44 protein-coding genes and 1 pseudogene are annotated in these 53,952 nt (G+C 51.9%); 14 read left to right on the top strand and 31 right to left on the bottom strand.

Features of this window, described 5'->3' with window-relative positions; all coding sequences use genetic code 11:
- The 14 genes from FIV46_RS18020 to FIV46_RS17955 form a co-directional block, all read right to left on the bottom strand.
- A partial coding sequence (locus FIV46_RS18020) for an HD-GYP domain-containing protein (protein WP_181163157.1) occupies nucleotides 1-449 on the bottom strand: 449 nt, incomplete at its 3' end.
- Nucleotides 450-606: 157 nt separating this feature from the next.
- The gene (locus FIV46_RS18015) at nucleotides 607-1,119 is read right to left on the bottom strand and encodes a PAS domain-containing protein (protein ID WP_139940665.1); all 513 of its coding nucleotides are present in this window, start codon (nucleotides 1,117-1,119) and stop codon (nucleotides 607-609) included.
- Between the two features lie 164 nt (nucleotides 1,120-1,283).
- The gene (locus tag FIV46_RS18010) at nucleotides 1,284-1,742 is read right to left on the bottom strand and encodes a PAS domain-containing protein (RefSeq protein WP_139942336.1); all 459 of its coding nucleotides are present in this window, start codon (nucleotides 1,740-1,742) and stop codon (nucleotides 1,284-1,286) included.
- 133 nt (nucleotides 1,743-1,875) lie between these two features.
- Nucleotides 1,876-3,450, bottom strand: coding sequence for a methyl-accepting chemotaxis protein (locus FIV46_RS18005; protein WP_139942335.1), 1,575 nt, complete (start codon nucleotides 3,448-3,450; stop codon nucleotides 1,876-1,878).
- Between the two features lie 726 nt (nucleotides 3,451-4,176).
- Nucleotides 4,177-5,157, bottom strand: a complete 981-nt coding sequence (locus tag FIV46_RS18000) for a helix-turn-helix domain-containing protein (RefSeq protein WP_139942334.1) — start codon at nucleotides 5,155-5,157, stop codon at nucleotides 4,177-4,179.
- A 464-nt stretch (nucleotides 5,158-5,621) separates the two neighbouring features.
- Nucleotides 5,622-6,518 carry a LysR family transcriptional regulator gene (locus FIV46_RS17995; protein ID WP_139942333.1) on the bottom strand — a complete coding sequence of 299 codons (897 nt, stop codon included), beginning with the start codon at nucleotides 6,516-6,518 and terminating at the stop codon, nucleotides 5,622-5,624.
- Nucleotides 6,519-6,598: 80 nt separating this feature from the next.
- A complete protein-coding gene (locus tag FIV46_RS17990) occupies nucleotides 6,599-7,771 on the bottom strand; it encodes an acyl-CoA dehydrogenase family protein (RefSeq protein ID WP_139942332.1) in 1,173 nt (390 codons plus the stop codon).
- Between the two features lie 23 nt (nucleotides 7,772-7,794).
- The gene (locus tag FIV46_RS17985) at nucleotides 7,795-8,676 is read right to left on the bottom strand and encodes a phytanoyl-CoA dioxygenase family protein (RefSeq protein ID WP_139942331.1); all 882 of its coding nucleotides are present in this window, start codon (nucleotides 8,674-8,676) and stop codon (nucleotides 7,795-7,797) included.
- Nucleotides 8,677-8,712: 36 nt separating this feature from the next.
- The gene (locus tag FIV46_RS17980; protein WP_139942330.1) at nucleotides 8,713-9,924 is read right to left on the bottom strand and encodes an aromatic ring-hydroxylating oxygenase subunit alpha; all 1,212 of its coding nucleotides are present in this window, start codon (nucleotides 9,922-9,924) and stop codon (nucleotides 8,713-8,715) included.
- A gap of 101 nt (nucleotides 9,925-10,025) precedes the next feature.
- The gene (locus tag FIV46_RS17975; RefSeq protein WP_139942329.1) at nucleotides 10,026-10,799 is read right to left on the bottom strand and encodes an MBL fold metallo-hydrolase; all 774 of its coding nucleotides are present in this window, start codon (nucleotides 10,797-10,799) and stop codon (nucleotides 10,026-10,028) included.
- Complete coding sequence (locus tag FIV46_RS17970; RefSeq protein ID WP_139942328.1) at nucleotides 10,796-12,226, bottom strand: NAD(P)/FAD-dependent oxidoreductase; 1,431 nt, start codon at nucleotides 12,224-12,226, stop codon at nucleotides 10,796-10,798. Before FIV46_RS17970 ends, FIV46_RS17975 begins: the two co-directional genes overlap by 4 nt.
- Nucleotides 12,219-13,415, bottom strand: coding sequence for an MFS transporter (locus tag FIV46_RS17965; protein WP_139942327.1), 1,197 nt, complete (start codon nucleotides 13,413-13,415; stop codon nucleotides 12,219-12,221). The genes FIV46_RS17970 and FIV46_RS17965 overlap by 8 nt, the downstream gene beginning before the upstream one ends.
- Complete coding sequence (locus FIV46_RS17960) at nucleotides 13,405-15,030, bottom strand: tetratricopeptide repeat-containing sulfotransferase family protein (RefSeq protein WP_181163307.1); 1,626 nt, start codon at nucleotides 15,028-15,030, stop codon at nucleotides 13,405-13,407. Before FIV46_RS17960 ends, FIV46_RS17965 begins: the two co-directional genes overlap by 11 nt.
- A 2-nt stretch (nucleotides 15,031-15,032) precedes the next feature.
- Nucleotides 15,033-17,447 carry a TonB-dependent receptor gene (locus tag FIV46_RS17955; protein ID WP_139942325.1) on the bottom strand — a complete coding sequence of 805 codons (2,415 nt, stop codon included), beginning with the start codon at nucleotides 17,445-17,447 and terminating at the stop codon, nucleotides 15,033-15,035.
- 375 nt (nucleotides 17,448-17,822) lie between these two features.
- Here FIV46_RS17955 and FIV46_RS17950 point away from each other — a divergent pair, with 375 nt between their 5' ends.
- The 5 genes from FIV46_RS17950 to FIV46_RS17930 all read left to right on the top strand — a co-directional run bounded on the left by FIV46_RS17950 (nucleotide 17,823) and on the right by FIV46_RS17930 (nucleotide 20,912).
- Complete coding sequence (locus tag FIV46_RS17950; protein WP_139942324.1) at nucleotides 17,823-18,614, top strand: hypothetical protein; 792 nt, start codon at nucleotides 17,823-17,825, stop codon at nucleotides 18,612-18,614.
- Between the two features lie 43 nt (nucleotides 18,615-18,657).
- Complete coding sequence (locus FIV46_RS17945; protein WP_139942323.1) at nucleotides 18,658-19,029, top strand: nuclear transport factor 2 family protein; 372 nt, start codon at nucleotides 18,658-18,660, stop codon at nucleotides 19,027-19,029.
- A 205-nt stretch (nucleotides 19,030-19,234) separates the two neighbouring features.
- Nucleotides 19,235-19,759, top strand: a complete 525-nt coding sequence (locus FIV46_RS17940) for an SRPBCC family protein (RefSeq protein WP_139942322.1) — start codon at nucleotides 19,235-19,237, stop codon at nucleotides 19,757-19,759.
- Nucleotides 19,756-20,550, top strand: a complete 795-nt coding sequence (locus FIV46_RS17935) for an enoyl-CoA hydratase/isomerase family protein (protein WP_139942321.1) — start codon at nucleotides 19,756-19,758, stop codon at nucleotides 20,548-20,550. Before FIV46_RS17940 ends, FIV46_RS17935 begins: the two co-directional genes overlap by 4 nt.
- 41 nt (nucleotides 20,551-20,591) lie before the next feature.
- Nucleotides 20,592-20,912, top strand: coding sequence for a DMT family transporter (locus tag FIV46_RS17930; RefSeq protein WP_139942320.1), 321 nt, complete (start codon nucleotides 20,592-20,594; stop codon nucleotides 20,910-20,912).
- Between the two features lie 246 nt (nucleotides 20,913-21,158).
- Here FIV46_RS17930 and atzF read toward each other — a convergent pair whose 3' ends face one another.
- From atzF to FIV46_RS17885, 9 genes are all read right to left on the bottom strand, one after another.
- A complete protein-coding gene (gene atzF, locus FIV46_RS17925) occupies nucleotides 21,159-22,934 on the bottom strand; it encodes an allophanate hydrolase (protein WP_139942319.1) in 1,776 nt (591 codons plus the stop codon).
- Between the two features lie 5 nt (nucleotides 22,935-22,939).
- Nucleotides 22,940-26,545, bottom strand: a complete 3,606-nt coding sequence (gene uca, locus FIV46_RS17920; RefSeq protein ID WP_139942318.1) for an urea carboxylase — start codon at nucleotides 26,543-26,545, stop codon at nucleotides 22,940-22,942.
- A 14-nt stretch (nucleotides 26,546-26,559) separates the two neighbouring features.
- The gene (locus tag FIV46_RS17915) at nucleotides 26,560-27,195 is read right to left on the bottom strand and encodes an urea amidolyase associated protein UAAP2 (protein WP_139942317.1); all 636 of its coding nucleotides are present in this window, start codon (nucleotides 27,193-27,195) and stop codon (nucleotides 26,560-26,562) included.
- The gene (locus FIV46_RS17910; protein WP_139942316.1) at nucleotides 27,192-28,037 is read right to left on the bottom strand and encodes an urea amidolyase associated protein UAAP1; all 846 of its coding nucleotides are present in this window, start codon (nucleotides 28,035-28,037) and stop codon (nucleotides 27,192-27,194) included. Before FIV46_RS17910 ends, FIV46_RS17915 begins: the two co-directional genes overlap by 4 nt.
- Nucleotides 28,038-28,526 carry a CopG family ribbon-helix-helix protein gene (locus FIV46_RS17905; protein WP_139942315.1) on the bottom strand — a complete coding sequence of 163 codons (489 nt, stop codon included), beginning with the start codon at nucleotides 28,524-28,526 and terminating at the stop codon, nucleotides 28,038-28,040.
- Between the two features lie 309 nt (nucleotides 28,527-28,835).
- Nucleotides 28,836-30,110: a 4-aminobutyrate--2-oxoglutarate transaminase gene (gabT, locus tag FIV46_RS17900; RefSeq protein ID WP_139942314.1), complete on the bottom strand. Its 1,275-nt coding sequence runs from the start codon at nucleotides 30,108-30,110 to the stop codon at nucleotides 28,836-28,838.
- Between the two features lies 1 nt (nucleotide 30,111).
- Nucleotides 30,112-31,533 (bottom strand): NAD-dependent succinate-semialdehyde dehydrogenase, encoded by a 1,422-nt coding sequence (locus FIV46_RS17895; protein ID WP_139942313.1) that lies wholly within the window; start codon nucleotides 31,531-31,533, stop codon nucleotides 30,112-30,114.
- Nucleotides 31,534-31,549: 16 nt separating this feature from the next.
- Complete coding sequence (gene aptA, locus FIV46_RS17890) at nucleotides 31,550-32,827, bottom strand: omega-aminotransferase AptA (protein ID WP_139942337.1); 1,278 nt, start codon at nucleotides 32,825-32,827, stop codon at nucleotides 31,550-31,552.
- Between the two features lie 197 nt (nucleotides 32,828-33,024).
- A complete protein-coding gene (locus FIV46_RS17885; RefSeq protein WP_139942312.1) occupies nucleotides 33,025-33,567 on the bottom strand; it encodes a cupin domain-containing protein in 543 nt (180 codons plus the stop codon).
- Between the two features lie 620 nt (nucleotides 33,568-34,187).
- On the opposite strand from FIV46_RS17885, the gene FIV46_RS17880 reads away from it, so the two are divergent.
- From FIV46_RS17880 to FIV46_RS18485, 3 genes are all read left to right on the top strand, one after another.
- Nucleotides 34,188-35,126 (top strand): ArdC family protein, encoded by a 939-nt coding sequence (locus FIV46_RS17880; RefSeq protein WP_139942311.1) that lies wholly within the window; start codon nucleotides 34,188-34,190, stop codon nucleotides 35,124-35,126.
- A 427-nt stretch (nucleotides 35,127-35,553) separates the two neighbouring features.
- On the top strand, nucleotides 35,554-37,902 hold the full coding sequence (locus FIV46_RS18160; RefSeq protein WP_181163306.1) for a hypothetical protein: 2,349 nt from the start codon (nucleotides 35,554-35,556) through the stop codon (nucleotides 37,900-37,902).
- Nucleotides 37,903-38,266: 364 nt separating this feature from the next.
- Complete coding sequence (locus FIV46_RS18485; RefSeq protein ID WP_139942310.1) at nucleotides 38,267-38,737, top strand: PAS domain-containing protein; 471 nt, start codon at nucleotides 38,267-38,269, stop codon at nucleotides 38,735-38,737.
- A 299-nt stretch (nucleotides 38,738-39,036) separates the two neighbouring features.
- On the opposite strand, the gene FIV46_RS17865 is transcribed toward FIV46_RS18485, so the two are convergent.
- Nucleotides 39,037-40,341: a type II toxin-antitoxin system HipA family toxin gene (locus FIV46_RS17865; protein ID WP_139942309.1), complete on the bottom strand. Its 1,305-nt coding sequence runs from the start codon at nucleotides 40,339-40,341 to the stop codon at nucleotides 39,037-39,039.
- A 17-nt stretch (nucleotides 40,342-40,358) separates the two neighbouring features.
- The gene (locus FIV46_RS17860) at nucleotides 40,359-40,610 is read right to left on the bottom strand and encodes a helix-turn-helix domain-containing protein (RefSeq protein WP_139942308.1); all 252 of its coding nucleotides are present in this window, start codon (nucleotides 40,608-40,610) and stop codon (nucleotides 40,359-40,361) included.
- Nucleotides 40,611-40,796: 186 nt separating this feature from the next.
- On the opposite strand from FIV46_RS17860, the gene FIV46_RS17855 reads away from it, so the two are divergent.
- Nucleotides 40,797-41,129 (top strand): hypothetical protein, encoded by a 333-nt coding sequence (locus tag FIV46_RS17855; protein WP_139942307.1) that lies wholly within the window; start codon nucleotides 40,797-40,799, stop codon nucleotides 41,127-41,129.
- Nucleotides 41,130-41,235: 106 nt separating this feature from the next.
- Here FIV46_RS17855 and FIV46_RS17850 read toward each other — a convergent pair whose 3' ends face one another.
- Entirely contained in the window at nucleotides 41,236-41,502 is a 267-nt protein-coding gene (locus tag FIV46_RS17850; RefSeq protein ID WP_139942306.1) for a helix-turn-helix domain-containing protein, read from the bottom strand.
- Nucleotides 41,503-41,688: 186 nt separating this feature from the next.
- Between FIV46_RS17850 and FIV46_RS17845 the strand changes: the two genes are divergently transcribed.
- The 3 genes from FIV46_RS17845 (at nucleotide 41,689) to FIV46_RS17835 (ending at nucleotide 45,504) form a co-directional block, all read left to right on the top strand.
- Nucleotides 41,689-42,972: a HEPN domain-containing protein gene (locus tag FIV46_RS17845; RefSeq protein ID WP_181163305.1), complete on the top strand. Its 1,284-nt coding sequence runs from the start codon at nucleotides 41,689-41,691 to the stop codon at nucleotides 42,970-42,972.
- Nucleotides 42,973-43,175: 203 nt separating this feature from the next.
- A complete protein-coding gene (locus FIV46_RS17840) occupies nucleotides 43,176-43,637 on the top strand; it encodes a hypothetical protein (protein ID WP_139942304.1) in 462 nt (153 codons plus the stop codon).
- Nucleotides 43,627-45,504, top strand: coding sequence for a recombinase family protein (locus tag FIV46_RS17835; protein WP_181163304.1), 1,878 nt, complete (start codon nucleotides 43,627-43,629; stop codon nucleotides 45,502-45,504). Before FIV46_RS17840 ends, FIV46_RS17835 begins: the two co-directional genes overlap by 11 nt.
- A gap of 358 nt (nucleotides 45,505-45,862) precedes the next feature.
- On the opposite strand, the gene FIV46_RS17830 is transcribed toward FIV46_RS17835, so the two are convergent.
- Genes FIV46_RS17830 through FIV46_RS17815 form a run of 4 tightly spaced genes read right to left on the bottom strand, consistent with a single transcriptional unit; the run spans nucleotide 45,863 to nucleotide 50,277 of the window.
- Entirely contained in the window at nucleotides 45,863-46,999 is a 1,137-nt protein-coding gene (locus FIV46_RS17830) for an SEL1-like repeat protein (RefSeq protein WP_139942302.1), read from the bottom strand.
- Nucleotides 47,000-47,051: 52 nt separating this feature from the next.
- Nucleotides 47,052-47,582 (bottom strand): hypothetical protein, encoded by a 531-nt coding sequence (locus tag FIV46_RS17825; RefSeq protein ID WP_139942301.1) that lies wholly within the window; start codon nucleotides 47,580-47,582, stop codon nucleotides 47,052-47,054.
- A 25-nt stretch (nucleotides 47,583-47,607) separates the two neighbouring features.
- Nucleotides 47,608-49,428 (bottom strand): tetratricopeptide repeat protein, encoded by a 1,821-nt coding sequence (locus tag FIV46_RS17820; RefSeq protein ID WP_139942300.1) that lies wholly within the window; start codon nucleotides 49,426-49,428, stop codon nucleotides 47,608-47,610.
- A 60-nt stretch (nucleotides 49,429-49,488) separates the two neighbouring features.
- Nucleotides 49,489-50,277, bottom strand: coding sequence for a PEP-CTERM sorting domain-containing protein (locus FIV46_RS17815; protein WP_139942299.1), 789 nt, complete (start codon nucleotides 50,275-50,277; stop codon nucleotides 49,489-49,491).
- A 298-nt stretch (nucleotides 50,278-50,575) separates the two neighbouring features.
- Between FIV46_RS17815 and FIV46_RS17810 the strand changes: the two genes are divergently transcribed.
- Both FIV46_RS17810 and FIV46_RS17805 read left to right on the top strand, forming a co-directional pair.
- The gene (locus tag FIV46_RS17810) at nucleotides 50,576-52,678 is read left to right on the top strand and encodes an ATP-binding protein (RefSeq protein ID WP_139942298.1); all 2,103 of its coding nucleotides are present in this window, start codon (nucleotides 50,576-50,578) and stop codon (nucleotides 52,676-52,678) included.
- Nucleotides 52,675-53,325, top strand: a complete 651-nt coding sequence (locus FIV46_RS17805; protein WP_139942297.1) for a response regulator — start codon at nucleotides 52,675-52,677, stop codon at nucleotides 53,323-53,325. Before FIV46_RS17810 ends, FIV46_RS17805 begins: the two co-directional genes overlap by 4 nt.
- A 359-nt stretch (nucleotides 53,326-53,684) precedes the next feature.
- Here the strand turns inward: FIV46_RS17805 and FIV46_RS17800 are convergent.
- Nucleotides 53,685-53,952: pseudogene (locus FIV46_RS17800) on the bottom strand (hypothetical protein); the annotation flags it as partial.

Here is a 53,952-nt window from a genome sequence, read left to right as displayed (position 1 = left end):
ACATCGGCAACGCCTATGATCTGACCACCAAGCGATATCTCCGATCCTCTGAGACAATTGGGGTATCCGCTACCGTCCAACCTTTCATGATGTTCTCCAACCATGCGGACCACTGCCGGGCTCACTTTTAACTGATGAAGGACATCTACGCCAACCTGGACATGTGTTTTGACCAACTCATATTCCTGGGGAGATAGCTTTCCGGGCTTGGATATAAAACCCTGTGGTATCGCCTGTTTACCAATGTCGTGAAGGTAGCCGGCCAGCTTTATCTTTTCAATCTCACCTGGCAGAACGCCAAGCCTTTGGGCGATCCGGGCAGCTAGTTCGGATACCATGATACAGTGTTCTTTTGTGTACAGATCACTTAGTCCGATAAGAAGCAGTACAGTATTCTTAACGATCTCATCAGTGTCTGAATTAAATATTGAATAGTTATCAGTGTTCATTTCCCCAATACCTCTGTATACCATGAAGGAAGAGACCAGCTTAAGGCGTGGGAATTAATATCTACAAAAATTCACTTAAAATTTTAAGGATTTTTCCTGGTGCTATAATGTGAGGCTGATTTTTCTGATTGCTGCTTGATGAACTTGTTGTTCTGGCTCATCTCTTCCTGGGATATTGACGTTCTGTATGATTTGACAAGAAACAGACTACGCCAGTCATGATAATGTTGACAGTCACGCCATCGTCAGAAAAGGGAAGGTTTAAGGCACAATAGTCAAGATAGTCTTTCTTCGACCAGATGAATTGCCCCCTGTAGAGGTAAGGTATTTTATTCTCAAGCATCCAGTTATATCGCTCGATTACTCCAGACATGACAGGAAGCTCATCAAGATATCTTCCCGTATAATCCTCCCCTACACCAGTGACTGTTTCGGAACCGACCAGTCGATACTTGTATCTTCCGGTCTCGGGCTCTATATCAACCATAGAGATATGTGTCAGCAGTCCAGGAACATCAATGGGATCAAAATCCGTTCGGCTTGGCATGGGTTTTGACCCCCTGATTTTGTCCCAGTAGGAAAACAGTTCTTTATGGACATCATATTCCAAGTCGGATAGCTGAACGGGGGCTTTAAACATTGGAAAAAAGATACCTTTACTATTATTCATGCCCCATTTTACTTTAGGGATCTATTGATATAGGAACGCGAATCCAAACAGACCTGACAGTATAATATCATTCCCTAATAATAGAAAATCCTCTCAAGATTGCTGCTGCCCTTCACACCCCCACTGCGGCCTTCTCCGAAACCGAGAGATATGGTGTAGGCGGGTCAGGTCGACTCTGGAAAGAGGTAAACCATAGCGGCCATTATGATATCAACAGTTTCTCCGTCGTCGGAAAAAGGGAACGTTATAGACCGATATTCAAGGAAGTTTTTTTCCGACCATTCAACGTTGCCTTGGTAGTAATAGGGGATCTTGTTTTCAACGATCCAATTGCAACGTTCCACAACTCGGGAAATGACGGGAATACTATCTACATATTGACCTGTGGGATCTGCACCCAAGGCTTGTACTGTTTCCGATCCAAGCAGCCGGATCAGATACCGACCTGTAGCTTGCTCAACATTCACCATAAGGATATGTTTCAACACATTGGGCACCTCTGTCGGCTCGAAATCCTTTCGGCTTGGCATGGATCGGTTGCCTCTAATTTTGTTCCAATATTGAAACAGGTTCCTGTGAACATCATGCTTCAGGTCCGACAGCTCAACCGGATATATAAACATGTTACTACCCCCTTACAAAACCACTAACTTTTTGCCGGATATACACATTCTCATCCAGCCTCTGCAAATTCCGGAGACCATCCACTTCAGAAAAGCCGATCCGTCAACAATGAGATAAATTTATTTCCTTCTCCTAGTCTGCCAAAAGCGTCACTATGTCTTTCGAGAGTTTCCCGGCCATTTCATTGAGGGCCATAGCGGCGCCTTGTAATTCCTTCGAAGCGACTTCAGTATCATCAATGTCCTTGATGACGTCACTCAGCTTTGCCGAGGCATTTTTTGCCCGCTCGGCTTGCTGTTGCATGTTCCGGCTGATCTCTGCGGTAACACCGCTTTGCTCGTTCACAGCATCATTAATACTGCCACAGGACTCGCTTACCGTCTGAATGGTGTCGGAAATATTCCGGATTGCTTCTACCGACTTCTGCGTGGACTCCTGTATGCCTTCCACTCTGCTGGTAATATCTGTGGTCGCGTCGGTGGTCTGGGTTGCCAGACTTTTTACTTCGTTGGCGACAACCGCAAAACCCTTACCGGCTTCCCCGGCCCGCGCAGCCTCGATCGTCGCATTAAGGGCAAGCAGGTTGGTTTGCCCGGCAATATCCTCGATCAGCTTTATGACTGAACCAATTTCTCCGGCCGCAACATCCAGCGTCTCAATCGTTTGTGAGGTGGTTCTGCTCTGATCCACAGCCTGTTTAACATACTCCATGGAATGATCAATTTGCCGCTGGATCTCGGAAATGCTGGCCGTCATTTCCTCGACAGCCGCCGCCACTTCAGTGACACTCTGGGAAGTCTCGTCAGCCTCCTTGACAACCTCGGTCGTTTTTTCATAAGCGGAGGCTGCCTGCTTGCCCAGCAGATCTGAAGTCATTGTCAGCTGGGTGGCTGCCGAGGCAACCTGCGTGGCTATAGATTGCAGTTCTTTCTCTGCGCGGTCCTGACCGGTAATAATATCCCAGGACAACATGACCCGGCGGTATTTACCTGAATCCCCAAAGATGGGATAAACCCGCAATAGCAGGACTTCCTCTCCCAGCTTGATACGCGCCAAGTGAGGAAGATTTGCCGGCATTTTGACAATATCGCGCTGAACCTTCGGGGTTTTGTGAAAAATGTCAATGGAACTGCCTTTTATGTCCTCTGCCTTGACCGGTAGCAAATGCTCAACTTTTCGCAGTGTTTCCAGACTGGTGCTGTTGACATAATTGATTTCAAAAGTTTCCGGATCGCAGGTCATGATATTAAGGGGCATCCTGTCCAGCATATTCAAAAGCTGCCTGCTTTCCTCTTCAGCTTTCACTTTGTCGGTAACCAGTGACCAGGTAAGCAGAAAATGCTCCTCGTCCAGATCCTGCACCAGCAAATCCAGAAATTCCTCCCCCAGTGGAATAGTGGTCGAAAAGGGAAGATTATCCGGATCATTAAGAATCTGCCGTTGATGCGCCGGATTTTTATGGAACTCATCAATACAAGTTCCAATCAGGTTTTCAGCCCTGATGGGAATCAGATGTTGCAGTTTCTTGAGTGTTCTGATGCTGGTCTGGTTTGCTTCGATTATAGTGAGCGTTTCCTTGTCACAAACCATCACATTGACGGGCATTCTATCTATCATTTTTTTGTGCCGACGAAAGATGGATTGCTCTTCAGAATCTTCTTCACTGACCGAAATGATATTGTCGTTTTTACGCGTGCTCTTGAACATTGAAATCCTTTTTTGAATGCTGTGATCAACCCAACTGAATTACTTTGTTTTTGTTTTGTAAAATGCTCGGATCTTCACAATGCATGGAAGACAGCCAATGACCATTGAGAAGACCGGGTACTAGCCCAAATCTTAAGCTCCTAGAAAACCGGCAAGCAATAAACAATTTCTTACTGGAATGGTCCGCTGCGCATTACGAATATCAATATTCGCAAAGTGAATATAGTAACTTGATTGAAGGTATCCGGTACTGCGTGTGCATCAGACTTTAGGTATCGCTTCTGGAGCGTATCGCTTCCCAAGCCACAGAAACGGCAAGCCCTGATCCATTATTTCCTTCGCGAGAGCTAAGTTCCCATTTGGAAATGCACCACAGAAGATAACCGACAAGATTTAGGTGATATCCAATTTGCGAATTACACTATCCAGAACGCGCACCATGTGAGTTTATTAATGTTTTGTTTATTTCTGACTGTTTTCTTAGGAATATTAGAAACACAAATGATCTGCAAAAAATTCATCCTGAAAAAAGCAAGAAAGCGACCGGAAGAAAATGAATTGTAAAGAACTATTCATTCAGGAGATCCAGGCCAACCAATAGTTTTTCTCCCTAATACCCTGAAACTTTAGCCACTCAAGATTTCTTGAGTGGCTTTTTTTTATTTTGTTCGTCAAGAAGAGACGGGACACCAAAAACACCTGTAAAAACAAGCTTCCTCTTTTCGCCTAACGTCGTTTTAGCGCCTGATTACGCGTTTCAGAAGGACGCTCTCCGTAAGCGGAAAAATATTGGGCAGAAAAACGCCCCATCTGCGTAAACCCCCATTTCAGGGCTACCGACTTGACCAGAAGATTATTACTAGGATTAGAGAGATCTTTATGTGCGGCAGCCAATCGTATAGACTGGAGATACGCTTTTGGTGTCGTCTCCATATAATGGCGAAATCCATATTCCAGGCTGCGAACGCATACCCCGACCTCATTCGCAATTTCACCGATTGTCAACGGCAAACCCATGTACGCATGCATATAATCAACGGCCTGCCTCACGGCACGTTGCGCTTGAGTCTCGTAGCGTGAATTTTTGCAACGAGTACGTAAAAAATGTTCCAACAGCAGATGGAGGGTGGCTTCCTGATAAAGAGCATAGGCTTTAGAACTTTTTGTAGGAAGACCGTCGTCCATACCCAGTACAAGGATTCGTATGCTCTCCCTGATAACGCGCCCATGCTCGGAGGAAAGATCGATCGTAGGCTGATAATCTGAGGCCTCAAGAGCCCCCCCCTCGTTCAAAGAACAAAGCACTTGATCAACAATCGATGGATTAAATACAACACTACCAACAACAATTTCCGGATCTGGGACGATTTCAATTTCGTCAAGGATATGGTTTGAAGCCACCAGGGCAACATTGTTTGCACAGATAACATCCTCACAGTCAACCCGCGCGCGAAACCCTCCCCCGGATATGGGAACCATAAGCCTCAATGCATGGTTTTCGTCGTTATATTTGAGTTTAAGTCCCGATTGATGCTGTGTACAAAACACCGTAATATCCTCGTTACCCTCAAAGATTTTTTCTTTGTAGGTGGAATTCTTTGTCCCCCCCAACGGTTTTAGTGTAATCCAGGGAAAATATTTCTTTGTTTTAGATACAAGATGATCAAATTCCAGACCGGGGGATGATTGTTCTATGTCAAAGGCCATTTTTTAATACAATAACTATTTTACTATTCCTCTATCGGCTAGATAGTCTTGAAGATTATTGCGGTGCACTCTACAAGTAAATCCGCCAGATAGCCTATCCCGGGGAGTAGTCATTATGGAAGAAAAAAGAAGATCTGCAAACGTGCGCATTTTCTGTGTATCACGAGCCCAGCATTCACATCAGATCGCAAACGCAAGGAGAGTCTAGTTCCCTGGTACACTATCAATGGAAACCCCCAATCTCTATAACTGGACGCTCCACTGAATGACGTGGCGTTTAAGTTGGCTGCCCGGGTTGGATTTGTACGGAAGTTGTACCCCTAATTCTGCCCCCGCGACATAGTCAAGCCAGCCATAGTCTGTTTCAGTTGCCTCATTGTGGGATCCGCATCTTCTAAATAGCGAGAAGCCACATTGTCTAACTTCCCCAATAGCCGTCAGTCCAGATCAAACTTTCCGAAAATTTAGTCTGATAACTCCGACTGGTTGATTAGAATCTTGATAAAAGCCTCCAGTTCCGGTGCTAATTTAGCACTACGACGGTAGGTGAGGCGAATATCTGCGCCGATACGAAGGTCAGATGGCCGGATAGACCGTAATTTACGATTCCGTCCCCAGTTCTCCGCATAGGAAGAGGGAAGATAGGCGATATACTTTCCAGATAGCGCCAGATTGGCAAGCGCTTCGATATAGGGAGAGGATATTGCGGGGCTGAGTCCAATCGACAGGTCGAGTGGTGGATAGGTAGAAAAACTTGCGTACTCTGCACTTAACAACATCTGGTCCGTGATATCCGCGTCGTCAATATCAAATAGAGGGTGGTGCTGGGAACAATAAAGCTCAAAATATTCGACAAAAATATTACGGTATACGAACTGCGGAATTTTTTTCTCGTCGGTACCGATTGCAGCCCGAATTCGACCATCCATAATGCGTTCTTCAAGTTCATGGGATGCCCCAACCATAATATCTACGGTCAAGTCAGGGTAGAGCTCATTCAACTTTCGGATTGCCTGTGGCAATTTGAAATTCTTGTCAAAGGAAATATTGTCAACAATACCGATCCTCAGGGATCCTGCAATCTGCCCCTTGAGCCGCGATGTTTCAATACGAAAATCATCCATAGAAGCGAATAGCTTTTCAGTTAGAGCCAACACTTCCTTGCCGTAGTTGGTTAACCGAAAACCTTTGACGCCGCGCTCACAAAGCCGCATGCCCAGCCGTTCCTCCAATTTCACCATATTCATGCTGATGGCGGACTGCGTTGCCCCCAGTTCTTCCTGCGCAGCGGAGAAGCCCCGGTGGCGTGCGACCGACTGGAAAATCCGCAAAAGTTTCAGGTCAATATCCTGTATCCGCAAAGGGCTTTCAACTTCCTGTTTTTAGTCACAAATTGTTACGCACCCCCCCAGCCAGGTCAAGCGAAATTCTGGCGCCCCGCTCAGACAAGGCCAAGTCGTTTGCTGATATTGTTGCGCTGAATTGCTGAACTGCCGCCAATCACCGTCATCAGATGCAGCATCGGAATATAGCGCTCTAGATCATATTCGTCTGCAAACCCGTAGGCGCCGAGGACTTTCTGGCACTCCATGCCGATTTTCTCACACTGTTCTGTTACGAACAGCTTGGCCATGGAAGTTTCTGCAGAACAGGGTTTTCCTTGCTGTGCCAGGTCAGCGGCATAATAAAGGACCTGGCGACAGGCAAGAAGGTTTGTCTGCGCTTCTGCAAGCGCATGCCCCACCGCCTGGTGCTGCGCGATCGGCTTGCCAAATTGCTTCCTTTCCTTTGCATATTGCCAAGCAATATCAACACAGGCCAATGCTGTGCCATAGGCGAGCGCTGCAACCTCGAGTTTTTCCACGTCCAAGGCGGGGCCCGCCAGCAGCGGCCAGCCTCTGTTCCATGCATCCATACCGCCGACAATATTTGTTGCCGGCACACGTACCTCTTCAAAAGTCACGTCATATGTGGGAGCGTAATAGAGCCCGGCATGGGGGATTTCCTCAATAGTAACACCCGGAGTTCCCTTGGGGATCAAAACGAAGGATAGATTCTGGTATTTTGGAGCGTCTCTGTCCGAGCGAACAAGACAGTAGATATAGTCCGCTTGCTGCGCCATGGTACACCAGCGCTTACTACCATTGATAATCACCACATCACCATCCTTTGAAAGGTCTGCTGTGGTCTTCACATTGGCAAGATCGGCGCCGATATCTGGCTCCGAAAGGCCATAGGCAAACATCACCTCGCCCGCCGCAAGCTTAGGCAAAAGCATTTTTTTCTGCTCTGGTGTCCCTTTTTCAGAGATATTGATGCCGCCGTAGAAAGCGCAGTGTATATAGGGACCGGCCATTGGACCGGCAAAGCGCGAAAGCTCTTCAATAACGGCAATTGCAGCAGGAATATCGCAACCCAGCCCGCCATATTTCTCTTCCACTGTCAGACCACAAACGCCCATCTCCCCCAGTTTTGCAAAAACAGCAGGATCATATATATTGGCCTTGTCCATAACGCGCATGCTTTCTGCACTCAGTGTAGCCGACGCAAAACGGCGAATGGAATCCCGCATCATGCGGATCATCTCTGGCTCGTCGAAAGTATCACATATCATCTCGGTTTCTCCCGGCTTTGACGTCAGTCACTGCGGCGTTGTTTCAAATATTCGGATGGCGTCATGTTGTACACATGGCCTAACTCGAAGGTGTAATAGCCGTAACCCAGTAGGTTCTGTACATCGGCACTAAAGCCCATCAACGTATCCGGATCCATTGACACATAGTAATTTTCCACCTGCCGCAGCCATGAATGGCAGTAGCCAATATGGAAATATCGGCGCACCAGGTCTTCTGTAGTATTCGCGCCGCCACCATGCAAAAGGCTGCCAAGAAAAATCAACACAGAGCCCGGCTCCATCTCAAGCTGAAAACTTTCAAAATCCTTGTCGCTGATATCAGAGTAGTCAGGCGTCCCGTCCTCGTTATATTTCGGCGGCACTTTCGCATCGGGCCATTTGTGACTGCCGGGGACTATGACTGTCCCTCCCGCCTCGGGAACAAAATTCTGTAGCGCCCATAACGTAACCAGGCAAAGTTCCGGACGGGGTTCCGGCACCGGCCAGGTGACATCATCCCGGTGTAGTGCTTGTTGAGGTGTGCCGGGATGCGATTCAATGACCTGAAAGGTATTCAGTGTAACGTCTTTCCGCGCTGTGCCCAAAACCTTTGCAACGACGTCGACCACCACGTCATTGTTGATATATTTGGTTACCCCCGGATAGCGGGCGGGTAAATTTGTGGCGAAATACATGGTTTCTGGCATCAGGCCGTCCAGATCATCCATGCCGCCACTGCCTGTTTTCCGCTTTTTTTCCTGCTCTATGGCGTCATCAAAACTGTGATTCAGTGTCTCAATATCCTCGGTCGACAGGACGTTTTCGATAATAATACCGCCATCTTCCCTGACGGCTGCCACCATATCTTCAATGGGTGTCTCAATAGTAAAACGCTGAAGGCTCATCTTCTTACTCTCCGATTTGGTGAAATCAACGGGCGGTTATTTCCGCTCCAGATCTTTCAGGATCATTTTATTAAAGCGGTAGTGGAGTTCGTCCCAGAATGGCGAATAAAATTTTTGCGTGAACACCGGCGAACGGCGCGCACGCTGCACCGCCTCACAGATAGCGCCGTCTTCAACAGAAGCGCCATCAAAAGCTGACACCAGAAACTGCCGCATTTTCAACAGCGCCGGATCAGCAGCTACATCCTTGTGAAACAGGATCGCCTGTCGTTCGCGAATATTCTCTGGACCATGTGGCAACACCGCCGTTATCTCGATAAAGTTTGGCGCAAAAGAGATATAGAAATTTGGGTAATGCGTGCCAAAACACTCCCGGTGCGGCGGCACATCACCTTTCCCAAGATGAGCGATATCCATATGCGGATAGGTCGCCGCAAAATCTTCAGCGTCAAAGCCCAGCGCCAGCAGCCCTTCGTCGACAATATTCTCAAAGGACGGCACTCCGTCTTGCTTGATGCGCGGCACTTCCGGCGAAACCATATAGAAATCATGAACAAAATTCTCATGCAACACATTGAGCGCGGAATTTTCATAAAAGGTTTTCCAATTGCATCGCCGCTCATGGGTCGTGACGATAGGAATTCCCTCCCCGTCCAGCCCAGGCGCAACAATACTCAGGTCATACTCTGAAAACTGCCTCTCAATGGGCGCGGTGAAGGTTCCAAAGTCCTCCGGATCATCGTCCAGATTGACAAAGACGGTTTCCAGAAAGGTACCAACATGGACAGGGACCAGGTCGACATCCCTACCTTTCAAAGCGTCCAGGTTGCCTTCCTGCGTCCCATCCCAGTAGGGTATCGCCACCAGCTTTCCAGTCAGATCATATTCCCAGCCGTGATAGGGGGAAATAAGCCGCTCAAGACCTGATTTCGGACTGAGCACAAGCGGGCATCCATCATATGGGCAGACATTATGGAAAACACGAATAATCCGGTCCTGCCCCCGGACCGCAACCAGCGGCATACCGCAATAGTCGACCGGGAAGGCGTCGCCTGGCGACGGAACATCAAAAACAAAGCATAGTGCCGTCCAATGGCGCATATAGATGCGCTCAATTTCCAGCGCGAGAAAGTCAGCAGATGTATAGGCAATATTTGGCAAGGTCCTCGCTTCAGCAATAGGCCTCCTCACCGATTCCATCTCAACATCTGACAGAAAATCTGATATAGATTTATTCGTCACTTTCATCCACTCCGATCATTATGTTCATACCATTTATCCGACTTTATCCCTTATTTTAAAAAAGCAGAATATTGGCATTTCCATGTACACATAAGAAAAACTACTGTTTATCGGTCCCATTTTCCGAGATAGCGATCAACGATTTCCAAAAGGCGTTCCCGCCCGAAGCTTTCTTCATGACCTGCATGCACAATCCTGACCGGCAGCTCCCGCAGTCGCTTCATGGTATCAACATAGACACTCATATCCGAACCAGGTAACTCGGCCAGCAAGGGGCCGTCGTAGATGGCATCTCCAGAAAAAAGGATTTCTGTTGCTCTCTCATAGAGGCCAATGCTGCCCGGTGAATGGCCCGGCAAATGCAGCACCTCAAAAACTCGATTACCAAGGTCGATGACATCACCTTCCTTGACACAACGACCGGCACAGGTGCCGATACTTTTCTGACATTCTGCCCGGAAGCCTTCGTGGGGCAATGCTTTGAGAAAACTGCCATCCTCCAGCTCGTACCCGGCTTCGCGAATATGGGCAAGATTGGCGGCATCAATTTGATGTGTTCCCAACGCTATACTGTCTTCCGCAGTCGCCATTGCCTCATATTCACATTCATGAATTACCCGATCCTCGAATTCATGCATGCCGCCCATATGATCGAAATGAGCATGCGTGGCCACCGCCGTCACCGGGTGCTCAAATAGATCCTTTTCCGCCTCGCGCAGGCTGACAATGCCGAGCCCGGTATCAACCAGCATGTCCCGGTCTCCCCCGCGGACATGCCAGATGTTACATCTAATGAAAGGAACGACATGAGGTTCGGTCAGGTACGTGACACCGTCACCGATCACACGTCTTTCGAACCATTTGTCAGCAATGCGGATCATGCGCCCTCTCCTCCGCTAATCTCTTCGGTCAGGAAGCCAAGCCCGGCCTTTACTGCGCGTTTCCTGGCCGTCTTTAACTCGCGGCCGATAATGAATTTCATGGCTGGTACGGTAATCATTGTCGGCGGAAAGGTCTTTACTTTGTGGTTAACAAACCATAGATCGCAGAGACCTGACTTTCTACCCGCTACCAGTTCGGCGAGGATCTTGCCGTTCAGATGGGTTAGCGACACTCCATTACCATTACAGCCGACAGACGTGAAAATCCGTTTGCTGTTTCCAAGCGCTCCAAGATGGAAAATATGGTCGTAGGTCACAGATGCCGGACCGCCCCAATGGTGGGTTAGCGTAAGGTCCTTTAGTCCAGGGAAGAAATGGGGCGTCTGCTTTTTTAGCGTCGGATTGTAGTTAGGGTGGTACTCCCGGCTAATGTCATCACCATCCGGTATTCCGAGAAAGCGGTCACTGCACCAGTGGATGCGACCGTCTGACGTCGGGTTGCCAAAGTGCGATGCAGGCCCAAAGGAGTACACGGCATTCCTCTTTGTCCAGCCGACACTATCCCATTCGTCGTTCGTCAACGGACGGGAAATAGTATTGTAGGCGATGACCGGACGCTGGCTACATTTCAACGCCTTGCCTGGCACCCCCGGCAAGAGGTGCGTATAGCCATTCGTGGCAACAATTAGTCGATCCGCCTTCACTGATCCCGACGGTGTTGACAGATAGACAGCATTTTCTTCTTCTCGAATATCTATCACTGGCGACTGCTCATAGACTGCAGATCCTAGCCTGCGTGCCAAGTCCGCCAGTGAACGCGCGTGCCTGACCGGATGGATCAGGGCCAATTCTTCATCCCACAGCCCCTTGGAAAACAAAGGCGAGCGCACGACTTTCTGCACCGCATTTTCCGACAGTTCTGTGACTTTCTGGGAACGCCCCAGTTTTTCGCAGAACTCCATATACTCATACATATCCGGTTCATATTCGCCGGTCACGGCAGGACGTAAAAGTCCCGTTTCCCGGTATTCTGAATCAAGCGAATGACTATTGGTCAAATCCCGCACGTAACCATACGCCTGCTGGGCATATTGATAGGTTTCACGCAGCACATCCAATCCTTGCTTGGCATAGATGTCTCTATATGTGGTTAGGTTAGGCCAAACCCAACCTGAGTTACGTCCGCTGGCACCGAATCCAATCGCTTCCTGTTCCAGTACAACCACAGAAGTAGAGGCATCCAGCTCCTTGAGATTTATGGCGGCACTCAGTCCTGTGAAGCCGGCACCAATAATGGCTACATCCACCGTTAGCGACTGGCTCAGGGGAGCGCCGGGCGAATAGGTTCCATAGTCGTCGCTCCAAAAGGAGCGGTGGGGAAAGGCAGGACGACCTGAAGCCGAGCCTTCTGTCGCAGAATTAGTCAACGGATACTCCTGTTACATGAGTGTCAGATTTTTTTCTTTGCTGGACCAAATAACCAAGCACAAGAAAGAGCACGATGGCGCAAAGACCTGACGCCGCAAATTCCATGGAAAGCGCCGGAAATCCGCCTGCTTTTAATGTAAAGCCGGCGATAGTCGGGCCGATGGCGTGGCCACCAACAATCATTGATCCAATAGCCGCAGACACAGCTCCAGTGCGCCCAAAAACAGTGGATAGTCCGATCGCAAAAGGAGTGATTGCCGCGAAAAATATCACGAAACAGAATGCACCTAGGACATAGGGAACTGCTGTTGTGGCCATAAGGCTCACCCCCCCTGAAATCGTGGTAAGAACAATCAAAACCAGAAGCGGCAATATCCGACCATATCGATTACCAAGAAAGGCAGGGATGCCTGCCCCCAGAATGCCGAGAAAGATTGTCGCGGAAAGGATCATCGCCACACTGTCTAGGTCCATACCAATCGATGTCCCCTTGCGCTCGATAAAGGAATACCAAAAAGATTCACCAAGCGTTACCATAAACATTGCAGCCATCAGCAGGACAACCATCTGTGCAATCTTACTATGAAATAATGCATTGATCTCACTGGCACTGGCATCCTTTTCCCTTTCAGTCGGCAGCCAGTGAGCAACCGGCAGGGCAAGCAACGGCAAAAGAGCTAGAAATAAGAAAGGCCCTGCAGAGGCACTATGACCAATGGCATAGGCGATAATGGGAATGGAGATTGCCCCTATTAAGCCGCGACCTACCTGGACCAGAGCATATAAACGATCCGGTTTTTTGACATGAGTAACAGTGGCAGTCCCGGTCGCCAACGCAATGCCCTCACCAAATCCGACCAGCAGCCGCGACACAAGCAAGAGAGAATAGCTTTCCGCCACCGCAGAAATCAGGTTCCCAAGGATAATAACGACAATAGTTATATATATAGCCCGTGACGTCGAACCAATCATCGAAACAAAACGCGACATCAGCAGTGAGGAGAGAGCAATTGTCGTAACCTCCACAGAGGCGACAAAACCGGCCTGGACTTCATCCAGACCGCGGCCATCAATCAGTGCTCCAATCACAAAAGGAATGACATATAAGGGCCAATAACCCAGACCAGTCACACCGGCCATTGCCAGGGATTCACGAGCAAATTCGCCCCAGTTTTCCTTACGGTGCATATGAGTTACTTTCAATAAGGGAGATAGCCTGAAGCGACGGTACTATGGGCGCCAGCTCCGTTTCAAAATGTTTCCAGCGCCCCATGGATGTCGAGTAAATTGGTTTACGCACTTGTACGGCACTCGCCGTTGTCACTGCACTTCGGTTCTTATGAAAGTCAAGACAGGCGGGATCCCAGGGTAATCCACAATAGTCCAGAAGCCCACGCGTTGCCCCTTCCTGGTCCTTGATAATATCTTCATAGGCCACCACATATAAGCGGTCTCCAAATTCTGCCTTCCAATGATCCATCAGCCTGTAATGTGCCTGCATATAACGCTCAATGTCCTGGAGGCTATATGACCAGGCATAAGCCTGATTGAACAGCGTAGTATATATTGCCGTCGCTGCATCCAGGGGATCGCGTTTCAAATAAATTATGTGTGCTTCCGGCAGCGCCTGCAAGATCAGGCCAATGTAAAGATAGTTCAAGGGCATTTTGTCGATGAACACGTCAGAGTCCGGCGCCCGTTCGGCGACCATTGACAAATAACGTTCCCCCAGTTGGGCAAAATCCAGTTTCAGACTATCGGAAATCGCCTGTACACGGCGGATTGGCACACCTCCGCTCAATGAATTCAGCTCTGACATCATCGCACTTGCAAAATCGTTCAATTCACCTTTGGCCCCAACATAGGGGTGAGCAGCGAGGATCTGTTCCACGAGAGTGGTGCCTGTTCGCGGGAGGCCGAGGACAAATATGGCATTGGCGCCTCCCCGACCAGGCGATGCTGTACGAAATGCTTCCGCCCGATGACATTTTATGATCTGTTCAATCGCGCCGATTTCCTGATCAAGGCTGTAATGGGTCTGCGCCCGCTTCAAAAGTGCCGCCTCGGTGTAAGCGGTAAAGGCGGCGCCAAAGTCGCCGATATCTTCCAGTTCCTTTCCAAGCGCAAAACCAAGCATCACCTTGCCCCGCCAATCCGGCCCTGCCGCTTCCAGCATTCCCTTGAGCCGATCTATATGGTTGTTTCCCCTGGTTTGCCGACGGATAGAGGCAAGACCATGATGCGCTTCATAGTGATCGGGATTCAAGGCAATGACTCGCTCGAAACTGGCTTCAGCTGCTGCAACATCACCCGAAAAGCGCTGTGCCGCTGCCAGATTGAACAAAAGTCCGGCATTACTCGGCGCTTCTTCTGCAGCGCGCTCAAAACAGCGCTTCGCTGATCCATGATCACCACACAGCGTATAGGCGTTGCCCGCCAGATCGAGTTGAAATGCGCTCGCACAATGCGCATCCGTCACCTTATCCGCACAAATACGGGCTTTTCTGCACAAGCCGGCTTCTGCAAAATATTTGGCGGCAACAGCCAGCTCGTCACCATCCGCATCAAAACAATCTATCGACTTGCCAATATTTTGAATGGCGGCGCCTCTGTCTCCTCTACGGCTTGCAACCTGGGCGGCAGCCAGCCAGCTCCGCGCGTTACGAGGATAGCTACGGACAATTTCCTCTGCAAGAATAGAGGCTTGCGCCAGGTCACCCCGGCGCAGCTCCAGACCAATATTCGCAGACATCCGGTACATTTTTTCCGTCTCTCCGGTATCAGGAATGTCCCTGGCAATCATGCCTAAAACTCGCTGGCAAAACTCAGCGTAACCGTCCGCGGACGAGTGCCCCATTCCACCACATAGTCCGGCGTTGCATAGCCCGGATCATTCTGTGCTGATATCGCTTTCTCGTCGAAGAGGTTTTCTGCTGCCAATGTTACATGCCAAGTGTCTGTCTGATAGGACACCGAGGCAGCAAAAATTGCGAAGCCATCAAACTCACGATATATATCCAGCGTCCGATCCACATTGTTGACAAAATCGGAACGATACGACCCGTCCACATGGAAAACCAGGTCTGCAGCATTCGATAATGGCAGGACATAATCGAGTGCGGCGGACAATGAGTGCTTGGAGACACCTGGCAGGCGGGCACCCGCCTGACCGGAAACAAAGCCGTCAAACCCGTCCTTGAGGCTGGAATCTGTATAGGAATATCCTATGGAGAAATTGAAATTTTCGCCAATCGGACCGGAAATCTCCGCTTCCAGCCCCTTGCTTTCCGCGTCACCGCCATTCACACCGACGTCGTACCCAAATACAGGCGACAAGGTGCCAATCTGGGCATCTTTCCAGTCGATATAATAGAGCGCAAGACTGTATCGGACATTGTTTTCAAACACGCCCTTGACGCCAATCTCGTAGTTATCGACTGAATCAGATGAATAGCTAACAAGTTCAGCCGGCTCAGCCAGCGGCCCCGAAGTGGGAATGGAGTTCGCGCCTCCGCGACGGAAGCCTTGCGAAAAGGTCGCGTAGACGTTGGCTGCATCCGACCATTGATAGGAAGTATTGACCTTGAACAATACTCCGTCTTCCTCGAAGGAGTTCGGAGAACCTGGATAGAGACCGAAGGCCGGAAAGTCAAAAAAGGCTTCGCTGGAGAATTTCTGGTTAAATACCCGAGCACCAACCGTCACCTGCCACTGTTCAGAGAAATCGTATCTCAGTTCACCAAAAGCAGCCAGATCCTCAAAATTTGACTCACGATGCAGGTTCAAAAACAATTCGTCTGCGTTTGAAATTGGGAACCCGATAAGGCTGTCACCACGGAAGTAGTCAAATTCATCAAGGTCCAGATTATCTTGATCCATGTAGAATCCGCCAATCAGCCAGCTCAGGGGCCCATCTGAATTCGACACCAGACGAACTTCCTGGACAAAGGTTTTGCTGCTTGTATAGAGCTCAAGCGGGACTGTCACCCTCGGGAAGAACAAATAGCCTATGGAACCGTAGGCGCCGGTGCCATCAGTTATAGCTGAACTATCCACATCCGTGTAAGAACTTGACGAGGTCATCGTTGCAAAACCGAAGTCAGCTTCCACATCCAGCCCGATCAGCTTCAATTCCCGCTCGGATGGCTCATCAAGCAAAACCAGGTTGGTCCGCTCGGGCTCGCCCGGCATAACCGACTGGGCATCCCGGTTAGCGCCTTTTTCCTTCTGGTAGTGTGAGTTTACCTGAATAGTCCAGTTTTCGCCAAGTTCAACGCGAAGGGCGGCGTGCGCATATGTTACTTTTGCTTCGTTTATATCTTTTTTGGATTTTGTCAGCGGTGCACTGTCAAATGGATTATCCGGATCAGCCGGTTCGGCAATGTCATCGGCATCCAGAACCGCCTTGGTCAGGCCGTCAATATAGCCGGCGTAATAGTCATGGCCCCCGCTAACCCGAACCGCGGTGTTTTCAGAAAGCGGCACGTTCAGCACGCCACTTACAGAATAGTTCGGATCACCGGCATCTTTGCTGAAGCCTGTGCTCCCCTCAACGCGGCCATAAAATTCACTCGAGTCAGGATTATTGTGGATAAAGCGCAAGGTGCCGCCAAGAGACCCGGACCCGTAAAGAGTACCTTGCGGACCCCGCAAGAATTCGACGCGGTCGATATCATTCATTCGGAGGTTGGCAAAAACCGGCGTTTCGCCGACATAAGTTGCAACCGGTGAGGCAGTAACGAAGGGCAAATCGGAAAAAGCTGCCGACTCTGTATTCAGCCCCCGCGAAATCAGCCTTGCGGACGCGGTGTTGTCGCGCACGCCGCGATCAGTCATTTGGAGTCCGGCAAAGGTTCGGGTCAGTTTCGCAAAATCAACAACATTCCGGCCCTTGAGCGCCTCTCCGGTAGCCGCAGAAATATTGTACGGCACTTCCTCAAGAGACTGCGCTCTTCGTGACGCCGTAACGACCACCTCATCAATTCTTATAACTTCATCCTCTGCATCTTGTGCCGCCGCAGCCATCGTCCCGAGGGAAGCAGAGAGCCCGGTAAGCAGAGCAATCTTGCTGATAGTGCCAAGTAACTCACTTTTACTATTAAACCTTTTCACGATGTCGTTCTCCCTTTGAGTGTCATTTTCCGCACCTGAACCAAAACAGATGACAAATATGGCAAAAGCATCGCGCTGTATTACGGCAGGCAAAACATCAGTTTGCATATATAAACATCAAATAATTTGATGAAGTAATCTCATCCCCTGATTCGGTCCTCGTCTATAAGCAACCCACGCCGCGCTCCATCAACTACACCAACAGGAGATAGGTTAGTATCATGCTATGTTCTTCCTGCCTCCAGACAAACGAGCAGAAAACCAGAGAGTCACTCGACAACGGGCTCCCCGGGCTAAACAGCCTTGGCAAAGCACACCCGGCAGCCTCCTGCTCGTTTCGTGATACAGAACATCCAAAACTGCTACTTGTACTCCTTTCAGAATATGCCTCTATACACGTTGAATGTAAAACATCAGTATTCCTGATTTAATAATTTGAACAGATATATACAGAAAGTTCTGATCTGGCATTAGTATTGACGAGTGATCGGTAAGATCAGAACTCTTAACAACAAAGCATTTGGGCTTGTCATGTCTCTATTCGTGAAATCATTTGCAGACGATCCGACGCTGGCTTCCAGGATCAGTGAACTGGAAGATGAATCTTTCCCGCAGTTTCTGAATGAGGAACCGACCTGGCAGCAAACTCAGGATGCAATTCTCAAGAACTTCGCACACTATCACTACTTCATCTTGAACGACGAAAACAAAACTGTTGGGATCAATATCAACGTACCTCTTTGCTGGGATGGTAGCCCGGAAGATCTTCCCGGCTATAACGAGCTACTGCTTCGCTGCCTTGAGGAATATGAGGATGGTGCAAAACCGACCGCGCTCGTCGGCATTTTTGGCGCCGTTGCTCCGGATTCCCAGGGTCAGGGCATCACCAAGCTGTTTCTCAGGCAAAACAGCAAACTGACCCGCGATCATAGCATGACAAATTACCTCTCCCCCGTGCGGCCAGCAATAAAACAGTTTTATCCTACTTTCACTTTTGACGAATTTCTTTGTTGGCGCGACAAGAACGGCGGCCTGATTGATCCATGGTTAAACTCCTTTGTTAAATTAGGGGCGAAAAATTTAGGCATCGCATATGATTCCATTACTGTCACGGCTTCCCTGAAGAAGTGGACAGAATGGACAGGATTGGAATTCCCGGTCTCCGGCGACTATGTCATCCCGGGAGGTCACCGGCCACTCGCCGTTGATGCCGTGGAAGATACAGGCCGGTACGGCGAAGACCATCTGTGGTTTGATATACCACTCTTTGACTGAACACCAATGATCCCGCGCCAAAACTTCGACAAGGATTGAAACTATGAGCGACAAGACCCCAACAGATCTGATCAATCGTTTTTATGAGGAAATGCTGGCTGAGCGCTTTGACTATGCGCTGGACGCGGCGGACCCGGCCTACCATTCGCTAACGGAAATCTCTGAAATTGATCCACAAAGCCTGCGGGCGTCCTGTGCCGCCATTGCTGATGACATAGTCGACCTGAAACGAAGAGTGTTCAAAGAATTCAACAACGGCAACGAAGGTGTGGTTCTGCACGAATATACCGGACGATCGAAAGCAACCGGCAAGATCGTCAGACTCCGCTCTGCAGATTATTACGAGGTACGAGCTGGCAAACTACTTGTGCACTGGGGTGCGCTTCAATTTGAAGAACCGGCAGAAGATCAATGACGCACTCTAACGTTATCAGTGATGGCGCCCGGACCGACGGTCTAGCGGCGGTTCTATCCCAGGCAAAAACAGGCATCAGCTTCGCCGGAGATCTTTTCGCGACACCTATATGTAAAGCAACTTGCAGAGCGTCAAAGAAGCCGTCGATCGAATGTTCGCCAAAAGGGACGAGAATCTATACGTCCCCTAACCCAAGGAAAGATTTATGTCTGATTTTTTGAAGGACGAGACAACGTCCATTCACCGTGACGGCGCCTTTGCTGCCGGCTTTTATGGGGCACGTGCACCTGTTTCCGCCGACGACGCGTGGGCCTTAATAGGCGACTGGGCCGGTATTCTGAAAATTTCCGGAGACGAAGTCCTTTCCGTCTCAGCCACAGGCAATGGCAATACTCCGGGCGCCACACGAACCCTGACCCTCTCCGATAAACTCGGAGGCGGAGACATTGTGGAAGTACTTGAAGAGCATGATGACCAGCGTCGCCGCTATTCATACGCAATGATTGATACCGCCGGCACACCTTGGTCCCGATATTGTGGCACATTGCAGGTGGAAGCCTGCGGGCCAGAAGAAAGCCTGCTGACTTATACCTGCCGCCTCATTCCCATCGGCCAGTCCCACGAGGACGCTATAGCCGCGTCCATTGAAAGCGCGGCCGCATTTTTCAAAGAAACCGTTAAAGTCGCAAAGGCCGCCAAAAGCGGTGCGCAACCTGGAGACCTAAAATGACATATGATGAATACACCAAGCTGAACATTGATATTAAAGAAGGCATTCTTACTATTGCAATAAGCAACCCGGCCGGCAAAAACTGCATCGACGCGGTTCTGCACCATGAACTGGCTCGTGTGTTTCAAAAAATCAGTCTAGATGATTCCGTCCGAGTTGTAGTTATCACCGGCGACCCGGAAGGTCGTGCTTTCTGCGCCGGTGGCGATCTGAAATGGATGCGCGACGACATCAACACCGCTGAGGACTTGGCGGAAATGGTGCGGGACGGCGCTGCAATTGTGAATTCTCTTCTAGAAATTCGCCAACCAGTTATCGCCATGATCAACGGCCATGCCGTAGGCCTCGGAGCAACCATCGCCCTGCTCGCCGATGTCTCCTTCATGAGCGCAAAAGCCGTCATTTCCGATCCACATGTGAACGTCGGCATTGTCGCCGGAGATGGCGGCGCATTGCTGTGGCCTCTCCTGATCGGGCCAAATCGTGCCAAGGAATTCCTGATGACTGGTGACCCAATCAACGCCGAGCAAGCAGCCAACATCGGTCTGGTGAACCATTGTGTGGATGCCGATGCACTGGAAGAAACAGCGATGACCTTTGCCAAAAGGCTAGCTACGGGACCGCGCATGGCAATCGAGCTGACCAAAAAATCAGTAAATCTCATGCTAAAGCAGCTCGGTACCCAGTTGGTCCCGGCCTCCCTGGCGCTTGAGACCATCACCTTCACTACTGCTGATCACAAAGAAGCTGTGCGGGCGTTTCTCGCTAAGGAAACACCAAAATTTAGCTAACAGTTGCGCAATTTAGAGAGCGCCTGAACGGAGAAATACAAATGGCTTGGGTTTATCTGGTAATTGCCGGGGGATTTGAGTGCGTCTGGGCGCTCCTTTTAAAATATTCAGATGGTTTTACTCGCTTTGGCCCAACCGCGGGCTTTATCATTGCAGCTTTCATCAGCCTGTTTTTCCTGTCGCGGGCGATGCAGACTATTCCCATTGGCACAGCCTATGCCATCTGGACAGGCACAGGCGCTGTCGGGGTCTCGATCTTTGGCATGGTTGTCCTAAACGAGAGCAAGGATATGCTAAGGCTATTTTGCCTCGGCCTTATTGTCATCGGAATCTTGGGCTTGAAAGTTACGGCAAAGCAATGACCAATGGTTTCTGTAAAATTTTTCACATATTTCTCGGGTAGAAACTTTTCAAATAGAAAGCCGGAGTAGGCAGCCGTAGCCACCAAAAAGAGAGGCTGCCTCTTCTTGGTGCATCACGTATATTCTGCTCCGAACTTATCGAACAGTTTCATACCTAACGTCAACATCACGCCTGGCCAATAATTCGTCTATGTATCGGTCAATCACAGTGAAAGAGATATTCCTGTGGAATTTTCTGATATGGTTTCAGGCGTTCTGCGTCGCCATATAACGCCGCCAACCCCCGAACCGGCTGATATCCATGGCGCCATCGCAGGCGCGTGGTTCCGCAACAAAGCCTTTAACGGTATCACCGCCTTCAAGATCAACGCTACCGATCGCAAGCGGTGGCGGCACTTCCTCCACAAAGCTTCCGAAATCCTCAGTGGAAAGTTCATAAATCTCCACTTCAATGGAAGTGCCCTCCGCGCCGGTATGAATCAGTGCCGGTTTCGGGGGTGAGACCTCCATCGCGTACATTTTATAGACCGGGGCAGTCCGGGTCCTTGACACCAGCTTTGCCTGTCGGGAAGCCAATTGCCAGTTCAGCGGCATTCCATGCAGGTGAGCACCACAAACGGCCAGTTGAACCACAGTATCCCCGGATGATTCAAGATCAAGCGGGGGACGCGTCATGTCACCAAACTGCGTTTCGAAACGAGCAGCAATTTCCAGCAATCCTCTGTCCATATGAGCCGGACCGATGAGGGAAATCCCGGTGCCCGTGCCGTTTTCACGCTGGCCACTGGGCAGAGCGATCGCCGACATATCCAGCAGGTTTACAAAGTTTGTATATAACCCCAGATTGGCGTTCAGGACTTCCGGTTCGGCAAGCAGTTCCGAAATACGATAGATGGTCGGCGTTGTCGGCAGCACCAGAATATCCATACCCTTCCACATGTTACCGGCCATACGCTCAAATTCCTTTAGACGGTACAGAGCGTTAAAAGTATCGACGCCGTTCACTCCCTGGCCATCACGCATGGCGCCCCGGACTGCCGGGTGAATGGCGCCGGGATTATTCTTCAACAGGTCCCCGACAGCCGCAGCACGTTCCGCTACCCAGGGCCCACGATACAACATAGCGGCACAATCACTGAGCGGAGAGATATCCACCGTCACTTTCTTACCGCCGAGCATCTCCAGATGCCCGACTGCCTTTTCATACGCCTGCCGGGAGGCTTGGTCACCAAACCACTGCAACTGTTCATCCCGCGCCACACCAAAGCTGAACTCCGCTCCTGTGCCGGGAGAACCGGCAGCCGGTCGTGAAAAAGGGTCTTTTTCGTCAAACCAGTTGAGGCAGTCATCCACCAGACCGGCATCCCGCACATCGTTAGTAAATACGCTGACGCAATCCAGCGACCGGCAGGCAGGTACCACCCCACGGGTGCTCCAGCGCCCTTTTGTCGGTTTCAGGCCGATCAGGTGATTGAATGCCGCAGGTACTCTTCCCGACCCCGCCGTATCGGTGCCCAGCGCAAACGCCACTAGCCCGGCAGCCACTGCCACTGCCGAGCCAGAGCTTGATCCACCACTGACATATTCCCGATTAAAAGCATTCTGAACCGCTCCGTAAGGCGAACGCACACCCACCAGGCCAGTTGCAAACTGGTCCAGATTAGTCTTGCCCACCAGCAGTGCGCCGGCCTCCTGCAGTCGTTCTACAACCGGGGCCGAGACTTCCGGTGTATAAGCGAAGGCCGGACAGGCTGCCGTGGTCTCCAGGCCGGCCACATCGATATTATCCTTGACGGCGAAGGGCACACCGGCAAGCGGAAGCACTTCCCCAGCCTTGATCCGGCTGTCAATCCGGGCCGCCTGTGCACACAGGCTTTCTTCATCCAGCCTCAGGATCCAGACCTGCTTTTGCACGGCATCATATTTTCGGCAGCGCTCCAGAACGTCTCTTGCGATCTCAACGGCGGTTGTCCCGCCTGACCTTACCCTCTCTGCAATGTCGTTTACCGAAAATATTGTCATGATGCCTAATCCTCCTCTTTTACTGCCAGGATCGTGGACCCCAGAGTAACTTCACTGCCTTCTGCTGCATAGATGCCGATAACCACGCCGTTACAAGGGCTCGCAATCGCCTGTTCCATTTTCATAGCTTCCACCGAGGCTAGAACATGCCCCTTGGTAACCTGCACCCCCTCTTCAACATGGATTTTCCAGACCACACCACTCAGAGGCGTTTCGATGGCCATGGCATTCTCCGGCAGCTCCAGGGCCGCCGGGGCAGCTTCCGTCTCGAGCGCTTCCTCCATTTCCGCAACCCTGGAAAATTCGCCCGCGGCTTCCCAGTCATCCCGCTCCCGGGCGAAGGCCGCCTCTCTTCTGGTACGGAATTCCGCAATACTCCCGGCTTCCCGCTCCAGGAAAGCCCGGTAATCCTGCATACGGAAGACATCTTCCTCAATTTTCACATCGCGCCTGCCGAGGGGAAATTCCCGCCGCCATTCCGCAAGCTCCTCTGCGCTGACCTCATAGAATTTGATCCGATCGAAAAAGCGCAGCAGCCACGGGCACCCCGCTTCAAAAGACCCCGTTGCACTCCAGGAGTTCCAGACCTGCACGGTGCGGCCGAACAGCTGATAGCCGCCGGGTCCTTCCATACCGTAAATACAAAGATAGGCCCCGCCGATGCCCACCACATTCGGCGGCGTCCAGGTCCGGGCGGGATTATATTTTGTGGTCACCAGACGATGCCGGGGATCCATGGGGGTTGCCAGCGGCGCCCCCAGATAGACATCACCAAGTCCGATCACCAGATAATCCGCATCAAAAACCGTGCGATAGACATCTTCCCGGCTCTCCAGGCCGTTCACCCGACGGATGAATTCGATGTTATCCGGACACCAGGGCGCATCATCCCTGACCGACCGCATATATTTATCAATGGTCTGTTGCACATGCGGATCTTCCCAGGACAATGGCAAATGTACGACCCGGGACGTCGCCTCAAAATCCGAGAGATCGCCCAGCGTTTCCTCGATCTCGACCAGTTTGTCAATTAGCGTTTCCCGATTTACCGTCAGCGGATCAAAATGGATTTGCAGGGAGCGCACCCCGGGCGTGACCTCGATCAGTCCGTCAATTCGCTCTTCAATCGCCAGCATCAGCGCATGGATCCTGGCTCTGAGCTCCAGATCGAGAACGATGGGACCATATTCCACCAGCAGATTGGCATCCCCCTGGCGACGATAGGTTACCGCGGGACGTTCCCCGCTTTCTTCCAGCCGATGAAGAATGGCGTCCTGATCCTGCGCGGCGACAGCAACCGACGACCAGACGGTCTCGCTTCCATTGGAAATACAATTTTCCTGACTGAACAGGGCTTCCCGCGCCGAACGGTCGTCCACAAGCTGGAAACTCACCCTGTCCCCCGGCGCCAGCTGACCCAGTTTCCACAGGTCGGCGGTGATCGTGACAAAGGGGCAGACAAAACCGCCCAGCGACGGACCGTCGGGACCCAACAGGATTGGCATGTCCCCCGTAAAGTCCACCGCACCGATGGCATAGGCATTGTCGTGAATATTGGAGGGATGAAGGCCGGCTTCGCCGCCATCCTTACGCGCCCAGTCCGGTTTCGGGCCGACCAGTCGTACCCCAGTCCTGCTGGAGTTAAAATGTACCTTCCAGTTGGCCGCCAAGAGCATATCCACATCTTCATCGGTGAAAAAATCGGGACTTGAATGTGGCCCGAGCGTCACTCGAATGATCCATTCCTTCTCGAGAGAAGGAAGGTTCGTGAAGCGACACTCGTCAGTTTTTTCCAGCCGGTCACACGCCTTAATGGGGAGCAAGTCCCCCGCCGCAAGCGCCCGCCCGGCATGTCCGCCGAACTCACCCAGTGTAAAGGTCGCCCGGCTTCCCATAAATTCCGGCACGGCAATGCCGCCCGCCACCGCCAGATATCCTCTCAAACCGGCGCCATTAACCCGGCCGCAGACCAGTTCATCCCCGGCAGTTACCTTTATGGCCTGATAGGTCCTGATCAGCTTACCATTCAGTTCGGCCGCAAAATCCGCTCCCCCGAGGCATATCCAGCTGGCACACTCAAACCTGATGGCCGGACCCATGGCGGTAAACTCAAGTCCTGCGGCGTCCTCACTATTGCCCAACAGTCTGTTGGCCAGGCGCAATGACAGAAAGTCCATCGCGCCTGAGGGTGGCACGCCGACATGCCAGTATCCCAGGCGTCCCTTCGCGTCCTGCACAGTCGTGGACGGACCGCCGGAAAGAATGCGCATTGCCTGCGGCTGAAAGGCGACTTTTTCCAGCGTGCGGGTCGTTGCTTTGCCTTCGACAACTTCGGACAAAGACACCACTTCTTTCAACCATTCCAGGTTTGTTGTCAGTCCACTGATTGTCGTTTCTGTAAGAGCCGTTTCCAATGCCTCAAGTGCCGACGCCCGATCCGGGCCAGATGCAACAATCTTGCCAAGCATGGGATCATAATGTGCACTGACCTTCACTCCGGGCTCAAGATAAGTTTCGAACCTTGTGGACTTCGGTCCGCTAATATCGGTGACAAGACCAGCACTGGGCATATAGTCGTTACTGGGATCCTCTGCATAGACCCTGGCCTGAATGGCTGCGCCTCTGGCCGGAACGTCTTTTTCCATAACACTGAAATCACCCGAGGCACCGCGCACCATCCAGTCAACCAGGTCAACCCCGGTCACTTCCTCAGTCACCGCATGCTCCACCTGCAAACGAGTATTCACTTCCAGAAAATAGGCCGTCTCTCTGTCGACGTCATACAGGAACTCAACGGTCCCGGCCGACCGATAGCAAGCAGCAGCAGCTATATCCCCGGCGCTTCGCCAGAGAAGGTCGCGGATATGTGTCGGCAGGTTTGGCGCGGGTGTTTCCTCAATCACTTTCTGGTTTCGGCGCTGAAGGGAACAATCCCTGTCCCCGAGCACAACCACATTCCCCCCTCCGTCGCCGAAGATCTGAACCTCCACATGGCGGGCGTGCCGCACGTAACGTTCTAGAAACACACCCCCATCCCCGAAAGATCCCTGACCCTGGCGCTGAACGGTATCGAAGGCGCTCAGCAGGTCATCCCGGTCTTCGCAAACACGCATGCCGATCCCGCCTCCGCCGGCCGTCGCCTTCAGCATTACCGGATAGCCGAGGTTTTCCGCTTCCTGAGCCGCTTGGTCCGCATTTTCCAACAGACCGCTGCCCGGCATAAGCGGGGCACCCGCCGCCTGGGCAAGTTCACGGGCAGTATGTTTGCGCCCGAAAAGCCGGATAGTATCGGGTGTCGGTCCGATAAACTCGATACCCGCCGCTGCACAGGCCTCCGCGAAACCGGCATTCTCACTCAGGAAACCATATCCCGGATGGATCGCTTCCGCCCCCCCAGCCTTTGCCGCCTCGATGATTTTATCTCCGTCCAAATAGGCGTTAGCCGCCTCCGGCCCGCCGATATAAATCGCTTCGTCGGCATAGCGCACATGGGCAGAGGTCGCATCGGCCTCCGTGTAGACGGCAACTGATTGAACCCCCATCTTTTTCAGGGTCCGGATGATGCGGCAAGCGATAACGCCGCGATTGGCAATCAATACTTTGGAAAACACTCTCGCCCTCCACCCTATCCTGAAATGATCATACGTACCGGCGTGGGGTTAAAGCCGTTGCAGGGATTGTTAATTTGCGGACAGTTGGACACCACGATTCTGATATCCATTTCAGCGCGGATATCCACATAAAGGCCGGGCGCGGAAATGCCGTCGACAATACCCAGCATACCGTCTGCTTCCACTGGCACGTTCATGAACCAGTTTATATTAGGCACCAAGTCGCGGCTGTCTCCGCCAAAGGGCGAATTACCGATCAGAAAATTCTCCACACAGGCATGTTGCGCCCGGGTGTGATGGCCATAGCGCAGGGTATTGGATTCACAGGAACAGGCCCCGCCAATGGTGTCGTGACGATCCACCGACCCGCCGGTGACGGTCATCATCGGCGTCCCCTCGTTGGAGAGCAGCACCGACCCGGTAGTCAGGTAGACATTGCGCTGGGCAGCAATTGTATCCTGGGCGCTATATCGTTCACTGTCATCGTGCAGGTTATAGGCCAGGAAATCGACTGCCTGGTTACCTTCCAGATCCACAATACGCAGGGCCTGCCCCTTCAGAAGAGAATGCGCCCAAGGAGCTTTTGCAGCCACGGTTTCGTCATGGACGACCTGCCCTGGCAATATGTCGAGTGCTTTATCAGACATCATCCTTCTCCCCTCTGCTCACCGCTGTGGAAATAATCTTCGACATTTTCAAAGGCCCGGAGTGCTTCGGGACTGGCGTTGCGGATCGGATCATCAAATCCTGTTTCTTCCCCCTTCCAGGCCACCGCCCGGACCGGCGACACGCTATACGCCTTTCGCTCGTCAAGGACATGCGGACAGTTTGCGAGAAACACCAGCAGGTTCATTTCCGCACGCAATTCCAGGACACGGCCGGGCACGAATGGTCCCACCTCCACCAGTGTCTCGCCCGTCTCGGCAATCCGCACCGGCTTGAAGATATTCAGACAGGCATGTACATCCTTGCGGGAGAGCCCGCATTTGGCCGCTGCCGTCAGAAAACGATCGCGCGCATTAGGATGATCGATACTGTTATCGCCATAATGATCCAGAACAGTATGCCGATTTGACGCCCCGCTGAAGGGATCAATGCCGCAACCGTCATCCTTTAGAATACTGGCCAGCACCCGGCCCAGTCCGGACAGGATCAGGTCCCCCTGCCCGAGATAGGCTTTCCACTGAACCTTGATGCTGTCGGCCACATTCAACCGTTCCGCAGGATGCTGGGCGTTAAACATATTCAGGGAAACGCAGCCGTCTCCATGGATATCTATAATCTGCAAGCGATCCCCGCGTGTCAGGCTGTGAATGGCATAACCACCGGCGGCAATCACCTCATCCCAGATAACATCCTTTGCCGACACTCCATCCGGCAGATTTACTGCTGCAGAGGACGGGATCGTCCGCATCGCCTCGACCTTTGTCCCTGCCTGACGGCGGGCATGTTCCCGGGCAAGCGCTGGATCTGCTGTTTCTGACCCGCTCATCTATTTTACCTCTTTCTTTTTAAATTCGATTTCGCCTGCTTCATCCCCATGTGCATGAAGGGGCGGCAGCAAGGTACGTGTGGTCACCAAATTTATCTGGTTAACCCCGCGGATCGCCCGCATCTGATCACATAGGTCATTGAGCCTTTCGATGGTTCCCTGAACCAGAAGCACTTCGAGAGAATGGTCCTCCTCTAGAAAGACATGCTGGGAGGAGATGGTTTCCTTAATGAAATACTGTTGGGTCTGGGCAAGGGCATTTCGGATATGTCCCTTGTTGTTCTGGTAGATCATAGTGATCGTGCCAGCGAGCACGGCCCCCGGCTCCACCGCCGCATGTTTGGTTACCGCTTGGCGCACCAGCTCCGCAATCAGTTGGGAGCGATTGGTCAATCCCCGATCCGAGATCATTGTATCAAGCTCATCCAGCAGTCTAGATGGGAGGCTTACCCCTAGCCGGGCCAGCCTTTCTTGTGGTTGGTCGTTCATACGTCCTCCAAATCGTGTTACGTTCTTTATTTTTCGTAACACGTTTCGGAGGAGCATACAAACTTTTTTATGTATGCTGGTATAGTTGTCAAAAAATCCGGCACCTTCCAGCAGTCGTCCCAACGTGGAGAGGTGACAATCGACGGAAAGTCCTTCGAAGCAACAACATGTCTACATGGATAAGAATGCAAACCTCCCATATCTTGATGCGCTTCCAACAAACTATTATTGCCTAATTCAATTTACTTCAGTTAGAAAAAAAGGACCCCCGAAGGGGTCCCAGTCAGGTCTGCAATCAGTTGTGAGGAGCTAACTGATCGCCATCACCTCTTCGAGGATATCCAGTCCCTCGTTGAGAATGTCGTCGCTGGCGGTGAGTGCGGGCAGGAAGCGGATCACATTGCCGCGCACCCCGCAGCTGAGCAACGTCAGGCCCTGTTCTGCCGCTTCCCGGACAATCCGGCCAGTGAGCTCGGCATCGGGTTGGTCGGCATCGCCGTCCTTCACCAGCTCCATGGCAATCATGGCGCCGAGGTTACGCACCTCGCCGATGGAGCCCGTGCCGTTGCCTTTCATCCGCAACAACCGGCTTTTGAACAGTTCGCCGATTTCAACGGCGCGCCCGCACAGGTTATCCTGTTCGATGATCTCCATCACCTTGAGCCCGGCCACACAGCCGAGCGGTGAGCCGCCATAGGTGCCGCCGAGGCCGCCCGGGGCCGCCGCATCCATAATGTCCGCCTTGCCGACCACGCCGCTGATCGGGAAGCCGCCGGCCATGGCCTTGGCCACTGTCATCAGGTCCGGCTCGATATTGCTGTATTCCGTGGCGAATAGTTTTCCGGTCCGGGCAAAACCGGTCTGGATCTCGTCACAGATCAGCAGCATGCCGTGCTCGTCACACAGCTTGCGCAGCGCCTGCATGAAGTCGGGGCTCGCGGCGTAAAAGCCACCCTCTCCCTGTACCGGCTCGAGGATGATCGCCGCCACCCGCTTGGGATCGATATCTGCCTTGAACAGGCCGTCCAGCGCCTCCAGGCTCATCTGTTCGGTGATGCCGTGATAGGCAATGGGGTAAGGCACATGATAGATATCGGACGGGAATGGCCCGAAACCGACCTTGTAGGGCGCCACCTTGCCGGTCAGCGCCATGCCCATCATGGTGCGGCCGTGGAAACCGCCCTTAAAGGCGATGATGCCGGAGCGTCCGGTCGCGGCCCTTGCGATCTTGACTGCATTTTCCACCGCTTCCGCCCCGGTGGTGAGGAAGATGGATTTCTTGGGCGTGTCGCCCGGCGCGGCTCCATTGAGCTTTTCCGCCAGCGCGATGTAACTTTCATAGGGATTAACCTGGAAACAGCTGTGGGAAAAATTGTCGAGCTGCGCCTTCACCGCTTCAATGATCCGCGGGTCACTGTGCCCGGTGTTGTTCACGGCAATGCCGGTGGCAAAGTCGATATAGCGCTTGCCTTCCACATCCCACAGTTCGGCATTTTCCGCCCGCGCCGCAAAGCGCTGGTGCATGGTCCCGACACCACGGGCCACCGCCTGTTCCCGGCGCGCCCAGAGTTCTGCATTATTCATCTTAAAGCCCTCCTATCAGGCAATATTTCAGTTCCACATAATCATCGATGCCATAGCGGGAGCCTTCCCGCCCGATACCGCTTTCCTTGACCCCGCCAAACGGCGCCACTTCGGTGGAGATGATCCCTTCGTTAATGCCGACCATGCCGTATTCCAGCGCTTCGGCGACCCGGAATACCCGGCCCAGGTCGCGGGCATAAAAGTAAGCTGCGAGCCCGTAAGGCGTGTCATTGGCCATGCGGATCACATCCTGCTCATCCTGGAACCGGAACACCGGCGCCACCGGGCCGAAGATTTCCGCCCGGGAGATCTCTTCGCCATGCTGCAGGTTGGTCAGCACGGTGGGTTCAAAATAATTCTCGCCGAAGTCATGACGTCCGCCGCCGGTCGCCGCTGTGGCTCCCGCGGCAAGAGAGGCCTCGACCAGCCCTTCCACCTTGTCGACAGCCGCCCGGTTGATCAGCGGGCCGACGGTGATGCCCTCCTCGGCCCCATCGCCCACTTTCAGCTTGTCCACTTCCTCGGTCAGCCGGGCGACAAAAGTATCATGGATTCCGTCCTGCACATAGAAGCGGTTGGCGCAGACGCAGGTCTGGCCGGCATTGCGGTATTTGCTGGCCATGGCGCCCCTGATCGCCGCCTCCAGGTCGGCATCGTCAAAAACGATAAACGGCGCATTGCCGCCAAGCTCCAGCGACACCTTCTTGACCGTCCCCGCACATTGCTGTGCCAGCAGCTTGCCCACTGCCGTTGAGCCGGTAAAGCTGAACTTGCGGATGGTCGGATGAGTGGTCAGTACCCGGCCAATCTCCGCCGGTTTTGTGGTAGTGACAATCTGCAGGCAATCTTCCGGCAGGCCTGCTTCCAGCGCCAGTTTTTGCAGCGCCAGCGCCGACAGCGGTGTCGCTTCCGCCGGCTTTACTATAGCGGTACAGCCCGCCGCCAGCGCAGGGGCCACCTTGCGGGTGATCATGGCATTGGGAAAGTTCCAGGGCGTGATGGCGCTCACCACACCGATCGGCTGCTTGAGCACCATGATCCGCTTGTCCGCTCCCGGGGCCGGGATCATGTCGCCATAAAGCCGTTTACCTTCCTCGGCGAACCATTCGATAAAGCTGGCACCGTAAGCCACTTCGCCCCACGCTTCGGCCAGCGGTTTGCCGCACTCCGCCGTGATGATCCGGGCCAGCATCTCCTGATGCTCCATTATCAAATTATACCAGCGTGTGAGCACCGCCGACCGCTCCTTGGCGGTACGTTTTGACCAGTCGCCAAAGGCCGTTTCCGCCTTCTCCACAGCGGCTTCCACCTCTGTGACCGTCCAGTCGCGGACAACCGCAAGTTCGCTGTCATCCACAGGATTAAGCACGAGCAATCCTGTTTCCTGGCCGAGATAATCGGCCAAAAATTCCAATTCCTTCATTTCTCTGTTTCCTAAATCATATTGTTGCCAGAATTCCATCCAGCGTATTCACAACGAAATCAATTTGCTGTTTTGTTATGATCAGCGGCGGAGACAGGGCAATTGTATCTCCAGTTGTCCTGACGAGAAGCCCTGCATCAAAAGCCTTCTGAAAAACGCTGAAAGCCCGTACTCCTGGGTTTTCTGCCAACGGTGCCAACTCGATCGCTGCAACCATCCCATAATTTCGAATATCAATGACACAATTATGATGGGATAGACCGTGAACAGCTTGCTCCAGGTAAGGCTCCATCTCTCTCGCCCGTTTAAACAAGTCTTCCTCGGCATAGACATCCAAAGTGGCCAGTCCGGCTGCACAGGCCAACGGATGGCCGCTATAGGTATAGCCATGGAACAGTTCAATCATGTTCTCCGGACCGGTCATAAGGGCATTATGAATCTGGTCACTTATCATCACCGCTCCCATGGGCACAGCACCATTGGTCAGGCCTTTGGCCGTTGTAATCATATCCGGCTGTATGTCAAACCGGGACGCCGCGCAGCTGTCTCCAAGCCGCCCAAAAGCTGTAATAACTTCGTCGAATATTAAGAGAATATCGTGTTGCGAACAAATCTCACGTAGCCGCCCAAGATAACCCCTTGGCGGGATTAAAACACCGGTCGACCCGGCCATCGGCTCAACGATGACCGCTGCAATATTGGGGGCACCATGCAACGCAATAAGGTCAAGCAGGCGGTCTGCCTTTTCGGCACCATTTTCGGGCTGCCCCTTTGAAAAGGCGTTTTTATTGAGATCATGGGTATGCGGCAGGTGATCTACTTCGGGCAACAATGGTCCGAAACGTTGCCGGTTATTCAAAATTCCGCCTACTGAAATTCCACCAAAGTTTACACCGTGATAGGCACGTTCCCGACCGATCAGTTTAACTTTTTCAGGATTGCCGGCTGCCCTGTGGTAAGCCCGGGCAATCTTGAGAGCTGTATCTACTGATTCTGAACCACTGTTTGTAAAAAAGACATGATTCAGGTCGCCAGGAAAGAGTTCAGCCAGCCTATCTGCAAAGTCAAATGCAATTCCATATCCGATCTGAAATGCAGGAGCATAGGACAACTGATCGAGTTGTTTCTTGATGGCTTCAGTTATTTTGGCGTTACCATGCCCAGCGTTAACACACCAAAGGCCCGAACAACCATCCAGGATTTTATGACCATCGACGTTCTTGTAATACATACCCTCAGCGGTTGACAGCATCCGAGGACTTTCCCGGAACGCCCTGTTTGCTGTAAACGGCATCCAAAAGGCACCTGTTTTTTGCACTGTTTCACTCACGGGTCATTTTCCTAACACATGAAATATCAACTGCATGAAAGTGTAGGAAATTTATCTTGAGCGAAACAAGACGTTATTTTATCTAATATAACCCCTTGAAAAATATAAATGACGAGCAGAAAGTGTTCATTATAGCAAACAAGCTCCCTTATCGTTGAGAATCAAAATGTCGGCGGGGTGCAGGCGCTGACAATTTCACATTCTTCAGAACCCACGTTCTTAAACCTGTGCGGCATACTGCTGGCAAAATAATAAGCATCCCCGGGCCCCAGTATTTTCTTTTGATCGCCAACCTCAATCTGAATCTTGCCTTTCAAAACAATACCGCACTCCTCGCCTTCATGGCTAATTGCCGTTTTGCCAGTTGTGGCCCCGGGCTTGTATTTTTCGTGCAGAAACTGGATAGCTCTATTGTTCAAGTTGGCTCCGACTTGTCGGAAGGATATGCCCCTCTCCCCGATTTCGGCAAGCTCTTCCACAGCGAAGAAGATCTGTTTATCCTCTATATCCCCCTCACTGAAAAAATCGGAGAGGCTGATAGGGATGCCGTCCAGAATTCTTTTCAGAGCGCCTACTGTTGGGTTTAGATGGTTAGATTCTATTTGAGATATGCTTGCATTCGCCACGCCTGTTCTTTTTGCAAGCTCCCGCTGCGATAATTTTCTAGCTAACCGGATTTCTTTTAGACGCTTCCCGATGTCCAACTTTTCACCTTCCCTGACAGACTTGAAGTCAAATTCAAAATACTATGGTCGGATTTTATCCCAAACCCTGAGACACTGGAAACCAATAAAATTCAAACATGAATAAAAGGACTTATAATCTCAAGAAGCTTAACACGCCCCAAATTCTGCAACATGCTTTACGGTTCAACCTCGGAATTTTATGACTTTCAGAAGTCTGGGCGGAATTTTGGATTTCCTAAAAAGGATGTTGGTGCAACCAAAAGGCACTGGCAGACTCATATTTACTAGTAAGTTAAATTGAAATAGTACACCTTTCTGCACACCACTTACCGCCCCTTCTTTAAGTTTAAGAATGTCTTCTTAGAACTATTCTCTACAACATAAGTAAAGCAGACAATTTATTCTTCTCTTTATCCTTGTCTTTCGAGCTTATGCCGGAACCTGTCGTCCCTCAAGGGACCGGGTTGTTCGCTTCGCTCACTGTCCGCACCACACCCTTGATCTCCTCCTGAACCCGGCGGGGGTATGGGAAAACAGCCACCGGGACTGTTTCCCCACCATCTTCGATGGTCCCCCTTCGCCCCTCGAAAGGTAAAGCGCAGTCCATTGGGGATTGTGTTCTTTCAGGAGTGAAGACCATGACCAACATCGATATCCACCAGACAGTCACCGACAGAATTGTGGAAGCCCTGGAACAAGGCAGCATCAGTTGCAGTCTGCCCTGGAACAGCGGTCTGTCCCTGCCCGTGAATGCCCATACCGGGAACTATTACCAGGGGATCAATATTCTCAACCTTTGGGTAGAAGCCTATCTGAAAGGCTTCAGTTCCCCTTGCTGGGGCACCTTCAAGCAATGGAAACAACAGGGCGCCAAAATCAAGAAAGGCAGCAAATCATCCTTTATCATTTTTTACAAGGCCTTCGAAAGAGAAGAAGACGAAATGATCAACGGAGAAGTCGTTCCCGGAGAAACGGAACTTGTCACCCGACATTTTGCCCGGGCCAGTCGCGTCTTTAATGCCGACCAGGTAGAAGGCTGGGACAAGGCGGAAGATGAAAAAGATACAGATGAAGAAAACGAACCCTGCCCGGTTTCCGACCTGGACGAGGCAGAACAATTCATCGCCGGCACGGAAGCGCATATTTCTCATGGCGGTAATAAGGCCTATTACTCCCCTACCCTGGATCGGATCTTTATTCCGTCCCGAGATCTATTCACAGAAACGGAATACAGCAGCGCCACAGAGGGATATTACAGTACAATCCTGCATGAGTTGACCCACTGGAGCGGGGCAGAGCATCGCCTCAACCGGGACAAGGGAGAGAAGTTCGGAGATCAGAAATATGCCTTTGAAGAACTCATCGCCGAATTGGGCGCGGCTTTCCTGTGCTGCAGGCTATCTGTTACACCCCAACCAAGACTGGATCATGCCGCCTATATTCAGTCCTGGCTAATGGCCCTCAGGAACGACAAGAAGGCCGTTTTTATCGCGGCGAAGGAAGCGCAAAAAGCCGTCGACTATTTGCATCATTTGCAGCCGAAAACCGACACAAGTCAGTCTGCAAATTCTCCCTAAAGTGGAGAAAACAATAACGCAAAACACAACGCGGCATCACAACACCCCAAATATTAACCACTCACACAAACATTCGTCCGGCCCCGATTTTCGGGGCCATTCTTTTGCAATCCTGTCTCTGAAACTTGAGCAATCTTGCCTGTCATAAAGTGAAATTCACATCGACTTTCAGGTCTCCCTCGGATGGCAATATCCGCCATATGACAAATCACCCGCAATCATAACCCTAGCTTGGGGAGCATATGCTCATGGGAAAGGTCACAGTTTAATCAGTTTAATCAGTTTAATCAGTTTAACCTTCTCTTTATTTTTGAATATGACCTCATTTTTATTGATTCCCACGGAAACATCAACTAATACAGTTTCGCGAAGCGACACACGATCGCCCTTTAATCGGAGTAGAAATGTCTAGGAGTAGTGAACGCAGATGGAAGCAAAACTGAAACTCTTGGCAACAGTCGGTACAGTTGCACTCGGTGCCTGGATATACTCTAACTTTGCCGACGCCGATTTCACACGCAACGCCGCCAAACAACAAGCGGAACCGTTTGTGATCGTCGAAGACGGCACCTTTGAAAAAACTGTCGACAATCTCCTAAAAAAGCCGGAAGAAAAAGACGCCGAACCGATTGCCCCTGTCGGTAAGGACGGGACGGGTGCCCCGATCCGCAAATCCGCCCTGACCCCGCAGGGACCAATCTACGACAAGGAGACCCCCTCGCCGGTTCTGCCGGATACGGCTGAGAAAACGGTAAACGCCATCAGCCTGGAAGACGCCCTGGCCGCCGCCACTGACGGCTCCGACGAGGCGCTGCAACTCCTGCAGGACTATTTTGACGAAACCGCCGGGATTCCGGAAGAAATCAGCGACCGCACCTCAGGCCTGCTCAGCGCCCTGGGCAAGATGCCGCTGGATAGTGAGACCCTGGAACAGGCGGCCCGCCGGATTATCGACGCCGCGGCCCGGTCCGCCTCTTCTGCCTTCGCCATGCCGTTTACCTCCCTGTCCGAGTTTGGCCTGGCTGCCGGGGATTATGGCTGGGATCTTGGCCCGGATGGAAAAACGCCCCATCGCGGCTTTATGCGGGTCGGTCCGAAAAGCGACCTGATCGGCGGCAAAGGGCTCGTGGCGCTGGAAGCCAGCGCAGAGAATGATTTTATCAAGGACGGCATCCTGAATGTGGATAAATTCGGCACCACAGATGTGGAGGCCGGCACTTACCGCCTGTTCGTGGTGACTACCACCCTGCCCTCCGGTGGCAAACTGGCTTACCCGTTCGGGCGCAAATTCGGCTTCAACGGCAATGAACTCCGGGTTGTCGACGCCGGCGTGGGAACTAGCAAGCGCCAGGCAAAACTCACCTCCAGCGGCATTACCCTCGAGGGACGCCCGGGCAACCAGGATGATGAGGCTCCTTTGGTTCCCGTAACCTCCGGCGAAGAAGTAAAACCTGAAGGCTGGCTGATGACGTCCCTGATCCGCACCGATGGCGAGCCGGTGCGCCTCGCCTTTGAAAAGCTGGACAACGAGGAAACCTATATTGTCGGTATTATTGTCAGCCCGACCAGCCTTGAGGAATTCGAGGAAAAACTCAATGAGCAGCTGCTAGCTTTCTTGAATGATATCGCGCCAGCCGCCGGTGGACCGGGCTATACCGGCTCGTTTGGGAATGACTTTACCGCCAATACTATTGCCCAGTTCTTCACAAATCCCAACACCCGCTCCGGCCTTGGCCCCAATGCCAGCCTCGTTGACGCTTTTGGCGGCGGCGGTAGTGGCGGCGGTGGCGGTATCATCATAACTGATACTGATTCTGACAGTGATACGGATACAGACACCGATACGGACACAGACACCGACACTGATACGGATACGGATACCGATACGGACACAGACACAGACACCGACACTGATACGGATACCGATACGGATACGGACACCGATACGGACACTGATACCGACACCGACACGGATACGGACACAGACACCGACACTGATACTGATACGGATACCGATACGGATACGGACACCGATACGGACACAGACACTGATACCGATACGGATACGGACACCGATACGGACACTGATACGGATACCGATACGGATACGGATACAGACACGGATACAGATACGGACACAGACACAGACACAGACACCGATACGGATACGGACACAGACGCGAATACAGACACCGATACAGATACGGACACCGATACGGATACAGATACAGATACGGATACAGATGATTATGAACTTGTGGCAGATGCGACTCCTGAGCAGACCATCTACTTGGGCGAAGACTTTGACCTTAATGGCTGCGGCTCAACCCTAAACAACGTCTCCCTGTGTGACATGTTTGCTGAGCAGCAGGAACTCAAGCTTCTACTTCAGCAAATGGATCAAGACATGTTCGATATCCGCTGGGTCCTCAAGGGAGAGGAACTGGACATTGGCGACAACAGTAATCCGCTTGTCCTAACTGATGTTATCGAGGACAATCCAGGAGTGTTTACGGGCACCGGCATCTATAAAATCGTACTCAGCATCGTCTATGACAACGGCCTGTCCGATATGGATGAAATGATCCTGCACATTATAAGTATCTCTTTGCCTCCTACGCTTCCACTGGCAATATTCGGTCTGCTGCTTATTGTCTGCCGCAAAAGCCGGAACAAATTGAAATTCCCATCTCTTTTCAAGCGCTCCCTGAACGAGCAATCAGCTGTAAGTGACCAATTCACCCGCAACCACTTGATAGGTTTTTTTAGGATATAGTTGCGGGGCATGGGATGTTTTGGCGCGGGGCGCGGGAAAGGTGCAGAATTCCTTGAGTTATCCAGAAGGAAGGGTCGTGGAGAAAGGGGCGCGGTGCAAGATAAAAGTAGCAGTGGCGTGATGTGGGTGTGGGCCTTATTTTCTAAAGACTTAGTGCGGGTCTGAGGGGTGTTTCCTGCTCCTCTACGCCCCCTAAGTCAGGTTATCGCTTTTTCACCATTCCCGCCACCTCCTGGATACCAACTTGCATAGGAGTTAAAAGCTTATTAAGTTTTTCTTAACGTTCTAATGTATGTGCAATGCACCAATTGAGTTTGCGGTCATTTACCGATCTGCATCTAAGTAGAAAGTTTCAAACGAGATTATGAACAACAGCCCCGAGTCAACAAGATCATTCATCAAAGACCTCCACAATATTGAGTTTGACTCGCATATCCATACTCAGGTCTATCAATACTGGCTTGAGCTCAAAGGCAGCAAATCAATGCCGCGAAAAAGTGACTTCAATCCGGCTAGCGTTGTCGCCGCTTTGCCCTTTATTATTATAGCTGAAGTCCATAACAACCCTGCCAGATATAAGTTCCGATTAGCCGGCACCAAAATTGTCGCAACACTGAGAACAAACATTAGCGGACATTGGCTCGACGAATACGAAAATGTTGACGACGTTGTGGAAACCTATTCATGGGCCACGGAACACAAACAGCCATGTTATTTTCGCGATACTCTCCCTCACCCGACTACAGACTTCGCGCGATATAGCACTTTGACCCTGCCCTTTTCCAGCGACGGCACAAACGTTGACTACTTGATCACAACTACGCACTTCTCCTGAGCCGCAATGTGGCAGGAAAATAGGCGATTACAAAAGAGGAGGAATTTGTATTCGTGCCTCAACCGGCAAATAACATCCAGATCAAGACGTTATCAATAAACTCGGAAATCAAGCGAATACAGAGAAGCCGGAGGCGAATATATGAAAGTTAAAAGCATGCCAAATGCTTAGGATCTATTTAGCACCGGAGTGTATTCACCAGGAGGTGCATGGTGTGTGGGGAGAATACAAAACTCACCCGTTCCCGCTTTCTCAGAAGTGATTTTTTCAAAGTTACCCTTGCCAGTTCTACGTGAAATTTACGTCACTAGCTTGGCGCGAGCAAGGACACCTTCGACGATAGCATCACGCGTATTGGCCGGCATACAAGCTTTATCAGCAGCAGAAACCGCATCCTCCAAAACTTCCGTAAACGTCTGACCCACAGCATCAAACATTTCGTCAACATCCACCTTGGCAAATCCAGCGGTTTTGCCCATTTGGTAAAAGTGCCGAGGTACGATTTCATGCACACGATAGTGGCGATTGTCGCCGATCGCCATAGCGAGTTTGATCTTCTGCGGTGTCAGCTCTGGGTAAGGCGCTGCACTCATTACATCGTACATGGGCGTGAGACGGAAGCCACCTGGCGTCAGAAAAATAGAGAAATTTTTCGCGTGACCATCGATCGCTGCGAGCAACCAGAAGACTATCTGCGCCTTAAAAAAAGTTAACCTGTCCGCACGAGGACTGGCGGCCTGATTTAAAAATTCGAGAATAGACAGGATTCCGGGTCCACCATCGCTCTCATATTTCCGAGCCGGTGACACGCCAAGCGCCTGACATAAATCCTCTTGTGGCAAACGGTAGAGAACGCCATCCTGCCAACGCCGATCGAAACGCTTCACGATGATAACCGGCTTGTTGTTGAAATGTTGAACTTCGGCACCGGCCGACGCCAGACCGAAGCCTTCGCAAAGCTTGAGACAAAACCATTCATTCCAGGGTGAGTCTGAAAAGTCGGCACCGTTCGGTCCCTCACGCATTGCTGGCTTAAATATATGCGAGGTAGGCGTTGCACCAAGAGGCAACTGCCATCTATCTTCTGCATAGAGAAAAGCGGTCTTTTCCTGCATGCCTGCAATGGAGATGCGAAAGTCTTCTTCCCCATTATCTCTATGCGCCGCCATTCCGAGTGGAGCGCGTGCCAGACTTGCGAGGCGGCGGGAGATTTCAGCATCACTGATCGGACGATAGGTCATCTTCGTCGGCTCGCCGGGATCTTCTCCTTCAGGGACAAAGCGCAATGCCCCAACGCAGTCTCTGCCTATTGCTGTGAGAAGATCGAATGTTCCAGCGCTGTCCGCACCTTCTCGAGCGGCGATGGCCTCCCTGACCGCCTGATCATCGGGCAAAAGTCCATCAAAAACACTGGCGATACTATCTCCACTCCATATCCGGTCGGAAAGTGGCAGAGACAATGAAATAGGAAAAGCCCGTTTAGAGACAAGCCAGTCTTCGTCATAGCGAAAAGACGTGGCGCCAGTTGAAGCACGCGTATAGGTGCCTACTTTACTCAATCCAACATACAGGTCCAGAGCGTGTGATCTGCGTTTTCGGCCCATGCTGTTACTCCCTCACCTTAATAATCCTGGGGATCAAAGGAAGGCGCTTGGCGGCCCGTTATGCTCAAGTCGAGGTCCAAGGCTGCAAGCACCTTGAGGATCGTATCCAATCGCGACGAGGAAGCTCCATTTTCCAGATCAGAAATGAGCTGCTGGCGCATAGATGCCTGTCGTGCGAGATCAACCTGCCGCCAACCTTTGTTTTTGCGAGCAATTCGGATTAATGCACCAAGCTGCTGCTCGTTTCGGACTGCTTGAGGCTGTTCCATTCAGATACCTTTCATACTCGGTATATCGGATATTTAATATATATCCTGTTTATAGGGTATATAAGTTTTATCCGCTTTTCAAGGTATATAAAGCATATCCTGCAAAACTATCTAGCGCTGCAAAAAATGGAAGTGCTATTTTTGTTCTGGTAAACTGCAAAACATTAGAGACAACAGGATGGCACAATGAAGTTTTACCCTATCGAAGTACCTCGCACAGGATACCGAGGAGCAAACCTTGCAAAACAAAAAAAGACTTATAACAGGAATCGCGTTGCAACTTTAGTGGAACATTATATCAATACCGACCTCTCAACAAAGCCGAACGATACAATTCACCAATATCACAGCGCACATATCGCACAGGAACTCGGTGAAGATAGTAAACTCGTTCACGACGTTATATTCGCAACTGATGGCGGCTCAAACGGCATCACAATCGTTAAAGGCGACTATGAACGTGCGATGGAAGCTCTACACCAGCCAAAAGACAAAACTAAAATGGCTGAAGAAAATTAACAAGAAGATAGTCGGACAGAGCCAAACTCTCTTTTGGAAAAGAACTCCATACCCAGACGAGGATCAAGGTGTTAACGCGTACACTTTTCCACCACGCCTGATCAATCTAGTTAAATTCCTTCTTTCTCAACCTCACACCAGGTTCGCCACTATTCATGAATTCAATCGAGAAGTTCTCATCCCCTTCTCTAAGAGCCGAAAATATTTTCTCAATATTCTCATATTTTCCCCTGATCTTATCGGTACTACTTTCCACTCGTCGTAACGTGCTAATTGGAACGCCGCTTTTCTGAGACAGCACTTCCTGTGTCCAATTTAGCAATTGGCGGGCCGCTTTGATCTGGCGTACTTCAAAAGGTACAGATTTGCTCATGAAACCCCTTTATTGGTATTTAAAATACAACTATTGAGATTTTTAATTTGACTTTTACATCTCGTTTTTGATATAAAAAATCTAAGTATTTAGTTTTTACCTTCAAATTATAGCTCAGCCCCGCATGCATTACTAGAAGTAATGCAAACACATACACTTGTTCAAACGCAATACTTGGAGCCCACCATGCACACGGACCTAACTGCCTTTCCTCCTTCCGTTCAGAACGACCTGGATCGTCTGACCCGTTTTCTGGTTATGGAATATGACGCGGCGGCCCGGTCGGGAACCTCGAAGAAGCAGAAGCGGTCCCGGATACGTTCCATTATTCTCTATGGCGACCCTGCTAACCACTATACCCTGCTGGTGATTGTGAACCGGCTCCTGCCCCGCTTTGTGTGGCCTGTGGAACAGGCCGAGAAAGCCATCAACAACCTGCCGGGTCTTTCCGCGCCTGTGTCCTTATCCTTCGAGACCCAAGCCTCAGCGAACCAAAAGATCAGGGACGGTTATTTTCTCTACAATGATATCTCCGAGACGGGCACCCTGCTCTATCAGTCCGGTGACAAAGGATTGGACCTCCTCACCGCGCCGGAGCGACCTTCCGTAGAGGAACATCATAAACTCTCCCAAAAGCATTTCGGGAGGGTTTGGCCATTGACCTGCAGTTTCCTCTCAAGCGCCTACAGACAGGCCGCTGAGCAGCAGAATGAAGCGGCGACGTTATCCCTTCACTTGTGTGCGGAACAAGCCTACAGGGCCTTCCTCCTGACCCACAGCCTGCATGTACCCCGCAGCCGGGACCTCTCTGACCTGAGAGCGCTTTCCGAGGCGATCCAGCCGGAACTGGCCCAGGCCTGGACCGATCAGGCACAGGCATTTCATAATCTAAAGCAAGCTTTCACCGGCACCCGCTTTTCATCAAATTTCACGGTGGGGGCGGAAGAACTCGACCGGCTGTTTTCCTGCACAGATCAGCTGCTCCGGCTGGTTCGTTTTCTTTGCCGCAAGAAGCTTGAGACCCTTGAAGAAGGAAGCCCTGACCGGCCCCAGATTGACCAAAACACTTTCATGGAAAACGCCGCCCGGGAAGACCTGCCGTTGCGCCCCTTGCCTGTTGATCATGACAAAGACTATATCGCTCGCTCTCCCGAACTGCAGAAGAAGCTGGACCGACTGTTCAGCAGCCTGTTCGATCTGGAAGACCCCTGCTGTCAGCTGGTGACCATTTCCCATGTGATGAAGTGTCTGGCATGGGAAGGCGGAGATGTGGAACATGACGGCATCAGCCTGATGGGAGACGTGACCCGGGAACGGGCGTCTCTCCTCAAAGACAAGGTCTACAACATTTTCGATCTTATCCGGGAACTCCGGGTTCCCGATGAAGAACTCCAAAACGGCAAGACGATTGACCGTGAGACAAAAGGGGATGCCGAACATCCCCCTTACCGTTCCAGCCGGGTGGCCTGATTTCCTCCGGGGTGCGTACCGGGCCTGGAACGGAGACTCGGCGGGAGCGACCCTGTATGACCATACAGGTCGACAGGGTTCTCCCGTCTTTTCTGTGGTTGGGGGTGCAGAATCCTGTAATTTTTTTGATGTTTTTTTGGGGGTAGATTTTTACGTCGCTGGATATCGGGAGATATCTTTGGGTTTCTTGAGAGGTATTTAGGATGCTTTGCAGATACAATGATGAACACCAGGCCGCGCGCGGCCCCCTTGACGAGGGGGCGAGAGCGGCGTCTACTTTATGGATTATGAGCAGGAAAGAGCTTCCCATAAGGTTTAAGGCCTATCCGCACGCCAATGACAATGGCAGCGTCTCCGGCAGTCCGCTGGACCCCAGATTGTTGTCCCTGGCCCGGCTGATCGCCCGGGCCGCTGTGCGGGACCTGATCGACGGCCAGACCGCAAATGACAACCTGACGGTCGCCGGGCGACATCCCGTCAAAGGAACCGAACATGGTGCAGCAGCGCCATTGATTGTGGAACAAACCGAGAGTGATCCCAGGCCTCCCCACACTGCCGAGCCTCTATCAACCACTGAACCTTCCCGTTATGCCGACCTCCCTGCCGGCAGGCAGCTTGATCTCTTTCCCGACGCTCCAAACTCCGAGAACACCCATGACCACTAAGAACCCCACCCCCATTAAAGCCGCCATCTACGCCCGCTACTCCTCCGATAACCAGAGGGAGGCTTCACTCGAAGACCAGATCCGCCTGTGCAAGGAAGCCGCCGACCGGGAAGGCTGGACCATCACCAAGACCTATCAGGACAGCGCCATGAGCGGGGCCTCTTTGATGCGCCCCGGCATTCAGTCTCTTATGGAAGACGCGCTGAAGGGCAAGTTCTCCATTATCCTGACCGAGGCTCTGGACCGTCTCTCCCGCGACCAGGAAGATATCGCCGGGCTTTATAAACGCATGAGCTTCGCCGATGTCAGGATAATCACTCTCTCAGAGGGCGAAGTGAACAACCTGCATATTGGCTTGAAGGGCACCATGAACGCGCTCTATCTCAAAGATCTCGCCGATAAAACACGGCGCGGCTTGCGGGGCCGCATTGAACAAGGCAAGTCCGGCGGCGGCTTGACCTATGGATACGAGGTCCGCCGCTCTCTGGATGCGGAGGGCAACAAGGTCACCGGGGAACGGAAGATCAACCAGAAAGAGGCCGCTGTCATCCGGCGCATCTTTGAGGATTTCGCCAAGGGCAAGTCACCGAGGGCCATTGCCAAGGCGCTGAACGGGGAAGGCGTGCCCGGTCCCCGCAAAAAGACCTGGACCGGCTCCACCATCCGCGGCCACAACAAGCGCGGCACCGGAATCCTCAATAACGAACTTTATATCGGCAGACTGGTCTGGAACCGCATGCGCTATATCAAGGACCCGGAGACAGGCAAACGGGTCTCGCGCCTGAACCCTCCCGAACAATGGGTCATCCAGGAGGTGCCCGAGCTGCGCATCATTGACCAGGCTTTGTGGGACATCACCCGGGACCGCAAGGCCCAGATCCAGGAGCGCTACCAGAACCAGATCGAGGGGGTGCGCAATGCGCTCGCCAACACCAGACGCCCCAAGCATCTGCTCTCCGGCCTGCTCAGCTGCGGCCACTGCGGAGGCCGCTATAGTATCGTGAGCCAGGATCGTTATGGCTGCTTCAATGCCCGGAACCGCAACACCTGCAGCAACACGCACACCATTAAACGCCAGAGGATCGAGGAACGGGTGCTGCATGGCCTCAAGGACAAGCTGATCACGCCGGAAGTGGTGGAGACCATCATCCGGGAGATGCAACAGGAAGCCAACCGGCTGCAGCGGGAACGCCTGCAGGGCCATGATCAGAAGAAGAAGGATCTTGCCGCCATCGAATCTAAAATGATGCGTTATGTGGAGGCCATCGGCGACGGCACCGACCTCCCCCTCATGCACACCCAGCTGAAGGAGCTGGAAGTCGAGCGCAAGCGCCTGGAACAGGAGCTCAGTCAGGAACCGATTAAACTGCCGGACCTGCATCCAGGCATTGCCACCCTATATCGCGAGAAAGTGGAGCGATTAACCGAGGCGCTGAATGATCCGGCCTCCCTCGACGAAGCCGGGGAAGCGATCCGCTCCCTGATCGACAAGATCATCCTCACGCCCATAGAGGACAAGGACGGCACCAACACTCTCGAAGTAGCTCTCTATGGGGAGCTTGATGCCTTGCTGCATTTCATGACGAGTAAAGAGAACGCGCTGCAGCCCTCAACCCGGGCCGTTAGGCCCAGTCATTCACCCCGCAACCAGGTGACGGGTAACGACGATAATAGTAATGAACCCAATAGCTTACAGATAACAGAAAGCCATCCTTCCGATATGGAAGGACGGCTTTACTGTCTCAGTGGTTGCGGGGGCAGGATTAGTCTCGTCGCTTTGCTCCTCGTCAGCTTCGCAAAGAACCTGCAGATCGGCTTGTGGCCGCTCTGCAAGGATCAGATCCTGGACCCGGCGCACAAAGTTTAAAGGGCCGGTCCCTTATTGGGGCCGACCCTTTAAATTGGTTGCGGGGGCAGGATTTGTACGGAAGTTGTCGTCCTGATACTTGTTGTTTGCAATCCTTCGACAATTAGCAACCCCGTGTTTTTCTACACTGCTTTGCAGAGGGTTTCGTTACACCGGGAACATTAATGCGACCGGGAAATACCGAAAAGTATCTACCTTACATAGAGTTAGATGAAAAATTGCGCATCTTATACCCATTGGAATAAAACTTTATCTGGCTGTGATCCAGACAAGGTTTCCACATCGCAGGCGCAATACCAGAGACCGAACTTAGTCGGTAAGTTGAAATCCCGATCAAACTGTTTTATTCACCGCTTTCCTACTTTAAGCTAGCCGCCGACTGCTTAGCTTGTTCCAAACCGTTCCTGGCAGCCCACTCAAACCAAAATTTTGCTTTCCCGATGTCTTTCGGCGTGCCGTTTCCGGTAACATGTAGGACGGCTAGATTATTCTGCGCCCCCGGATGCCCCTGCAGAGCAGACTGTTCATACCAATAGAGGGCTTTGGTGTAGGACTGCTCCAGCCCGCCCTGGCCTGTTTCATAAAGCTTGCCAAGCACGACCTGGGCATCCCTGTCGCCCATCTCGGCCACTTTCTTCCACATATTGACACCCATGACTGTATCGCCTGAATTAAAAAGATTTGCGGCCATCAGGAAAATCTCTGTTTTCGGTTTTCTTGAATCTTCAAGCATATTGCCCAGCTTCTTGGCAGCATAATCATATTCCTGATCGGCGGCGGCTTTATAAAGTTTGAAGGCCCGTTTCAAATCCTTCTCACCCCCCTTGCCGTTTTCATAAAGTTCGGCGAGGTAAGCCTGGCCGCCCGGATCGCCCTGGTCCGCCGCCTTGCCATACCAATAGGCGGCCGTTTCATAGGACTGCTCAACCAGTTCCCCGTTTTCGAACACTAATCCCACCTCGACCTGAGCCTCGGCGTCATCCTGTTCTGCAGCTAGTTTCAGTAATTCAAAAGCTTTTTCCGGAGATTTCTTTACACCGTCTCCCGACCGATACAACATAGCCAGATTAAACTGTGCGTCAGAATTGCCGGCATCGGCCGCAACCGCATAATGTTTCGCGGCCTCCCTCGTGGACTGTTTCACGCCCCAGCCCTCGTAGTAAAAAACACCAACCAGAAATCGTGTATAGGCATCACCTTGATCCGCCGCGCGGGAATACCACTCAAAAGCCTTTTTGTAGGATTGCCCGACGCCTTCCCCCAATTCGTAGAGATATCCCATATAAAACTGAGCATCCACATCCCCCTGCTCCGCCAACGGTTTGAAGATGGCCAGCGCCCGGTCATAATCCTCGGCTTCGAAAGCCGCCTCCCCTTCCGTCACCGTCCCTTCGGCACAGGCGATGGATGCCACGGATTCAGCAGAGACCACCATCAGAACGACAAGGAGGATTTGCCGGACAGTCGTTAACAGTTTCCAGATTGAATGGTTCATAAAATGCTCCCCTCCGATTGGAAATTATGACCGTGTAGAAAGCCGTCGGATTTTATTGGCCGGCCGCCTTCTGCTTGGCGGCGCAATCGCTGATCCACGTATAGACCAGCCCCTTGACCTGAAGATCGAAACTTCCGAAATCCATGCCGTCCCCTTCAATATGTACGGTTTTCACATTTTTCATTTTTTCAAACACAGCTGCAGAATTTTCCTTGCCCCAAGCAGCCCAGTAACGATCATTGAACCCGCTTGAATATCCACCATCCGCGGATAGAAGTTTCTCCCCCGTGTCCAGCGTCATAGTCATCGGGACAACACGATTGGGATCTTCCTTTTGTGCTTTCGGCCAGCCGTTCACACTGATTTGTGTGTTCATATTTCCATCCCGAACCCGGTAGCTGAATTCCAGCTTCATCGGTTTGTCCGTCCCCGGCGCATTACCGCCTCTGAAACCGATAATACAGCCGCCCTTGGGCATGCTGGTGGAGAAGTTGAGATTCATTTTCTGCTGAGCCGTTACACTGACCGGGACAAAAGCCGCGTTGAAAACAATAGCGCAAATCAGAGTATTTGTTTTTTTCATGGAACTTCCTCTCTTGGATTACTCGTCAACAATAGGGATTGGAGATGGGGCAGGCATTTGTTCGGCCCATTGTATAATTCACGGCATTGTTCCAGTTCATTTTATCAAGCGCCTGCTGGCTTCGCTGCCAGCTTTCACCGGCCAGGCGGCCGGAAGATCCGCCGCCATAGCTGTAGGGCGTATTGCGCCGCCCCTGGGCCCAGGCCGCGGCCGCCAGACCGAACTGATAAGACCAGTCGTTTTTACGACGTTCCGCCGCCTCCGCCATTTCCCTCTCCCGGCGGGCCTTGTCCTCGCGGATCTTTTCCGCCTTCATGGAGCGATAAATGGCAATGGCCATTTCATCTCCCCGGGCGGCGGCCAGCGCCATATAACCCTCGCCCTTTTTCCGGTCAAGGGGAACGCCATCCCCGTACCAATAGGCCATCCCGACCCATTTGGCAGCTTCTACATGTTGCTGCCGGGCGGCATTCTCAAACAGGATAAAGCCATCATTCTTATTCGCCTGGTTAATGACACCGGGCTTGCCGTAGTAAAGCCAGCCCCCAAGCATCCAATTAGCTTCCGCCACCCCTTCCTGCATCAGCCGGATCACTGCATCCAGGGCGCGGTTTCTCGTGACCCGGTCGCTTACCGTTTCCAGAATCTGGTTTGCCATCGCCAGTTGCTGGGTAGCCGGCAGAGACGGATCGATCGGCTTCAACCGTCGACGATAACTCTTCGCCCTTACCTCTCCCAGTGCCGTCACTCTGTCGCAGGCTTCGGCACTGCCCAGACGGCAGGCTTTGTCCAGAAGGGCAATCATCGGCGCAGGCTCCAGGCGGATAGTCCCGAGGCCCTGTTTATAGATATCTGACAGGTTCAGGCATCCCCGCGCCAAGTCCATGTCGCAGGCATCCCGGAAAAAAAGCGGGACCTCCCATTGTGCAATGCGGCTGTTGCTGTTTTTCGGCCCAAGTTCGCCCGCGTCATTGCAGGCGTAGGCGTCCCCGGCCAGACAGGCCTTGACGAGCAATTTAACGCCTAGCTCCAGATCCCCAGAACTTCCGCCGCCGGTCAGCAAGCGTCCCAAGAGGGCGCAGGCCGGTATCGTATTGCCGTCGGCGTCCAGACACCCGCGCCGGGCATATTTCAGGGCGTCATTCTCATTCCGCGCTTGGCCACGCCCTTCCAGAAAAGCTTCCGCCATACCGGTGCAAGCCCACGCCATTCTCTTTTTGCAGAATTTCTCGAATAAATCGACGGCTTGTCCTAGCGACGATGCATTCCTGTCATCATAAAACAGCGATGTCGCCTTCAGACGGCAGCCCTCACTATTCCCCTTGTCGCAGGCCATGTCGATCAGTTTCTGCGCCCGGTTTTTGTCTTCCGGCCGACCGGCAATTCTCAGGCTTTCGGCCAGCCCGGCGCAGGATGCCTGGTCACCAAGTTCACTGCAGCCCCGTTCCGCGGTTTTCCGAGCAAGGTCATTGTCGGTGAAACCTGCTTCCCCGGCCCGGATAATTTCCGCCGCCCGGTTGCAACCGGCAGCAGCTCCCTTTTCACAGGCCCGCAGGTAGTACCCCAGTGCGGCACGCACCTCCAGCTTCAAATCTCCTTGTCCGATCTCGAAGCCCCGGGCCAGGCGCAGGCATTTATCCGCTTTGCCTTTGAGGCAGTCCTTGTTCCAGTCGATCGCCACCCCGTAAAGCACTACCGGCATATTCTGATGCCCGTTGTAAACCGCACTGTGTCTCCTGCCCTCGTGCCCGAGCGGAATCTTTTCCGCTGCCAGGAGTGTCTGGCCGGCAACGCACCATGCAGAAATCAGGAGCAGATATTTAAGAAAATGACGGGCAAGAATCATTCTACTCTCCGGAAAAATACTGGCCTCCCTTTCAAGTGGAAAGAGAGGCCAGGTATAAAGTCACTTCAAGGATGGTTTTCTCCTGCGCGTCAGGCCGATACCCAATACCCCCAATCCAAACAACAACGATATGCCAGGAGCCGGCACGTCGGCAGCGCCGCCTTGGGAATCTTCTCGAGGCGATACATTTATATCTCCAAACATCAAGCCACGCCCTTGAGTGTGAACACTGCCATAAATCTGGGATACGCCATCATTTTGAAAACTGTCGAAGATATGGAGATGAAAAACAATCTCACTGGTAATTGCAGCAAGAGCGCTTAAATCAAACCCTATTCCACGGTATCCTTCCGAGTTGGGACCAAACCAGTTGAAGCCCGATATATCATTCGTAAAACCGTCCAGACTGGTGCGCAGCACATAGTCTGAAACACTCTGGCTACTATCTGTTGCCAAAAACAGGGAAGATAGCTCAGCTTGGTAACCGGTGGTTGGAAGAAGAGAAAAATTCAGATAATGATTCTCGCTAAAAGCATCGGGAATGTTTGTAAATGTAAAGGAGAGTGCACCATGATTGACACTGTCATTTACAATTCCAACAGCTTCCAGATCACCGCCTGTCAAAAGCGTTTCATCCGGAAGGTACCTGGCGGGATAAGGTGTGTTTTCCGGGCGATTAGCGGCCTTGGCGCCAATCCCGGGATTCCAGAATACCTTCACCGCAGTTGCTGAAGCTGTTGTGTTCAAGGCCGTAAAATTCAAAAGCACTGCCAACAGGGTGCAGGCTGCAGATGCAACAGTTTTGCTGCGCAGAACATTAATTTTTTCTATAACAAAAGCAGGTAACATGGGTACCCTCCTGTAAATTAAATATCACTTCATCAAAATAGAGCTGCCGGTCCGGAAACCGGCGGGGATAATATCCGCAGTGTCATTTGGAAACAGCCTCGCAACAGGCCCGAAATTTGCCTGGTATTGCCGGCCTCTCCCCCACTACTCAATTCTCCGACTCAACATTAGGTAAAATTTTAAATTATTGACATCCCCCGTTCCGGGGATGTGTTAGCAGGGCTTCTCCCGGCTATATAGTGATTGAAATACCCCATAATCAAAGAGTATGATTTTCAAGAGGGAAAAGGGGTCAAGGATGATATCAGCCGATCTGATGGCAACGCCTTTCGGTCGTATTGCGTTGGTATGTATTATCGCTGTTTTAGCGATTGCGGGGGTGACTTGGTTCTCCCTGGATCAACCCTATCTGGAAATTTCTCTTGAGCATGGCTCGGATTTGACCATCAGCTCACGGGTCGGCAGCATAGTGCTGGAGCCGCGAGACCTGACGGCAGAACCAAGTGAATTTATCGACGATAACATTATCCGCCGTTTTTACCAGCGTCAGGACAGGCTGGCGAAAATCATCGCTGAAGATGAGATCACTCTAGAAACAGCGGGGCAACGTCGGGTCGTTTCGCCGCGACCGCGTACGTTGAGCGATCTGCCGTTAATCTACTGGGCACAAATTCTCACCGCTATCGGGTCGCTCGCTATTTCCGGCTGGGTCTGGTCATTGCGTCCTCGTGATCTGCCCTCGGTTTTATTTGCCCTGAGCGGCCTTTCTCTCTGTATATCAGCGCTGGCAGCCGCCATCTACAGTACACGCGTTCTCGCTCTTCCGGAACATCTTTTCCGGAGTTTGAACGCCATCAACCTCATCGGCGCCTATGGTTTCGGAATTGCCATGTTGTGTCTGTTTCTGATCTATCCGACGCGATTAAAGGGTTGGCGTATATTGCTGCCCGGTACAGTTATCATGTTCCTGGCTTGGGGAACAGTAGCGACGCTCAGTCTGCTCAATATCCTGCTGTTTCTACCCGCAGCATACGGCCCAAATCTGATCATGTTGTCAGAAATGATCGCCATTTGCTTCGCCATAGCTGCCCAATATTTTGCCAACCGGCAAAAACCTGCTGAAAAAGCTGTTTTGATCTGGTTTGGCCTCTCCGTGATGATCGGTGCCGGCGCCTTTATCGCGCTGACCGCAACCCCCATGATCTTCGGCAGTGATGCCTTTATCCTGGAACAGGGATATGCCTTTTTGTTTTTTCTCATCATATATGTGGGCCTCGCGGCGGGCTTGCGTCGTTACCGCCTGTTTGATATCGGGGAATGGGGATTCAGGATTGTTTTCTACATGGCCGGTATATTTCTGCTGGTTGCACTGGATGCTCTTCTGGTCTTCATTCTTTCTCTGGACCGGTTCCCTGCGCTCGGCATTTCGCTTCTGCTGGTCGGTTTTCTATATCTGCCGCTGAGGGATCTTCTATGGCGTCGCCTGGTCAACCGCTCACCTCTGAAAGAACATGAATTATTTCATGAAGTCATTGATGTCGCTTTTGAAACCACTGAAGACAAGCGGGCTGACCGCTGGATAACTCTGGTTCGACGCATCTTCGCACCACTTGAATGGCACGAAAGGGAACAAACAGCCGATGTTCCCATGTTAAAAGAAGATGGTCTGGCGTTGGAAATTCCGGCCATCGCCGGTCTCCCGGGCCTGTATCTGCGCTATCCCTGGAACGGACGAAGCCTGTTCGGAACAAGCCACCTTAACCTGGCACAGCAGCTTTTTCAGCTGATGACTCACGTGGAAAACAGTCGCGGTGACTATGAAAAAGGTGTGGCCGAAGAACGGCAAAGGATTGCCCGCGATATGCACGACAATATCGGCGCCCAACTGATGTCAGCGCTGCACAACCGGGACAGCTCCCGAAAAGATGCCATGATCCGCGAAACTCTGACAGATCTGAGGGACATCATCAATGATCACTCCCGCCCTGTTCTGACCTATGAGGAAGCACTGGCCGACCTCAGGCTTGAGGCTTCTGAGAGACTCGCTGCCGCAGGCATAGAACTTGACTGGTTTATTGACGTAGAAGGCACCCTTTTAGTCAATCCCAGAATTGTACACGGGCTTCGTTCGATCATTCGCGAAGCTATAAGCAACATTCTGAAGCATTCGGGCGCCCGCAAGGTCTCAGTGGCCTTGAACTTCTCCGACACCGGTTATTCCGTAAAAATCAGCGATGATGGAACCGGATTAAGTCAAATCCCTGGAAAGGGGGGCAACGGCCTGGAAAATATGCATACTCGCGTCACCGCACTTGGAGGCATATTGGAGTTTCCGGAAACAAAAAGCGGGGTAACTCTACATATTAAACTTCCTCCTCTCCTCGAAAGGCTTTCACTATGAAAAAAATTTTGATTGTGGAGGATATATCTGAGACCCGGAATTGGCTCACCGAAATCTCCCGTAAAACGTTTCCCGATGCTGAAATATCCGAAGCCCCCAGCATGCGCCAAGGTATCGCGCAAGCGGGACAAGGGAATATTAACCTGGCGCTGATTGATCTCGGACTGCCGGACGGCTCGGGTCTGGAAATCCTGCGGGCTTTGAAATCGGTGTCTCCGGAAACTCTTTGCGTAATCACCACCGTGATGGGGGACGATGCCCATATTGTCGCGGCTCTGTCCGCCGGCGCCCAGGGTTATCTGCTCAAGGAGCAGCCGGCTGATATGATAAGCCAGCAACTTTCCCAACTCGCCCAAGGCATCCCTGCGCTCTCTCCGTCCATTGCCCGGCGGATTATGGAGCATTTTAAACTGACTGGCCCTGCCATTATGGCAGAGGACAAACTGACTGCCCGGGAACAGGATGTCCTGGCATTGATCGCCCGGGGGCTGCGTAACAGCGAAGTGGCCATTAACCTTGGCCTGGCTGATTCAACGGTCGCCAGTCACATCAAGGCAATTTACCGCAAACTTGGCATTTCTTCCCGCGCCGAGGCTTCTTGGCATGCAACACAGCTGGGCCTGTTGTCGAAAAACAAACCGAGCTAAACAATGTGGCCGTGGAATTACACTTGGTTTTTCCGAGAAATTTCCTGGTAAAGCAAAGCATGAAGTTTATAGGTTCAAATCACCCGCAACCAACAAAATAATAACACCTTGCTTCACTATCCCTGTGCAAGGTGTTTGAGACGCTTGGGGTAATTCAACCTGGGTGGTGGGCAAAGATATTATGTGTTCAAATATGAATAAATTCGGTCTGTTGAACCAGAGTTCTATGCTATAAATAATCGTGGCTCTACAGCTGCCGGGCTCCCGCCAGTTCGACCCCCCAAGCGAGCAAAGGCGGGGGCCTGTTTTTAGATAAGGCGTGTTTCTTGGTTTAAGGCATGCCCAGTTTAAATGCCGGTTCAATGATAATGATGAATGGCATTCTGCATATCATGGGCATAATCAGTTACCATGAATATCTCGTCTACTTCAGCCCTTAAACAATCCAGAGCAGCCAGAACAATTTTGTGGTCCATCTGATGAGGTGTCAGGTCCATCAGAATCTTTTCAACCTCGTCGGCGGTTGAAGCGGTGCGATATGTTCGCTTTGAAACAAGCGCTGACACGACATCGGCAACGCCTATGATCTGACCACCAAGCGATATCTCCGATCCTCTGAGACAATTG

The sequence above is a fragment of the Emcibacter nanhaiensis genome, from assembly GCF_006385175.1.
In the GTDB taxonomy this organism is placed as follows: domain Bacteria; phylum Pseudomonadota; class Alphaproteobacteria; order Sphingomonadales; family Emcibacteraceae; genus Emcibacter; species Emcibacter nanhaiensis.
This window is presented reverse-complemented; position numbering and strand designations above follow the sequence as displayed.

What these genes read in the sequence shown, in the direction of transcription:
- FIV46_RS18015 (WP_139940665.1), bottom strand. Translation starts at nt 1,119, where the DNA reads ATGAATAATAGTAAAGGTATCTTTTTTCCAATGTTTAAAGCCCCCGTT.
- FIV46_RS18010 (WP_139942336.1), bottom strand. Translation starts at nt 1,742, where the DNA reads ATGTTTATATATCCGGTTGAGCTGTCGGACCTGAAGCATGATGTTCAC.
- FIV46_RS18005 (WP_139942335.1), bottom strand. Translation starts at nt 3,450, where the DNA reads ATGTTCAAGAGCACGCGTAAAAACGACAATATCATTTCGGTCAGTGAA.
- FIV46_RS18000 (WP_139942334.1), bottom strand. Translation starts at nt 5,157, where the DNA reads ATGGCCTTTGACATAGAACAATCATCCCCCGGTCTGGAATTTGATCAT.
- FIV46_RS17990 (WP_139942332.1), bottom strand. Translation starts at nt 7,771, where the DNA reads ATGATATGTGATACTTTCGACGAGCCAGAGATGATCCGCATGATGCGG.
- FIV46_RS17985 (WP_139942331.1), bottom strand. Translation starts at nt 8,676, where the DNA reads ATGAGCCTTCAGCGTTTTACTATTGAGACACCCATTGAAGATATGGTG.
- FIV46_RS17980 (WP_139942330.1), bottom strand. Translation starts at nt 9,924, where the DNA reads ATGAAAGTGACGAATAAATCTATATCAGATTTTCTGTCAGATGTTGAG.
- FIV46_RS17975 (WP_139942329.1), bottom strand. Translation starts at nt 10,799, where the DNA reads ATGATCCGCATTGCTGACAAATGGTTCGAAAGACGTGTGATCGGTGAC.
- FIV46_RS17965 (WP_139942327.1), bottom strand. Translation starts at nt 13,415, where the DNA reads ATGCACCGTAAGGAAAACTGGGGCGAATTTGCTCGTGAATCCCTGGCA.
- FIV46_RS17960 (WP_181163307.1), bottom strand. Translation starts at nt 15,030, where the DNA reads ATGATTGCCAGGGACATTCCTGATACCGGAGAGACGGAAAAAATGTAC.
- FIV46_RS17955 (WP_139942325.1), bottom strand. Translation starts at nt 17,447, where the DNA reads ATGCAAACTGATGTTTTGCCTGCCGTAATACAGCGCGATGCTTTTGCC.
- FIV46_RS17945 (WP_139942323.1), top strand. Translation starts at nt 18,658, where the DNA reads ATGAGCGACAAGACCCCAACAGATCTGATCAATCGTTTTTATGAGGAA.
- FIV46_RS17940 (WP_139942322.1), top strand. Translation starts at nt 19,235, where the DNA reads ATGTCTGATTTTTTGAAGGACGAGACAACGTCCATTCACCGTGACGGC.
- FIV46_RS17935 (WP_139942321.1), top strand. Translation starts at nt 19,756, where the DNA reads ATGACATATGATGAATACACCAAGCTGAACATTGATATTAAAGAAGGC.
- FIV46_RS17930 (WP_139942320.1), top strand. Translation starts at nt 20,592, where the DNA reads ATGGCTTGGGTTTATCTGGTAATTGCCGGGGGATTTGAGTGCGTCTGG.
- atzF (WP_139942319.1), bottom strand. Translation starts at nt 22,934, where the DNA reads ATGACAATATTTTCGGTAAACGACATTGCAGAGAGGGTAAGGTCAGGC.
- FIV46_RS17915 (WP_139942317.1), bottom strand. Translation starts at nt 27,195, where the DNA reads ATGATGTCTGATAAAGCACTCGACATATTGCCAGGGCAGGTCGTCCAT.
- FIV46_RS17910 (WP_139942316.1), bottom strand. Translation starts at nt 28,037, where the DNA reads ATGAGCGGGTCAGAAACAGCAGATCCAGCGCTTGCCCGGGAACATGCC.
- FIV46_RS17905 (WP_139942315.1), bottom strand. Translation starts at nt 28,526, where the DNA reads ATGAACGACCAACCACAAGAAAGGCTGGCCCGGCTAGGGGTAAGCCTC.
- gabT (WP_139942314.1), bottom strand. Translation starts at nt 30,110, where the DNA reads ATGAATAATGCAGAACTCTGGGCGCGCCGGGAACAGGCGGTGGCCCGT.
- FIV46_RS17895 (WP_139942313.1), bottom strand. Translation starts at nt 31,533, where the DNA reads ATGAAGGAATTGGAATTTTTGGCCGATTATCTCGGCCAGGAAACAGGA.
- aptA (WP_139942337.1), bottom strand. Translation starts at nt 32,827, where the DNA reads ATGCCGTTTACAGCAAACAGGGCGTTCCGGGAAAGTCCTCGGATGCTG.
- FIV46_RS17880 (WP_139942311.1), top strand. Translation starts at nt 34,188, where the DNA reads ATGACCAACATCGATATCCACCAGACAGTCACCGACAGAATTGTGGAA.
- FIV46_RS18160 (WP_181163306.1), top strand. Translation starts at nt 35,554, where the DNA reads ATGGAAGCAAAACTGAAACTCTTGGCAACAGTCGGTACAGTTGCACTC.
- FIV46_RS18485 (WP_139942310.1), top strand. Translation starts at nt 38,267, where the DNA reads ATGAACAACAGCCCCGAGTCAACAAGATCATTCATCAAAGACCTCCAC.
- FIV46_RS17865 (WP_139942309.1), bottom strand. Translation starts at nt 40,341, where the DNA reads ATGGGCCGAAAACGCAGATCACACGCTCTGGACCTGTATGTTGGATTG.
- FIV46_RS17860 (WP_139942308.1), bottom strand. Translation starts at nt 40,610, where the DNA reads ATGGAACAGCCTCAAGCAGTCCGAAACGAGCAGCAGCTTGGTGCATTA.
- FIV46_RS17855 (WP_139942307.1), top strand. Translation starts at nt 40,797, where the DNA reads ATGAAGTTTTACCCTATCGAAGTACCTCGCACAGGATACCGAGGAGCA.
- FIV46_RS17850 (WP_139942306.1), bottom strand. Translation starts at nt 41,502, where the DNA reads ATGAGCAAATCTGTACCTTTTGAAGTACGCCAGATCAAAGCGGCCCGC.
- FIV46_RS17845 (WP_181163305.1), top strand. Translation starts at nt 41,689, where the DNA reads ATGCACACGGACCTAACTGCCTTTCCTCCTTCCGTTCAGAACGACCTG.
- FIV46_RS17840 (WP_139942304.1), top strand. Translation starts at nt 43,176, where the DNA reads ATGCTTTGCAGATACAATGATGAACACCAGGCCGCGCGCGGCCCCCTT.
- FIV46_RS17835 (WP_181163304.1), top strand. Translation starts at nt 43,627, where the DNA reads ATGACCACTAAGAACCCCACCCCCATTAAAGCCGCCATCTACGCCCGC.
- FIV46_RS17830 (WP_139942302.1), bottom strand. Translation starts at nt 46,999, where the DNA reads ATGAACCATTCAATCTGGAAACTGTTAACGACTGTCCGGCAAATCCTC.
- FIV46_RS17825 (WP_139942301.1), bottom strand. Translation starts at nt 47,582, where the DNA reads ATGAAAAAAACAAATACTCTGATTTGCGCTATTGTTTTCAACGCGGCT.
- FIV46_RS17820 (WP_139942300.1), bottom strand. Translation starts at nt 49,428, where the DNA reads ATGATTCTTGCCCGTCATTTTCTTAAATATCTGCTCCTGATTTCTGCA.
- FIV46_RS17815 (WP_139942299.1), bottom strand. Translation starts at nt 50,277, where the DNA reads ATGTTACCTGCTTTTGTTATAGAAAAAATTAATGTTCTGCGCAGCAAA.
- FIV46_RS17810 (WP_139942298.1), top strand. Translation starts at nt 50,576, where the DNA reads ATGATATCAGCCGATCTGATGGCAACGCCTTTCGGTCGTATTGCGTTG.
- FIV46_RS17805 (WP_139942297.1), top strand. Translation starts at nt 52,675, where the DNA reads ATGAAAAAAATTTTGATTGTGGAGGATATATCTGAGACCCGGAATTGG.